General features: G+C 66.6%; 53 protein-coding genes (2 of these 53 only partly in view). 22 read left to right on the forward strand and 31 right to left on the reverse strand.

What is annotated here, in order from left to right:
• The 3 genes in view from DIE16_RS19370 to DIE16_RS19380 are tightly spaced (at most 16 nt apart) and all read left to right on the forward strand, a layout consistent with a single transcriptional unit that may run on beyond the window.
• Nucleotides 1-426 carry the end of an HlyD family secretion protein gene (locus DIE16_RS19370; protein WP_124520327.1) on the forward strand. Its footprint begins 663 nt before the window's first position, so only the last 426 of its 1,089 coding nucleotides appear in the window; its start codon lies beyond the left edge, outside the window; it ends in the stop codon at nt 424-426.
• A 13-nt stretch (nt 427-439) separates the two neighbouring features.
• Nucleotides 440-2,014, forward strand: a complete 1,575-nt coding sequence (locus tag DIE16_RS19375) for a DHA2 family efflux MFS transporter permease subunit (RefSeq protein WP_124488781.1) — start codon at nt 440-442, stop codon at nt 2,012-2,014.
• A gap of 16 nt (nt 2,015-2,030) precedes the next feature.
• Nucleotides 2,031-3,467 carry an efflux transporter outer membrane subunit gene (locus tag DIE16_RS19380; protein ID WP_124893236.1) on the forward strand — a complete coding sequence of 479 codons (1,437 nt, stop codon included), beginning with the start codon at nt 2,031-2,033 and terminating at the stop codon, nt 3,465-3,467.
• Nucleotides 3,468-3,609: 142 nt separating this feature from the next.
• Here the strand turns inward: DIE16_RS19380 and DIE16_RS19385 are convergent, their stop codons facing one another.
• From DIE16_RS19385 to glmS, 4 genes are all read right to left on the reverse strand, one after another.
• The gene (locus tag DIE16_RS19385) at nt 3,610-4,020 is read right to left on the reverse strand and encodes a TIGR02594 family protein (protein ID WP_124893263.1); all 411 of its coding nucleotides are present in this window, start codon (nt 4,018-4,020) and stop codon (nt 3,610-3,612) included.
• Nucleotides 4,021-4,349: 329 nt separating this feature from the next.
• Nucleotides 4,350-4,574 (reverse strand): hypothetical protein, encoded by a 225-nt coding sequence (locus DIE16_RS19390; RefSeq protein ID WP_044847573.1) that lies wholly within the window; start codon nt 4,572-4,574, stop codon nt 4,350-4,352.
• A gap of 270 nt (nt 4,575-4,844) precedes the next feature.
• On the reverse strand, nt 4,845-5,048 hold the full coding sequence (locus DIE16_RS19395) for a cold-shock protein (RefSeq protein ID WP_006485974.1): 204 nt from the start codon (nt 5,046-5,048) through the stop codon (nt 4,845-4,847).
• 543 nt (nt 5,049-5,591) lie between these two features.
• Nucleotides 5,592-7,409, reverse strand: a complete 1,818-nt coding sequence (gene glmS / locus DIE16_RS19400; RefSeq protein ID WP_124893237.1) for a glutamine--fructose-6-phosphate transaminase (isomerizing) — start codon at nt 7,407-7,409, stop codon at nt 5,592-5,594.
• 1,274 nt (nt 7,410-8,683) lie between these two features.
• On the opposite strand from glmS, the gene wecB reads away from it, so the two are divergent.
• Nucleotides 8,684-9,901, forward strand: coding sequence for a non-hydrolyzing UDP-N-acetylglucosamine 2-epimerase (wecB, locus tag DIE16_RS19405; protein ID WP_124488785.1), 1,218 nt, complete (start codon nt 8,684-8,686; stop codon nt 9,899-9,901).
• A gap of 144 nt (nt 9,902-10,045) precedes the next feature.
• Here the strand turns inward: wecB and DIE16_RS19410 are convergent, their stop codons facing one another.
• The 6 genes from DIE16_RS19410 to DIE16_RS19435 all read right to left on the reverse strand — a co-directional run bounded on the left by DIE16_RS19410 (nt 10,046) and on the right by DIE16_RS19435 (nt 16,209).
• Nucleotides 10,046-10,834 (reverse strand): hypothetical protein, encoded by a 789-nt coding sequence (locus DIE16_RS19410; RefSeq protein ID WP_124893265.1) that lies wholly within the window; start codon nt 10,832-10,834, stop codon nt 10,046-10,048.
• A 102-nt stretch (nt 10,835-10,936) separates the two neighbouring features.
• The gene (locus DIE16_RS19415; RefSeq protein WP_124893239.1) at nt 10,937-12,799 is read right to left on the reverse strand and encodes a methyl-accepting chemotaxis protein; all 1,863 of its coding nucleotides are present in this window, start codon (nt 12,797-12,799) and stop codon (nt 10,937-10,939) included.
• A gap of 149 nt (nt 12,800-12,948) precedes the next feature.
• Complete coding sequence (locus tag DIE16_RS19420; protein WP_124645987.1) at nt 12,949-13,626, reverse strand: OmpA family protein; 678 nt, start codon at nt 13,624-13,626, stop codon at nt 12,949-12,951.
• 18 nt (nt 13,627-13,644) lie between these two features.
• Nucleotides 13,645-14,409: a flagellar motor protein gene (locus tag DIE16_RS19425; protein WP_044847579.1), complete on the reverse strand. Its 765-nt coding sequence runs from the start codon at nt 14,407-14,409 to the stop codon at nt 13,645-13,647.
• A gap of 22 nt (nt 14,410-14,431) precedes the next feature.
• Entirely contained in the window at nt 14,432-15,667 is a 1,236-nt protein-coding gene (locus DIE16_RS19430; RefSeq protein WP_044847580.1) for a Crp/Fnr family transcriptional regulator, read from the reverse strand.
• Between the two features lie 89 nt (nt 15,668-15,756).
• Nucleotides 15,757-16,209: a hypothetical protein gene (locus DIE16_RS19435; protein ID WP_185735487.1), complete on the reverse strand. Its 453-nt coding sequence runs from the start codon at nt 16,207-16,209 to the stop codon at nt 15,757-15,759.
• Between the two features lie 156 nt (nt 16,210-16,365).
• Between DIE16_RS19435 and DIE16_RS19440 the strand changes: the two genes are divergently transcribed.
• On the forward strand, nt 16,366-17,268 hold the full coding sequence (locus DIE16_RS19440; RefSeq protein WP_260426900.1) for a hypothetical protein: 903 nt from the start codon (nt 16,366-16,368) through the stop codon (nt 17,266-17,268).
• 41 nt (nt 17,269-17,309) lie between these two features.
• Here DIE16_RS19440 and DIE16_RS19445 read toward each other — a convergent pair whose 3' ends face one another.
• A complete protein-coding gene (locus DIE16_RS19445) occupies nt 17,310-19,004 on the reverse strand; it encodes a bacteriophage N4 adsorption protein A (RefSeq protein ID WP_124520334.1) in 1,695 nt (564 codons plus the stop codon).
• On the reverse strand, nt 19,001-20,959 hold the full coding sequence (locus tag DIE16_RS19450; RefSeq protein ID WP_124893243.1) for a glycosyl transferase family protein: 1,959 nt from the start codon (nt 20,957-20,959) through the stop codon (nt 19,001-19,003). Before DIE16_RS19450 ends, DIE16_RS19445 begins: the two co-directional genes overlap by 4 nt.
• A 959-nt stretch (nt 20,960-21,918) precedes the next feature.
• Between DIE16_RS19450 and DIE16_RS19455 the strand changes: the two genes are divergently transcribed.
• The 3 genes from DIE16_RS19455 (at nt 21,919) to DIE16_RS19465 (ending at nt 24,954) form a co-directional block, all read left to right on the forward strand.
• Nucleotides 21,919-22,224 carry a hypothetical protein gene (locus tag DIE16_RS19455; protein WP_260427333.1) on the forward strand — a complete coding sequence of 102 codons (306 nt, stop codon included), beginning with the start codon at nt 21,919-21,921 and terminating at the stop codon, nt 22,222-22,224.
• A 12-nt stretch (nt 22,225-22,236) separates the two neighbouring features.
• Entirely contained in the window at nt 22,237-23,880 is a 1,644-nt protein-coding gene (locus DIE16_RS19460) for a DUF2334 domain-containing protein (RefSeq protein ID WP_124520336.1), read from the forward strand.
• Nucleotides 23,881-23,985: 105 nt separating this feature from the next.
• Complete coding sequence (locus DIE16_RS19465; protein ID WP_124520337.1) at nt 23,986-24,954, forward strand: hypothetical protein; 969 nt, start codon at nt 23,986-23,988, stop codon at nt 24,952-24,954.
• 204 nt (nt 24,955-25,158) lie between these two features.
• On the opposite strand, the gene DIE16_RS19470 is transcribed toward DIE16_RS19465, so the two are convergent.
• Nucleotides 25,159-25,821 (reverse strand): glutathione S-transferase family protein, encoded by a 663-nt coding sequence (locus tag DIE16_RS19470; protein ID WP_124488793.1) that lies wholly within the window; start codon nt 25,819-25,821, stop codon nt 25,159-25,161.
• 333 nt (nt 25,822-26,154) lie between these two features.
• Between DIE16_RS19470 and DIE16_RS19475 the strand changes: the two genes are divergently transcribed.
• Complete coding sequence (locus DIE16_RS19475; RefSeq protein WP_124893245.1) at nt 26,155-27,513, forward strand: polyhydroxyalkanoate depolymerase; 1,359 nt, start codon at nt 26,155-26,157, stop codon at nt 27,511-27,513.
• Nucleotides 27,514-27,636: 123 nt separating this feature from the next.
• Here the strand turns inward: DIE16_RS19475 and DIE16_RS19480 are convergent, their stop codons facing one another.
• The 7 genes from DIE16_RS19480 to DIE16_RS19505 form a co-directional block, all read right to left on the reverse strand.
• Nucleotides 27,637-28,104 (reverse strand): DUF3761 domain-containing protein, encoded by a 468-nt coding sequence (locus tag DIE16_RS19480; protein ID WP_124893247.1) that lies wholly within the window; start codon nt 28,102-28,104, stop codon nt 27,637-27,639.
• Between the two features lie 68 nt (nt 28,105-28,172).
• The gene (locus tag DIE16_RS36640; protein WP_185500349.1) at nt 28,173-28,310 is read right to left on the reverse strand and encodes an HHHH-motif protein; all 138 of its coding nucleotides are present in this window, start codon (nt 28,308-28,310) and stop codon (nt 28,173-28,175) included.
• Nucleotides 28,311-28,604: 294 nt separating this feature from the next.
• On the reverse strand, nt 28,605-29,039 hold the full coding sequence (locus tag DIE16_RS19485; protein ID WP_124488795.1) for a cupin domain-containing protein: 435 nt from the start codon (nt 29,037-29,039) through the stop codon (nt 28,605-28,607).
• Nucleotides 29,040-29,109: 70 nt separating this feature from the next.
• Complete coding sequence (locus tag DIE16_RS19490) at nt 29,110-29,877, reverse strand: ABC transporter ATP-binding protein (protein ID WP_124488796.1); 768 nt, start codon at nt 29,875-29,877, stop codon at nt 29,110-29,112.
• Nucleotides 29,878-29,901: 24 nt separating this feature from the next.
• A complete protein-coding gene (locus tag DIE16_RS19495) occupies nt 29,902-30,615 on the reverse strand; it encodes an ABC transporter permease (RefSeq protein WP_044848076.1) in 714 nt (237 codons plus the stop codon).
• Complete coding sequence (locus tag DIE16_RS19500) at nt 30,612-31,301, reverse strand: ABC transporter permease (RefSeq protein WP_044848077.1); 690 nt, start codon at nt 31,299-31,301, stop codon at nt 30,612-30,614. The genes DIE16_RS19495 and DIE16_RS19500 overlap by 4 nt, the downstream gene beginning before the upstream one ends.
• Before the next feature lie 155 nt (nt 31,302-31,456).
• Nucleotides 31,457-32,230, reverse strand: a complete 774-nt coding sequence (locus DIE16_RS19505) for an ABC transporter substrate-binding protein (RefSeq protein WP_124488797.1) — start codon at nt 32,228-32,230, stop codon at nt 31,457-31,459.
• A gap of 494 nt (nt 32,231-32,724) precedes the next feature.
• Here DIE16_RS19505 and hutC point away from each other — a divergent pair, with 494 nt between their 5' ends.
• Nucleotides 32,725-33,420: a histidine utilization repressor gene (gene hutC, locus DIE16_RS19510; RefSeq protein WP_044848079.1), complete on the forward strand. Its 696-nt coding sequence runs from the start codon at nt 32,725-32,727 to the stop codon at nt 33,418-33,420.
• A gap of 16 nt (nt 33,421-33,436) precedes the next feature.
• Here hutC and DIE16_RS19515 read toward each other — a convergent pair whose 3' ends face one another.
• Entirely contained in the window at nt 33,437-34,678 is a 1,242-nt protein-coding gene (locus DIE16_RS19515) for a glycosyltransferase (RefSeq protein ID WP_124893249.1), read from the reverse strand.
• Nucleotides 34,679-34,773: 95 nt separating this feature from the next.
• Between DIE16_RS19515 and DIE16_RS19520 the strand changes: the two genes are divergently transcribed.
• Nucleotides 34,774-35,394 (forward strand): TetR/AcrR family transcriptional regulator, encoded by a 621-nt coding sequence (locus DIE16_RS19520; RefSeq protein ID WP_124528878.1) that lies wholly within the window; start codon nt 34,774-34,776, stop codon nt 35,392-35,394.
• 377 nt (nt 35,395-35,771) lie between these two features.
• The gene (locus tag DIE16_RS19525; protein WP_044848115.1) at nt 35,772-36,125 is read left to right on the forward strand and encodes a hypothetical protein; all 354 of its coding nucleotides are present in this window, start codon (nt 35,772-35,774) and stop codon (nt 36,123-36,125) included.
• 51 nt (nt 36,126-36,176) lie between these two features.
• On the opposite strand, the gene DIE16_RS19530 is transcribed toward DIE16_RS19525, so the two are convergent.
• The 4 genes from DIE16_RS19530 to DIE16_RS19545 all read right to left on the reverse strand — a co-directional run bounded on the left by DIE16_RS19530 (nt 36,177) and on the right by DIE16_RS19545 (nt 40,453).
• A complete protein-coding gene (locus DIE16_RS19530) occupies nt 36,177-37,019 on the reverse strand; it encodes an alpha/beta fold hydrolase (RefSeq protein WP_124893251.1) in 843 nt (280 codons plus the stop codon).
• Nucleotides 37,020-37,142: 123 nt separating this feature from the next.
• Nucleotides 37,143-38,060: a LysR family transcriptional regulator gene (locus DIE16_RS19535; RefSeq protein WP_044848082.1), complete on the reverse strand. Its 918-nt coding sequence runs from the start codon at nt 38,058-38,060 to the stop codon at nt 37,143-37,145.
• Nucleotides 38,061-38,310: 250 nt separating this feature from the next.
• Complete coding sequence (locus DIE16_RS19540) at nt 38,311-38,556, reverse strand: DUF3717 domain-containing protein (RefSeq protein ID WP_044848083.1); 246 nt, start codon at nt 38,554-38,556, stop codon at nt 38,311-38,313.
• Between the two features lie 361 nt (nt 38,557-38,917).
• Nucleotides 38,918-40,453 (reverse strand): amino acid permease, encoded by a 1,536-nt coding sequence (locus DIE16_RS19545; RefSeq protein WP_124488802.1) that lies wholly within the window; start codon nt 40,451-40,453, stop codon nt 38,918-38,920.
• 519 nt (nt 40,454-40,972) lie between these two features.
• Here DIE16_RS19545 and DIE16_RS19550 point away from each other — a divergent pair.
• The 4 genes from DIE16_RS19550 (at nt 40,973) to DIE16_RS19565 (ending at nt 46,108) form a co-directional block, all read left to right on the forward strand.
• Nucleotides 40,973-42,505: a diguanylate cyclase gene (locus DIE16_RS19550; RefSeq protein WP_409364460.1), complete on the forward strand. Its 1,533-nt coding sequence runs from the start codon at nt 40,973-40,975 to the stop codon at nt 42,503-42,505.
• 154 nt (nt 42,506-42,659) lie between these two features.
• Nucleotides 42,660-43,730, forward strand: coding sequence for an FUSC family protein (locus tag DIE16_RS19555; protein ID WP_124488804.1), 1,071 nt, complete (start codon nt 42,660-42,662; stop codon nt 43,728-43,730).
• A gap of 350 nt (nt 43,731-44,080) precedes the next feature.
• Nucleotides 44,081-45,415 (forward strand): argininosuccinate synthase, encoded by a 1,335-nt coding sequence (argG, locus tag DIE16_RS19560; RefSeq protein ID WP_044848086.1) that lies wholly within the window; start codon nt 44,081-44,083, stop codon nt 45,413-45,415.
• Nucleotides 45,416-45,610: 195 nt separating this feature from the next.
• On the forward strand, nt 45,611-46,108 hold the full coding sequence (locus DIE16_RS19565; RefSeq protein ID WP_124893253.1) for a shikimate kinase: 498 nt from the start codon (nt 45,611-45,613) through the stop codon (nt 46,106-46,108).
• A gap of 127 nt (nt 46,109-46,235) precedes the next feature.
• On the opposite strand, the gene DIE16_RS19570 is transcribed toward DIE16_RS19565, so the two are convergent.
• Nucleotides 46,236-47,546, reverse strand: coding sequence for an MFS transporter (locus DIE16_RS19570; protein ID WP_124893255.1), 1,311 nt, complete (start codon nt 47,544-47,546; stop codon nt 46,236-46,238).
• A gap of 201 nt (nt 47,547-47,747) precedes the next feature.
• Complete coding sequence (locus DIE16_RS19575) at nt 47,748-48,830, reverse strand: tartrate dehydrogenase (protein WP_124488807.1); 1,083 nt, start codon at nt 48,828-48,830, stop codon at nt 47,748-47,750.
• A 108-nt stretch (nt 48,831-48,938) separates the two neighbouring features.
• Between DIE16_RS19575 and DIE16_RS19580 the strand changes: the two genes are divergently transcribed.
• From DIE16_RS19580 to DIE16_RS36905, 3 genes are all read left to right on the forward strand, one after another.
• Nucleotides 48,939-49,847: a LysR substrate-binding domain-containing protein gene (locus tag DIE16_RS19580; RefSeq protein ID WP_124893257.1), complete on the forward strand. Its 909-nt coding sequence runs from the start codon at nt 48,939-48,941 to the stop codon at nt 49,845-49,847.
• 248 nt (nt 49,848-50,095) lie between these two features.
• Nucleotides 50,096-50,608, forward strand: coding sequence for a helix-turn-helix domain-containing protein (locus DIE16_RS19585; protein WP_124528890.1), 513 nt, complete (start codon nt 50,096-50,098; stop codon nt 50,606-50,608).
• A complete protein-coding gene (locus DIE16_RS36905; protein ID WP_124893259.1) occupies nt 50,605-51,057 on the forward strand; it encodes a hypothetical protein in 453 nt (150 codons plus the stop codon). The genes DIE16_RS19585 and DIE16_RS36905 overlap by 4 nt, the downstream gene beginning before the upstream one ends.
• A gap of 30 nt (nt 51,058-51,087) precedes the next feature.
• Here the strand turns inward: DIE16_RS36905 and DIE16_RS19595 are convergent, their stop codons facing one another.
• From DIE16_RS19595 to DIE16_RS19605, 3 genes are all read right to left on the reverse strand, one after another.
• Nucleotides 51,088-52,089 (reverse strand): LysR family transcriptional regulator, encoded by a 1,002-nt coding sequence (locus tag DIE16_RS19595; RefSeq protein ID WP_124528894.1) that lies wholly within the window; start codon nt 52,087-52,089, stop codon nt 51,088-51,090.
• A 99-nt stretch (nt 52,090-52,188) separates the two neighbouring features.
• The gene (locus DIE16_RS19600) at nt 52,189-52,608 is read right to left on the reverse strand and encodes an ATP--cob(I)alamin adenosyltransferase (RefSeq protein ID WP_124528896.1); all 420 of its coding nucleotides are present in this window, start codon (nt 52,606-52,608) and stop codon (nt 52,189-52,191) included.
• A gap of 140 nt (nt 52,609-52,748) precedes the next feature.
• Nucleotides 52,749-53,549, reverse strand: a complete 801-nt coding sequence (locus tag DIE16_RS19605; protein ID WP_124528898.1) for a helix-turn-helix domain-containing protein — start codon at nt 53,547-53,549, stop codon at nt 52,749-52,751.
• A gap of 171 nt (nt 53,550-53,720) precedes the next feature.
• On the opposite strand from DIE16_RS19605, the gene DIE16_RS19610 reads away from it, so the two are divergent.
• The 3 genes from DIE16_RS19610 (at nt 53,721) to DIE16_RS19620 (ending at nt 56,542) form a co-directional block, all read left to right on the forward strand.
• Nucleotides 53,721-54,347, forward strand: coding sequence for a LysE family translocator (locus tag DIE16_RS19610; RefSeq protein WP_044848096.1), 627 nt, complete (start codon nt 53,721-53,723; stop codon nt 54,345-54,347).
• Nucleotides 54,348-54,359: 12 nt separating this feature from the next.
• Nucleotides 54,360-55,121: a bifunctional 2-polyprenyl-6-hydroxyphenol methylase/3-demethylubiquinol 3-O-methyltransferase UbiG gene (locus tag DIE16_RS19615; RefSeq protein WP_124893261.1), complete on the forward strand. Its 762-nt coding sequence runs from the start codon at nt 54,360-54,362 to the stop codon at nt 55,119-55,121.
• 197 nt (nt 55,122-55,318) lie between these two features.
• Entirely contained in the window at nt 55,319-56,542 is a 1,224-nt protein-coding gene (locus tag DIE16_RS19620; RefSeq protein WP_124528902.1) for an RtcB family protein, read from the forward strand.
• Nucleotides 56,543-56,652: 110 nt separating this feature from the next.
• Here the strand turns inward: DIE16_RS19620 and DIE16_RS19625 are convergent, their stop codons facing one another.
• Nucleotides 56,653-56,812 carry the final stretch of an O-methyltransferase gene (locus DIE16_RS19625; RefSeq protein WP_044848099.1) on the reverse strand. The gene runs 509 nt beyond the window's last position, so only the last 160 of its 669 coding nucleotides appear in the window; its start codon lies off the right edge, out of view; its stop codon occupies nt 56,653-56,655.

Here is a 56,812-nt window from a genome sequence, read left to right on the forward strand (position 1 = left end):
GCGGCGCTGAACGTCGAGTACACGACGATCCGCTCGCCGGTCGACGGTTACGTCGGCAACCGCACTGGCCGCGTCGGGATGCTCGCGAACGTCGGCGTGCCGCTGCTGACGGTCGTGCCCGCGGCCGGGCTGTGGATCGACGCGAACTTCAAGGAAGACCAGCTGCGCAAGATGCACTCAGGCGATCGCGTCGACGTCACGCTCGATGCGTCGAGCACGCGCCTCCACGGCCGCGTCGACAGCCTGGCGCCCGCGACCGGCGCGACCTTCAGCGTGCTGCCGCCCGAGAACGCGACCGGCAACTTCACGAAGATCGTCCAGCGCGTGCCGGTGCGCGTGCATCTCGATCCGCAGCCGGGCATCGAGCACGTGCTGCGCCCGGGTCTCTCCGCGGTCGTGACCGTGCATACCGACCACGCGAACTGAACGGGAGCCTGCGATGACCACCGCGATTTCCGGCGACCCCGCGTCGCAACCGACCAGGCAGCGCGTCTTCGCGTTCGCGCTGATGTGCGTCGGCTTCTTCATGGCGACGCTCGACATCCAGATCGTCGCGTCGTCGCTGCGCGACATCGGCGGCGGGCTCTCCGCGAGCCAGGACGAGCTGTCGTGGGTGCAGACGGCCTACCTGATCGCCGAGATCATCGTGATCCCGATGTCGGGCTGGCTGTCGAAGGTGATGTCGACGCGCTGGCTGTTCACCGCGTCGGCGGTCGGCTTCACGATCACGAGCATGCTGTGCGGGCTCGCGTGGGACATCAACTCGATGATCCTGTTCCGCGGGATGCAGGGTGCGCTCGGCGCCGCGATGATCCCGACCGTGTTCACGACCGCGTTCGTGCTGTTCCCCGGCAAGCAGCGGCTGATCGCGTCGACGACGATCGGCGCGCTCGCGTCGCTCGCGCCGGCGATCGGGCCGGTGATCGGCGGCTGGATCACCGATCAATGGTCGTGGCACTGGCTGTTCTACCTGAACCTCGTGCCGGGCATCGCGGTGGCCGCGCTCGTGCCGCGCTACGTGCACATCGACGCACCGGACCTGAGCCTCGTCAAGCGCGGCGACTATCTCGGCATCGTGCTGATGTCGGGCTTCCTCGGCTGCCTCGAATACGTGCTCGAGGAAGGCCCGCGCAAGAACTGGTTCGGCGATCACGTGATCGTGTTCTGCGCGTGGATCTCCGCCATCTGCGGCTTCCTGTTCATCGTGCACGCCCTGACCGCGGAAGACCCGATCGTCGACCTGCGCGCGCTCGCCGTGCGCAACTTCGGGATCGGCAGCCTGCTGTCGTTCGTGACCGGTATCGGGATCTTCGTCACCGTGTTCCTGACGCCGCTGTTTCTCGCGCAGGTGCGGGCGTTCAGTTCGCTGCAGATCGGCATCGCGCTGCTGTCGGTCGGCGCGTTCCAGCTGCTCGCGCTCTGCGCGTATGCATTCGCCGCGCGCTACTTCAGCATGCGCGCGCTGCTCGTGTTCGGGCTGATCTGCTTCGGCCTCGGCTGCTACCTGTACACGCCGATCACGCACGACTGGGGCTGGCGGGAACTGCTGCTGCCGCAGGCGCTGCGCGGCATCGGCCAGCAGTTCAGCGTGCCGCCGATCGTGACGATGGCGTTGGGCTCGCTGCCGCAGTCGCGGCTGAAATCGGCGAGCGGCCTGTTCAACCTGATGCGCAACCTCGGCGGTGCGATCGGCATCGCGGTGAGCGCGACGATGCTCAACGACCGGCTGAACTTCCACTACCTGCGCCTGAACGAGCATGTGAGCGCCGGCGAGCCGCAAGTCGCGTCGCTGCTCGACCGCCAGGCCGCGTACTGGACCTCGGTGGCCGGCAACACGCTGGATACCGCGCAGGCCGGCCTCGCGAACCTGCACCGCCTGATCTATCGGGAAGCGCTGACGCTCACCTACGCGGATGCGTACTACGTGCTGTCGCTGTGCTTCGTGGTCGCGCTGGTCGCCGTCGCGTTTTCCCGTCCCATCACCCTGAACGCGCCGCCGCCGGACGCGCACTGAAGCCAAGGTCGTCATCATGAAAAAGCTACTCGTCGCGCTGGCCGTCAGCGCCTTCGCCGCAGGGTGTGCGGTGCAGCCCGCGCAGCATCCCGCGCTGCACGATTCCGTCCAGTCGCTTGCGCCCGCCGCGTGGGACACCGACGTGCCGCGCGCCGACATCGACGCCGCCGCGTGGTGGGCGCAGTTCAACGACCCCGTGCTCGACCGGCTGATCGCGACCGTGCTCGACGGCAACCTCGATCTGCAGGCCGCCGCCGAACGCGTGAAGCAGGCGCAGGCGCTGACCGTGCAGAAGCGCGCGGTGCTGCTGCCGGAACTCGACGCGACCGCACATGCGGCCGACGCGCGCCAGAACACGCCGCCGCCGCTCGGCTACGTGCGGCAGGCCGGTGCGGGGCTCGCGCTGAGCTGGTCGCCCGACGTGTTCGGCGGCGAACGGCTCGACCTGCTGGCCGCGCAGGCCGAGCTGGTCGGGCAAAAGCATGCGGAAGACGCGATGCGGCTCGCGCTCGCGGCCGATGCGGCATCCGCCTATGTCGACCTGCGCTGGGCACAGCAGGAACTGAAGATCCTGGAGGACAACGCGGCGATCCGCCGGCATGCGCTCGAACTCACGCGCAAGCGGCAGGCGTTCGGGCTGTCGACGGAACTCGACGTCACGCGCGCGCAGAACCAGCTCGATGCGCTGGAGGCGCGGATTCCGCCGACGCAGGCGCAGATCGCGCATCAGCTCAACCTGATCGCCGTGTATTCGGGCCGCACGCCCGAATCGGTCGACCGGCTCGTGCTCGCGCAGGGCGGCGCCATTCCGGCGCCGCCGGCCGGGTCGCCCGCCACACTGCCGTCGCAGGCGCTGCTGCGCCGGCCGGACGTGCTGACCGCTTACGCACAGGTCGAGCGGCGCGCGGCACAGGTCGGTGTCGCGAAGGCCGAGCGGTATCCGAAGTTCTCGCTGAACCTGACGGACGGGATTCTGGCCGCGTCGTATCTCGGGTTGCCGACGCTGACCGACAACCTGTTCAGCGCGGCGCTGAGCGCGACGAGCCCGATCTTCAACGCGGGACGGATTACCGCCGATATCTCGCAGAGCGAAAGCCGGATGCGCGAGTCTGAACTCGGGTTGCGGCAGACGATGCTGCAGGCGTTGCGGGAGGTCGAGGATGCGCGCGCGAACCTCGTCGGCAGCGATGAAGCGACGCAGCGGCTCGGCAGCGCGCTCGCGGCTTCGGACAAGGCGCTCGGGCTGGCGAACCAGCTCTACAAGGGCGGCGCGACGGATTTTCTGGACGTGCTGTCGGCGCAGGAGGTGTATCTGCGGGATTCGGACGCGCTCAACCAGGTCAGGCGCGAGCATGCGCTGGCGGCGGTCGCGTTGTATCGCTCGCTCGGGGGCGGGTGGAGCAGGAATGATGCGGCCGGTGGGCCCGAGGTGGAAGCCGTGGCGAAGAACTAGGCGCGATCACGATACGGCGCCGGCCTCGACACGTGCCGGGGCCCCGCTCTTCAGCCGCACGATCCCGGGCATTCGCCCGACAACGCGATCAAGCAAGCCGCCAACCACGCGATTGCGAATTCGCGTATGCCGGAGGACGAGGTCATCCCGCGTCGGGCCAGCGGTAACCGATCACTTCGTTCAGCGGGTACGCAAGCTCGCGTACCTCTTCAAGCTGATTGCCGCCGAACAGATGCACGTACTCGTCGTCGTGGCGCAAGTAGAACCCGACATGCCCTTTCCAGCTCGCGGGATCGTCACGCGTCAGAATCGCGATGCAGCCGTAGACCGGGCTGTCCAGCGGGCGGCCCCATTCGAGCCACGAACGCGCGAGCGCGGACCCCGTGCCGCGGATGCCCGCATGCGTCATGCACCAGTTGACGAACGATGAGCACCAGGAAATCTTGTCGTCGTAGCCGACCAGATTCGTCCGGTTGTTGTACTCGACGATGCGCGGGTTCACGCTGCCGGGCGGATGGCGGCGGATGCCGAGTTCGGCCAGGGCGACGGCCATCCACGGCGGATCGGCGGCGTCCGGGTTGCGCTCAGGATTTGCTCGGGTCACGTCGTTCTCGGGCGAGTGTGATGTGCGTGCAATCTTCGCACGGATGCGGAGGTCGGCACCACCGTTCGGTCAGCCCAGGCCTCTCAAGTACGCCACCCACTTCGACGCCGGGATAGCGTCATGCGCCACCGGCGTCGAAAGGAAAATCCGGTAACCCGAATCGAGCGCGCGGCTCCAGTCGGGAGGTACAGAATTGATCGCACGCGAGGTTCGGGCGCGCATTGTTGCGCGCCCGGGCGACTCCTATGCGTCGGGTATCCGGTCCCACGGCGCTGCCTTTAACCGCGCGTATCGACCCAGTTGCGTGCCCAGCGTTCCGAGTGCCGCAATGCCTGCGCTTCACTCGCGAAGTAATCGAGCGAATAGAACCGGTAGCGGCCTTCGACAGACGCGCTATCGATGCGCTCGAGCAGCAGGTTGGCTGAAAAACTGCCATCGGGCAAACGATGCGCCGAGGGCCGGACGGCATAGCCGTTGTATTGGTGATTTTGTGTGTTTTGCATTTTTAATTTTAATAATGTTCGGCTGCGCGCGTGCCGTGCGATATGTGCACGGATGCGCCGATCCAACGCCATTGCGAGCTGAATCTGAAGCAGTCGGAAAGCGAAAGTACGGCGCTGCGGCCGGAGGGGGAACGAAGTGTATGGCGCCTGGTTGGCGGCTCAATGAGCAGACGCAGCCGGAAACGAGCGCGCCAACTTTACGAGACCAAGCTCCGTGCGGATGTCGCTGCGGCCCGGCGCCCATCGTGGGATGGCCGGGCCCTTCAGACTTTACAGCGGCTTGATGTTGGCCGCTTGCAGACCCTTCGGGCCTTGCTTCGTCTCGAAGCTCACTTTCTGGTTTTCGGCCAGCGTCTTGAAGCCGTCGGCACGAATTTCCGAGAAATGAGCGAACAGGTCGTCGCCGCCGTTGTCCGGCGTGATGAAGCCAAAGCCTTTGCTGTCGTTGAACCACTTGACGATACCGGTATCCATGAAGATTCCTTGAGAAAAATGAAGATTTGCCCTGCTGGAGAGCGCGTGAAGCATCAAGGAGGGAGAGGACAACGAATACCGCTGAGGAGAGCGAGCAATTGATGAACAGCAATCGGACTTCTTGGACTTCGACGCACACACTAACCGCCGGGGAGATGCGCGTCAACGGCTAACTTGTAACTGTTTTACCTCGCGACCCGCTGTTCGGGCGAAGCGATGCGGCCCTGACTGACGGCGCGCGTGGCCTGGCCGGGCGCGCGTTGCACATGATCTCCGCACGAACGGGCCGATCGGCAACGATTTTCCCGCCTTCCGGTTTCCGTTCGATCCGCCCGTATCGTGTCGACAGCCTCCTCCGATTCCCTGCGCCCATGACGTCGTCGTGCTCGCCGGAAATCCGCTCGACGATATCGGCCTCGTCGCTGGAGAAGGCGAACGTGTCGCGTACGTGCTGCAGCGGGGCAAGATCGTGAAGGCCCGGGCGGCGGCCTTGCGCTGACCGTCCGCGCGGGCCGGCCGGCAATCGTCGGCCGGCCCTGCCCGTCACTCGACCGTCACCGATTTCGCCAGGTTCCTCGGCTTGTCGATATCCGCGCCGCGCAGGCACGCGGCGTGATACGCGAGCAGTTGCAGCGGCACGACGTGCAGGATCGGCGACAGCAGCCCGTAGTAATCTGGCATCCTCATCACCGACACGCCTTCGCTGCCGTCGATCCGCGTATCGGCATCGGCGAACACGTACAGCTGACCGCCCCGCGCCCGCACTTCCTGCATGTTCGACTTGAGCTTCTCGAGCAGCGCGTCGTTCGGCGCGATCGTCGCGACCGGCATCGCGTGCGTCACCAGCGCGAGCGGGCCGTGCTTCAGCTCGCCGGCCGGATACGCTTCCGCGTGGATATACGAAATCTCCTTCAGCTTCAGCGCCCCTTCGAGCGCGATCGGGTAATGCAGCCCGCGCCCGAGAAACAGCGCATTCTCGTGCCGCGAGAATTCCGCGGCCCAGCGCTCGATCTGCGGCTCCAGCGCGAGCACGTCGTCGAGCGCGCCCGGCAGCCGCCGCAGCTGCGTCGCATAGCGCGCGAGCTGCGCATCGTCGACGTAGCCGCGCAACCGGCCGAGCGTCACCGCGAGAATGAACAGCGCGACGAGCTGGGTCGTAAACGCCTTGGTCGACGCGACGCCGATTTCCGGGCCGGCGCGCGTCAGGAACCGCAGGCTCGTCTGCCGCATCATCGCGCTGGTCGGCACGTTGCAGATCGCGAGCGTATCGATATGCCCGAGCGCCTGCGCATACTTGAGCGCGGCGAGCGTGTCGGCGGTCTCGCCCGATTGCGACACGCCGACCACGAGCGTATTCGGCAGCGCGAGCGCATCGCTGTAACGGTATTCGCTCGCGATCTCGACCTGCGCCGGCAGGCGCGCGATCGTCTCGAGCCAGCGGCGCGCTGTCAGGCCGGAATAGTGACTCGTGCCGCACGCGAGGATCAGCACGTTGTCGATCTGCTCGAACGCGCGCGCGGCATCGGGGCCGAACGCCGCCGGATCGAACAGCCCCGCATCGGGGATGGTCGCGGCCACGGCCTGCGGCTGCTCGAAGATCTCCTTCTGCATGAAATGCCGGTACGGCCCGAGCTCGACCACGCCTTGCGTCGACGAGACGGTCTGGATCGGACGATCGACCGGCGTGCCGCCGCGTTCGAGAATGCGCACGCCGCCCGGCGTCAATTCGACGATGTCGCCCTCCTCGAGAAAGATGAAGCGGTCGGTGATGCCGGCGAGCGCGAGCGCGTCCGACGCGAGGAAGCATTCGTCGTCCTTCAGGCCGACGACGAGCGGCGAGCCGACCCGCGCGCCGATCAGCCGCTGCGGCTCGTGCTTGCTGAACACCGCGATCGCGTATGCGCCGTGCAGCTGCGACGTCGCATCGCGCACGGCGGCGAGCAGGTCGCCGTGGTACTTGCTATGGATCAGGTGGGCGACGACCTCGGTGTCGGTCTGGCCATCGAACTGGTAATGCTCGTCGGACAGTTGCCTGCGCAACGTCTCGTGATTCTCGATGATGCCGTTGTGCACGAGCGCGATCTCGTCGCGCGAGAAGATCGGATGCGCGTTGCAGGTGGCGGGCGCGCCGTGCGTCGCCCAACGGGTGTGCGCGATGCCGGTGCTGCCGGACAGCCCGGCGCTGCGCACGTGCGCGTCGAGATCGGCGACGCGCGACACACTGCGTTCGCGGCGCGCCTGGCCGTCGACGACGGTCGCCACACCGCATGAATCGTAGCCGCGATACTCGAGGCGGCGCAGACCTTCAATCAGAATCGGAACGACGTTCCGTTGCGCGACCGCGCCGACGATGCCACACATGACACGTCTCCTTCCCCTGTTTCCATTGATCGACCGTGCGCTTCTGTATCAACGCGATCCGGTCACCGTTGTCTTCGCCATCGTGAACCCGCATGGGCGGGAGCGAGCGGGTCGGCATCGGCGTAATGGCCGGCACACACTCCGTCGCGTCGGCAACCGGCCGTGGTGCGAGGTCAAGCGCGGCCTGCACGCCGCCCGCCCGGCACGGGTCGTCGCGCCTGGCAGGTTTGTCGTATCGGTATCCCCGCCCTTCCGTCGTCGCTCGAACTCGGACGGGCACGCCTGTCCTCCTGAACAAAGCAAGCGGTGAGCCATGGATCGCCCTGCCCCGTGATGCAATGGCCTGCGGGTACCCGATCGACGGGCTCGCGGCACGGATCGCGTGTTTTTGATTCACCGGTGAATCAGGGTTCACCTCCCCCCTAGCGGGATCTTCCGCCTTCAGTGAACCGAAACGTCGCGCGCCACCCTTTCTGCTGGTCGACCGCTGCAGGCTGTCGTTGCAGGGCTCTTGTCCGGCAACGCTCCGTGCGCGGCGTGGCACACATCGACCAACCGACGTGCGGATATGGCCGGCCGGCTCCGGACGGTCGTTACAGATACGCAACATTTCGCATCGCCCGCTACGGACGATGCGAGCGCCGCGATTCGTCAGGGTCATCCTTCGTGCGGAACCACTGCGTGGCAGCCGACGACGTCCCCCACGTTGCCCGGACAAAACTCGCATGTCGAAACGCTCCGAGGCGCGTGACACGGCGCATGCGGTTCGATCGGCAGCCAGCGCGCGACGCAAGTCGCCATCCTCCGCATGACGTGACCGGCTCGATGGCGCAAACGGTCGGATTTTTACCCGCACCGCGGCAGGGCGCCGCAATCGCGCTCGTAGCAATTGTGAAACGTTCCCTGGCATTCCACCGGTGCGGCGCGAAGCGGGGCCGGCCACAGGGCCACTGGTTTGAATATTGCTCTATCGGAAGGAGGAACGGGTGCGGGCGCGCAGCGACGTGGAAACGTACGCGGCCTGACCGGCAGACATGGCGATCGACACAGCGAGAAATGCTCATGACGTGATTGACGAGGTGCAACGGGACGGCCGTAGTTCGACGATTGCGTGGCGCAGACCACGCGGACAAAAACGGCGCGCTCGCCCCGCAATACCGCTGCATGTCGCGCGACTGGCGCCGATACATGCGGGGACGGGACGGGTTGCCTGCAACCATGCCTGGCGCCAGACGCCGGATCTTCCGGCGCGAAGATGCTCAACGAGGACATCGATGAAAAAGATCTTGCTTGTGTTCGGAACTCGACCGGAAGCCATCAAGATGGCGCCGCTCGTCCGCGCGCTGAAGGCGCGCAAGGATGTCGATGCCCGCGTATGCGTGACCGCCCAGCATCGGGAAATGCTGGATCAGGTCCTCACGTTGTTCGACATCAAGCCCGACTACGATCTCAACCTGATGCGTCAGAGCCAGACGCTGACCGACGTGACGACCGGCATTCTTCAGGCGATCGGGACCGTCTTCGACGACTTGCGTCCGGACGTCGTGCTGGTGCACGGCGACACGACGACGACGCTGGCCGTCAGTATCGCGGCGTTCTACCGCTATCTGCCGGTCGGGCACGTGGAAGCGGGCTTGCGCAGCGGCGACATCTGGTCGCCGTGGCCGGAGGAATTGAATCGCCGCGTGACCGATGCGGTATCGTCATGGCACTTTGCGCCGACCGGCCAGGCGCGCGACAACCTGTTCAGCGAAGGCGTGCCGGTGGGTGCGGTCGTGATGACGGGCAACACCGTGATCGATGCGCTGCACGACGTCAAGCGCATGCTCGACCACGATAGCGCGCTCCACGACAAGGTCGCCGCACACTTTCCGTTTCTCGAAGCGTCGCGCCGCGTCGTGCTGATCACCGGCCATCGCCGCGAGAGTTTCGGCGAACCATTCCGGCATTTCTGCGAGGCGCTCTGCACGCTCGCGAAGCGCTATCCCGATGCGCAGTTCGTCTATCCGCTGCACTTGAATCCGAACGTGCGCGAGCCGGCGCGCGCGCTGCTCGGCAGCGTACCGAACATCTACCTGATCGAACCCCAGGAATACCTTTCGTTCGTATTCCTGATGTCACGCTCGCACTTCATCATCACCGATTCGGGCGGCATCCAGGAGGAAGGGCCGGCACTCGGCAAGCCGGTGCTCGTCACGCGCGAGACGACCGAGCGGCCCGAAGCGATCCACGCCGGCACCGCGCGGCTCGTCGGCACGGACCAGGAGCGGATCGTCTGGGAGGCGTCGCGGCTATTCGACAGCGACAGCGCGTATGAGGAAATGGCGCGCGCGAGCAATCCGTATGGCGACGGCCATGCGAGCGAGCGGATCGTTCATGCGCTGATGCACGCGCCCGGGGCGACCGCAAAGGCGACGAGCTTTTCGATGGGCGCCGCGGAGATGCCGTTCAACCCGCTCACCCTGGGGTTGCAGGCGTTGCGCTCGCGTTGAAGTCGCTCGCCGGACGGCATGCCGACGGTCGGCGACGCGTGATGTCGCCGACCGTCATTCGTCGGACGCGAACCTCCATCCAGCGCCGTCGAATCGCGCCGTGCGAGCGACGGCTGCGACCCGTGTCTGCCGCCCGCTATCCCGCTATCGGACCACGGCATCGGCCATTGATTGCGCCTGCGCGACCAGCCGCGGATAAATCCGCTGGGTCCCCACCTGCCTGGCGAAACACGCCTGCCGCACGTTCTCGGGCACGCGCGCCGCGCCGCACGCCGCGATCGGGCGCAGTGTCACGCCCCGCCACAGGATATAGACGCGTTGGCCCTGCCGGACCGACACGGCCAGCGTGTTCGGCCCGTCCGGCACGCCGTCCTGGCTTTCGCCCAGCAGCCACGCCTTCACCACGCCGTCGGCCGGCTGCCGCTTGACGGGCAACTCGGCGAAGCGAAACGCGGCGGCGTCGTCGCTGAATACGTGCGTGTAAAGCGTTTCGTTGCCGAACATCGCGGCGACGTCGTCGGTCGGCTTGATGCCGGCGTCCGCCGTGCTCGCCCAGGCCTTCAGCAGCGGAACGGTCGTCACGACGAGATGCGTCTTGCCGTCGTCCGACTTGAAGGACAACCCGTCCGGCCCCGGCGGCATCCCGTCGACCGGGCCAACGCTCTGCACCGTGCCCTCGGCCTGCGCGACGAACCCTCTCGCCCTGACCGTGCCAATTAGTTTGGCGAGCCGCGCGTTCACGTCGGCCGTGTACTGCCGGTCGAGGCCCGCCCGATCCTCCATCCGGGCCGCCGCCACGGCCGCCGCGGCCTGCTTCCGATAGGCAAGATACGCATCCGCCGGCGATGCGATCACCTTCGCCCCGACCGCGACGAGCACCGCCGCGACCACCACCGCCCCCACCCCGATCTTCAGTCTTGAAATGCGCTTCATTTTTATGACGTCACCGATTCCCGCGCCGACAGCGAAAACGGCTACCGTATCCCCACGGCAGCCGTCCCCCAGAAACGCGTTCATTCTAACGTCGCGCGGATGCTATTCATCTACCTTGAACGCCGATACCAGGCGCGTCAGATCCGCCGCCTGCTGCTTCAGGCTCTCCGCGGCCGCGGCGCTTTCCTCGACCAGCGCCGCGTTCTGCTGCGTCATCTGATCGAGCGACTGCACCGCATCGCCGATCTGGTCGATGCCCGCGCTCTGCTCCAGGCTCGCCTCGGCGATCTCGCTCATCATCGCGCTGACGCCCTGCACCTGCGACACGACATCGCGCATCACCTTCCCGGCCTCGCCGACGAGCCGCGACCCGGTGCTCACCGTCCCCGCACTGTGCTCGATCAGCGCCTTGATCTCCTTCGCCGCCTGCGCGCTGCGCTGCGCGAGGTTCCGCACTTCCGCCGCGACGACCGCGAACCCGCGCCCCTGCTCGCCGGCGCGGGCGGCCTCGACCGCCGCATTCAGCGCGAGGATGTTGGTCTGGAACGAGATGCCGTCGATCATCACGATGATCTCGGCGATCCGCCGCGACGCATCGCTGATCTGCTCCATCGTGGTCACGACTTCGCCCACGACCTGCCCGCCGCGCGTCGCCGTGTCAGCGGCGCCGGTGATCAGCTGCGCGGCCGTCGTCGCGGTTTCGGTGTTGTTGCGCACGACCGCCGTGATTTCCTCCATCGACGAAGCCGTCCGCTCGAGGTTGCCCGACTGCCCTTCGGTGCGTTCGCTGAGGTCGGCATTGCCCGACGCGATCTGCGCGGACCCGGTCGCAATCGACGCGGACGCCGCGCGGATCCGGTGGACGAGCGTCGACAACGACGATACGAAACGGTTGAACGCGTCCGACAGCTGGCCGATCTCGTCCTGGCTTTCGACCGTCATCCGGCGCGTCAGGTCGCCCTGGCCGCTCGCGATGTCCGACAGCAGCGTCGCCGCGCGGCGGATCGGCGCGGCGATCGCACGCCCGACCAGCCAGATCACGACCAGCGCGACGCCGAGGCCCGCGATCGCGGCGACGAGCGCCGCACTGCGAACCGCACGCGTCACCGGCCCGAGCAGTTCGGCCTGCGGCACTTCGACGACCACGTACGCATTCAGCTCCGGAACGAACGATGTCGCGATGAAGCGCGCGCCGCCGTCGCCGTCGTAGCTCAGCGTCGCATACGGCTTGCCGGCCAGCAGCGTCGACGATGCGTCGCCGGGCAGGCCCGGTTCGTCCTTCAGGAAGTGCTTGCCGTCGATCAGCGCCGCATCGCGATGCATCATGATCGCGCCGTCCGGCCGCACGAGGTACGCAAACCCGGTGTCGCCGATCCGGTATGCGGCGATCCCCTTCGCGAGCACGTCGACGGACAGGCTCATGCCGGTCGCGCCGATCGGCGTGCCGTCGAGCTCCACCCGGCTGTTGATGAACATCATGTAGCCGCCGGCCGTGACCTCGCGGTCCATGTTCACCTCGTAGGCCTTGCCCGACGCGAGGAAATCCGTCAGCCACCGATCCTTGTCGGTGACCTTCCGCTGCAGGCCGGCTTCGTTGTAGTAGTTGCCGCTCTTCACCGACACCCACTGCACGGACGCCGCCTTCTGCTCGTCCTTCACGTTCTTCGCGAGCTGAATCCAGCTGCGCGTGCCGGCATCGGGCTCGCCGTCGGCCTCCCATTGCAGCAGGAACGCATCGCGCGCAAGGAGGCGCGACGCGGCAATCGGCCCGGCCATCTGCCGCTGCACGTCGGCGCGGATGCCGCTCACGGCCGTCGGCAGCTCCTCGCGGACGACGCGATCGCGCACGGCGTTGCCGATCAGACGGACGCTCAACCCGCTCGAAATCGCGACGAACACGAGCAGGCAACTCGTCATGCTGAGAATCAGCTTGTTCTGAATGGACAGCTTGCGCCAGAAATGCATGGGGAACCCTCGATAACCGCTCGGTCTGAGCCAGCCTGGGTTATCGGCAGGCATGCGCGGAATCGCATCGCCGGGTTCACATGTTCGTCATCCGAGATCCGATATGTCGTCGACGGGCGGCCGTCGCGCGCCCGTCGAGGTTCGCGCGCTCAATACGCGACGAAGATCGTCACCCGCCGGTTGCGCGCCCGCGCGGCCGCATCGTCGCCCGCGACGAGCGGCTGCGTATCGGCCCGCCCGATCGCGGCGAGCCGGTGCGGCGCGACGCCGCGATCGGCCAGATAGCGCACGACGCTGCCCGCCCGCGCGGACGACAGCTCCCAGTTCGACTCGTATTTCGCGTTCGCGATCGGCACGCTGTCGGTATGCCCTTCGACGAGGATGTCGCCGCTCGCATGCGCGCTCAGCGCCTGCGCGATCTGGCTCAGCACCGGTGTCGCGTCCGGCAGCAAGCGCGCATCGCCGACGTTGAACAGGATCTTCGCGTCGATGCCGATCTCGATGCCGTGCGGCGCGCGCACGAGCGAGATGTGGCCGGCCGCCTTCAGCGCGTCGAGCGATGCGAGCCACGCGGGCATGCGCCCGGTCGCTGCGTCGGGCGCGCTTGCCGTCCCGCCGTCATGCCGCGCAAGCGTCTGATAACGCGCATCGAGCGCGTTGTATTTCGCGAGCTGCAGCACGTACAGCGCGAGAAACAGCACCATCAGCGTCGTGACGAGATCCGCGTAGGAAATCAGCCAGCGCCCGGACTGCGTGCCTTCGGCCTCATCGTCGTCGCGCCCGGCCGCGGCCGAACCCGCGCGCGCGCCGTCAGTTCGAGCGGTCATGTCGAAGCTCCCGGTGCGTCATGCGAGCGACTCCGCCGCGCGACCGCGCACGTCGCCGGTCAGCCGCGTCTCGATCGTGTGAGGCGACTCCTTGCGCGAGATCGCGAGCAAGCCGTCGAGATACAGCTTGCGGAACCGCAGTTCGCTGTCGATCTGCGCGCGCAGCTTGCCGTAGAGCGGCAGGAACACGAGGTTCGCGAATGCGAGGCCGTAGAGCGTCGCGATGAACGCGACCGCGATGCCCGGCCCGAGCTGCGCCGGTTCGAGAATATGGCTCGTCACCTGCACCAGCCCGAGCACCGAGCCGAGAATGCCGAACGTCGGCGCATAGCCGCCGGCCTGGTGCCAGACGCGCGCGGCCGCGAGGCGGCTGCGCTCGTAGGCGTCGAGCTCGCGCTGCAGCGCGTCCTCGAGCACCGCGGTCGACACGCCGTTCGCGAGCAGTTCGAGCCCGCGCCGCGCGAACGGATGGATGCCGCTCACGTCCATCGATTCGAAGGCGAGCAGCCCGTCGAGCTTCGCGCGATCGCCCCACTCCAGCAGGTCGGTCAGGTGCTTGCGGTCGACTTCCTGCGCGCGCACGAACGCGAGCCGCAGCTGCTTCACCGCATCGAAGAAGCGCGCCCACGTATTCTGGATCATCACCGCGCCGAGCGTGCCGCCGAGCACGATCACGAGCGCTTCGAACTGGAACAGCATTGAAAAATGTCCGCCTTCCAGCGCGAAGCCGAACACGATCGCCACGCCGCCGAGCAGCACGCCGGCCAGGGTCAACAGGTCCATGGATGTCTCCGTCGGGTGGGCGTTACGCGGCGGATGAAGCCGGCGGCACGGACGCCGCCGGCGCCTTGGCCGCGCGCACGGCATCGAGCACGCGCCGCTCGATCTCCTCGATCTCGATCGGGTCGAGCTTGAGCTCGCGGCGCATCACCCACGACACCTCGTTGCGCCGCGCTTCCGTCATCACCGAGAACAGCTTGTCGGCCACCGCGCGATCGTCGAGGCTCGCGATCAGCTTCGCGAGATCGTACGTATCGAATGCGCTGATCACGTCGAACAGCGTGCGCTGGTCGACCCCCACGAGATCCTCGAGCGCGCGCACGTCGCCGCCGGCGCGCGGGCTGCGCCGCGAGAAATACGCGACGCCTTTCTGCCCGACGTAACCGAGCACCTTCGACTTGCGGAACGCGAACACCTCGTCGGCGATCTCGCCGTGCGACAGCTTGTTGAGCAGCAGCTTCCGGTCGACGCCGATCAGCGCTTCGAGATCGGCGAGCTCGATCAGCTCCAGCTCGCTGTTGATCGACACGTCGAGATCGTGATCGGCAACCTGCTGCGCGCGATCGACCACGCGCGCCGCATCGAACGTGACGGTCTGGCGCGCATCCGACGACGCCGGGTAATCGGCCGCGCCGCCGGCATGGTCGCCCTGCGCGGCTTCGATCGTGACGAGATTGAGCTTCTCCATGCGGCGCAGCATCGCAAGCACGTGCGGGCGCGAATGGCCGGCAATCGCGCGGCACCGGCGGATCACCTCCGCGAGCGGCACCGACACCTCCGCATGTGCCTGCATCGGCCGCCGCGACCACGCGTCATCGGAGCCGCGCGCGTCGGCGCCCGCCATCAGCGACAGCACGTGCGCATACGACAGCACGCCCGGCATGAAGTCGGCATGCGTATAGGTCGCGAGCTGGTCGTCCTTGCGCTTCACGCGCCGGATCATCGTGCGCACGATGTGGCGAAGCAGCGCCGACACGTGCTCGATTTCCTCGTCGATCGTCGCGGCCGGCACGACCGTGAGCTGGCAGAACGACAGCGCCTTCGCGGTATGCGCGCGCGGCTCGGCGGCGAGCAGCGCCGATTCGCCGAAGAACTCGCCGCGCCCGAGCGTCGCGACGACGACGCGCTTGTCGTCGCAGCGCGTCGACAGCTCGACCTTGCCGTCGGCGATCAGAAAGATGACGGGCTCGCCGGCGAAGCCCTCCGAGTAGATGATCTCGCCGGGCGCGGCCGTACGCGTCCACGATTGCTGACGATTCATGTTGGTTCCCCTGCAGCGCTGGTTGTTGCGGACTGCGCGTCGCATGTCACATGCATGCGATCGGCAGTCATCCCCGTGCCCGTTTAACGTCATCGGCGCCGGCATCCTTTAGCGAAATCCTGCGCGTTACCGACGAAAATCAACGTGAAACGTTTGCGGATTGCCAGCATCGTCAGCAGATTCTTCGATGCGTGCGGCACCGCCCGTGATCGGATCACCGCCTGGCCATCGCGAACGATGCGGCCGATCGTGAGCACGGCAGTGTTGACGATGGCGAAGTCGATGTCGAAGCCGATGTCAAAGCCGATGTCGAAGTCGAAGTCGATGCCGAAGCCGAAGCCGAAGCCGATGTCGATGTCGATGTCGAAGCCGACCGCGAAGCCGAAGCCGAATCGCAGCGCGTATACCCGAATGCGCCACCACGCCCGGTCGTCAGGAGGTTCGCCGTTCCGCCGGTCGTCCCGATGCCCGCTTGCAAACGTTTCGGGATGCTGCGTTTTTGATCGCCAGCCAGCCGCGCAGCAATTTCCATTCCGCAGCATCCGCCCCCTTATTGCGCATATCGTCCGATAATTACCTTTTATTTTCGTCTAAAATCTCGCTTCTTCTTACCTTAGGACGGAACCGAAGTTTTGATTAAACTGACGAAAACCATCTCACGCACGGCCATTGCCGCATGCGTTGCTTATGCCGGGCTGATGCCCTTGTCCCAAACCGCCAACGCCCAGGTCGAACCGCTGAAGAATCCGGTCTACGGCGTCACGCTCGATGACCTGACGAAACTGGACGCGATCATCGCGTCGCTGCAGAACCTGCCGTACCGACCGACGGTGCGCGTCGTGTTCGATCCGGGCACGTCGGCCGCCGACTACTACGCACCGCTGCTGCGCCTGCACTCGGTCGCATACGTGATGGGCGAAGTCTACGATTCGTACTATTTCCCGACGGATATCACGACGTACAAGGCGCGCACGCAGGAACTGGTGTCGCAGCTGAAGAACACGGTCGACGTGTGGGAAATCGCCAACGAAATCAACGGCGAATGGCTGCGCAACGATCCGAGCGGCACGAACACCGTGGTCAATTCGGAAGAGCAGCAGATCGGCCAGATGGTCGCCGCGGCCAACACGATCGTCAAATCGAACGGCGGCAAGACTGCGATCACGCTGTACTACAACGACGACAGCAAGGGCAACAACTGCTGGGAGAAGCCGCAGGATTACTGGAAGACGTGGCCGACCGCGTTCCTGCCGGCGACGGTTCGCCAGCAGGCCGACTACGCGCTGTTCAGCTACTACCCGTACCAGGATTGCCCGGGGCTGAATCCGTCGTGGAACAACGACTTCGCGGCGCTGGAAAGCATCTTCCCGAACGCGAAGGTCGGCTTCGGCGAAATCGGCACGTCGGATATCGCGGCGCCTGCGTCGGTGCAGCAGAACCTGATCAAGACCTACTACCCGATGGTCAACAGCATGACCGATCCGCGTTTCATCGGCGGATTCTTCTGGTGGAACTACGTCGAGCAGATGCTTCCGTATTCGACCAGCTCGTACTTCCAGCTGCTGCGTCAAACGATCATCACGCTCAAGTCGCCCAGCTGATCAGCCTCACCATCGAGTCGCCTGATCGTCAGCGCAGTTGCTCAGAACCACAATGTCGCGCGTACCACGAGACCACGTGCGCGTGCCGCTGACGTCAACCCGAACCGGTATTGCACCGTCACGTCGAGATAGCTCGCCGGCGCGGTATACCTGCCTTCGCGAAACCAGTACCTGAACTGGACCCCTGGCCCCGCACCGATTGCCGTCTTGTCAGGCTGACGGTTGTCGTGATCGCCCGCCACCGCGGCGTGCGGGTAGACGGTCAGCCGGTCGCTGATCATCGGCAAGCGCCACGTGTGCCCGTAACGCAACTCCGAATAGATGATGTAACGCCCGGCATTGATGAAGTACGCACCTTCTACATAGGCCTGCCAGCTGCGCCAGCTCGGTTCGGTGACCCGCAGGTCGGTGCCCGCCTCCGACGAGTAACCCAGGCGCATCAGCCAGTCCGTCATCGACAGGCTGCCGATATGGAACAACCGCTCGGCGGTCACCACCACGTTCTGATCGGGTATCGGCTTGTAGCGCACGCCCACCGACCCCTGCACGGTCGGCATGCCGGTCACGTTGCCCGTGCCGTCGTAGGCCGTGCCGTATCCGCGCACGAAGAACTGGAGAATGCGGCCGTTCCGATAGCCGATCTTCGGCGGCTGCCAATACGCCTCGATACCCGGCTGGAGCACGCTGATCGTGCCTTGCGGGCCGAACGCGGCCGACTGGTATGGCGCGCTCAGCACGAAACCCCAGGTGCGCTCGAGTTGCTCGACCTCCCGCCGATAGCCGAACTTGCGCTGCGCGTCGAACGCATGTTCGTTTTCGTCGGCGTCGAGACTCTGCTCGAACATCTGGACGGACTGCTCGTTCAAGCCGATCCGCTTGGCCGCATAGCCGGCGTCCGCGTAGTTCATCGCGTTGCCGGCGCCACCGGCGAAACCTTCCTGAAATGCGTCGAGCGCCTCGCGATCCTTGTGTTCGCGCAGGAGATCATAGGCGTGCTGCAAGGTCCGTTGCGCGGTATCGTCCACCGGCACCTCGGGCTGCTGATCGGCTTGCCGCGCCTGTGCCGCGATCGACTCGGCCATGCTCCGCTCGGCATCGGTCGATGCGTCGCCGGCCGCCAGCTCGGCCACGCGGAGCGCGCTGTCGTGGTCGCCCGCCTGCAAGCTCATCTGCGCGATACGCAACTGAATCACGGCGGATTTTTCATCAGCCAGCGGCGCCAGCGCGACGCCGGCCTCGTGCGGACGCTTCGCCGCGAGCGCACTGTCCGACCACGCGAGGCGCAAGTTGCGCTGCTGCTCCTTGCTCCAGTTTCCAGTCGCGACGGCCGCCGCGAAATTGCTGCACGCGACGTCGTAGCGCATCTGCCGCTGCGCCAGATAGCCATGCTGCGCCAGTACCGCCGCGCTTTTCGGAAAACGAACGCTAAGCGATTCCAGCAGCGCGTCCGCTTCGTCGACTTTCCCTTCGCGCCGGTACACATCCACGAGCAACAGCCCGAGTTGCTCGCTTCCCGGCTGAATCTTGAGGGCGCGCAACGCGTACGCTTCCGCGCGGGGCAGGTCGCCTGCGTTGATCGCCTTGTAGGCGCCATCGGCGAGCCGATAGGCTTTGGGGTTGAGCTGCTGGGCGGCGGATGCCGGCGCCTGCCAGGCGAGCGACAGGGCAATGGCCAGCGCGCTCAAGCGTGCGCAGCGCTTGAGGCCGGCCGCGATCGGACGTGTCGAGCGCTTCATGCCTGTTCTCCCGACGGCTTTTTCACCGGCACTGCCTGCTGCGTCGCGCCGTCGCCGTCGCGCAGCCGCGCGATTTCGACGAAGCGCGAGTGCCGGCCGAGTTCGGCGGCGATCTCCGCATCGCAGGCAATGAAATACGCAACGTTCGTTCGGGCGCCGCGCCGCACGACGTCCTGTTCGTCGTGCGTAAGCGGCCGCCCGACCGCGACGTTCAGCGTCCCGTCGGCGGCGGTCGAAAACGGGACGACACGATACGCGTACTGCAGCTCGAATGCCAGCGAGTCCGCGAAGTGGCCCACCGCTACGTTGCCGAGGCTTACCCGCGGCAGATCGGCCTGCTCGGCGATCGCATCCGCCAGCGATTCGGTGGACAACGCACTGGCTTCGAGCAACAGTTCGCCCAGCCGCTTGCCGCATGTCAGTTGCCGCTCGAGGCCGTCCTCCAGTTGCGCCGGGGAAACCACGCCCCAGCCGACCAGGATCTCGCCGATCTTGTGGCGCACTTTCCCGAGTTCTTCGTTGGACAGGTATGTGTGACTGGTCTTGTCCCATGCGATCGGCTTGCCGCTCACCAGGTGGCCGACATAGATGCGCCACGCGCGACTCACCGCGCAGAAATTGATCAGGTTGTTGACGAACATCCTCGGGATCGAGAGCAGCCCCTGGAGCGGGCCGTTCAGCTTGCTGACGAAGTAGAAGCGCTGTCCGGCACGGGCGAACAGCATGAGGGTGTTGACCCACAGCAGCGGCGTGACCCAGGCACTGGCCGTCACGAGGTGAGCGCTGGCGGGAATGACGTGACCGGCATTCTGAAGAACGGAAAGCAACACGAAGTTGAGCAGCACGCCATAGGCAATCACCGAAAACAGCGACGTCACGATGCCCTTGCGATCGTGGAAGAACATGTAGCGGGTGAGGAAGTCGCCCTTCCAGCCGAGTTGCTCCCAGCCTTGAAACGCGATACCGAGAATCCAGCGCGCGCGCTGCCGGTAGGCGGTGCGGAATGTCTTGGGAAAATACTCGCGCGTGGCCAGCAGGTTTCGACCGGCGGCACCGTCCTTGGCGCGCTCGCCGCCGGCATCGCGCACGATGTCCGAAAGCGGCGTGCGGGCGAAGGTTTCCTTCATGCCGAGGTCTCTCAAGCGAAAGCTGAAGTCATAGTCCTCGGTCAGCGAACTCGTGTTGAACGGGCAACCGTTGCGCTCCTTCATCGCCGCTTCGATCGAACGCCGGCTGTAGCACGATGCAACACCCGCGCCCGGCACGACCCCGGTCAAGCGTGCCCGCACCGGCACGTCCTTCTGGTGCGTTTCGCTGAAATCGTCGAGATAGCAGCCGGCGACGAACTCGTTCCATTTCCGGGGCAATGACAGCACGGGAAGCTGGACCAGATCGCTCTCCGCCACCGCATGGTTGAGGTACTTGAGTTCGACCGGGTGAATGACATCTTCGCAGTCGTGCATGACGACGCCCGCGAACTGAATATGATGGACCGCTTCGTAACGCAGGATCGCCTCGAGAATCCAGTTGAGGCAGTCCGCCTTGCAGGTCGGCCCGTCGTTCATGACCGTGGCACGCGTCACCCTGCCCGGATACCGGCGGACCATCCGTTCGACTTCCGCCGTGGTTTCGGCGTCGTTGTGATAGGTGCCGACGAAGATGACATACCGCTCGTACTCGATGGTCGCCAGCGTGTTTTCGATCATCTTGGCGATCACGTCGTACTCTTTCCATGCCGGCACCATGAGTGCCAGATGGCGCTCTTCCAGCGCGCGCAGCATGCCGATGTCGACGGTCTGCGATTTCTCGCGACGCAGGATGCGCCCGATTTCGAATGACCAGTAACAGCCATCCAGCGTCAGGTCATCCAGCGTGCTGACCAGGATGACGAGGGCGGTCACAATGGCGACAAGGTTGAGCGCATATAAATACGCACTCCATATCATATTATCCATTACCTTTCCGCGATTTTCGCTCGTCTGTATTTCTTCTCCGCACACCAACGGAAGACGAAACCGCCCTGTCCCCGTCGACCCCGTCACGTCCACTCCTGCGGCTAACGCCGCATCCGTTCTCGTCGTTCTCAAAAGACTCGAGGCTGCCTGGAGCGCTATTGATACGACCACGCAACATCACCAAAAATGCAACGTGTTCAGTGGATGACTTTTGACAGCCGGTTTCCCCGCTTGCCTGCATTCGTCCCCTGCGTGCGCCGGCGCTTGCAGCCGCCCCCCGATCCAGCGCCTTGCAGTGCGCCCCATACACCGCCTCTTCGATACACAGCGCTTCAAGCAAGTCGTGCGCCATCGTCCACCACCCTTGCGCCTTCCGGGTACCGGGCGTGTGCCGCACACGATCGGCGAATCGAAACCGAGCCAAATGTTTCAGTGCTGAAACATGCGGACCGGCGTTCCGAATATGAGACGTTTGGCAGGTTCTCTACCCTCGCCCCGATCATCGCGATCGGAGCGCGTCACGCGATTCCGTCGATCCTGGACGGACGAATCGACGATGAAACCGAAAATCCGGTGCTCCGGTCGCCGTTGGATGGATGCGCCGCCGGCTCGGTTGCCGCGTTGCCGTGGGCGGAACGAAGCACGCAACCGGTTTCACCTGAATCGCTCAAACAGACGTTACGCGTTCGTCGGACCCAATTCCCGAAACCGGTCGCGTTGCATGCGTGAAACGTTTATCGAGACAATTTCGGACCGTCTCGACGCGCCGATTTTGGCATCCCGGCCCGGTGTCCATTTGCGGCGGATGGTACAGAACTAGCTTGAAAGCCAACTGTCCGGTTTCGTTTCATTAACCGGGGTATTAAACGCAAAAAAAATAACGACATAACACCCGATTCTAAATCGGGCAATGGGGCGTGCTCGTTTCGTTAACGAGAATCCAATTTGCATATCAAAGGATGAAAATCATGCCCTCGCATCGCAATCGATTTTTTCGAATCGGGTTGAGCACCGTTGGGCTACTCCTTGCATTGAGTCCCGCGCTCGTCATCACCAGCGCGGTTCAGCATGCGAGTGCGCAGCAGACGAACCAGTCGTCCGGCGGCAAGATCAAGCCCCCGCCATTGCCAAACGGCTCTGCCCAAGTCAACGTGAAACCCGGCATGTCCGATGAGGATTGGGACAAGGCATACAAGGAGACGGGGCGCCCGAAGTTCAGCAGAAATTCCGTCAAGAAGCACGGCGGCAACATCGAACGCGACTAGGGAGATACGGCCATGAAAAAGATCTTGATCGTCATAGCCCTGCTTGCCGGACTCGCGCAAATGACATTGCCGGGCACGGCGCACGCGCAGACCACGACCGCACATACGCTCGTGTTATACGACAACCCGGCCAACGACCCGTTTTCGAAGCTCGGCCTGATGTACAGCATCATGTTGAGGAACCTGCTCGGCCACTTCAATACGACCGTCGACCTGGTACCGATACAGAACTACACGTCCGGCATGATCGGGAGCCACGACGCCACGTTCTATATCGGCGACTATTACAACAACCCGATTCCGACGGCGTTCATGAGCGACGTGATGACCGCCACGAAAACCGTGGTCTGGTTCAAGTACAACCTGTGGCAGCTCGCGTGGAACACGGCCTATACGTTCAACCAGACTTTCGGGTTCAGCTTCCTGGGCCTTGCCGGGATGAACGCGACGCCTTCGTCGAGCAATCCGAATCCCGGCTTCTACGACACCGTCACGTACAAGAACCTGGCGATGGTCAAGTACTACGCGTTCGACGCGTCGACCGGCGCCATCAACGCGGACCCGGATGTCGGCCTGACCCAGGTCCTCGATGCCACCAAGGCGCAAGTGCTCGTCACCATCAAGAACAGCAAGAGCGGCGCAACGACGCCCTACGTCATGCGCTCCGGCAAGTTCTGGTACTTCGCGGACATGCCGTTCTCCTACATCGGCCCGACGGATCGCTACCTGGTGATATGCGACATCCTGCACGACATCCTGCAGACCAATGCACCGGTGAATCATCGTGCACTGGTCCGCCTCGAGGATCTGGACGCATTCACGACGACGAGCTCGATGAGGCAGCTGTCGGACTATCTGTACTCGAAGAGGATCAAGTTCACGATGGCGACCATTCCGTTGTATACCGACCCGAACGGGTATTACAACGGCGGCGTGCCGGAGACGATTCACCTCGCACAGGCAACGGGCCTCAAGAGCGGGTTGAACTACGCGCTCCTGCGTGGCGGCTCGATCGTGATGCACGGCTATACGCACCAGTATGACTCGACGCCGAATCTTCAGAATGCGGTGAGCGGCAGCGACTTCGAGTTCTGGTACGCAGTCCAGAATCGTCCGGTCGACGAGGACTCGGTGCAATGGGCGAAAGGCAGAATGGCCGACGGCCTGCTCGAATTCACGCTCAACGGCTACAAGATCGTCGGCTGGGCTGCGCCGCAGTACCAGATGTCGCCGATGGCATCAACAGCCACGGCGCAGACGTTCCCGACCACGTTCCAGCGGGCCGTCTACTACACGTCGACCAATCCGCAGATCGGGACGGGCGCGCCCAACCAGGACTTTTCTGCCGGGCAATTCTTCCCGTACATCATCAACTCCGATTACTACGGGCAACGAATCATTCCGGAGAACCTGGGCAGCCTTCAATACAACATCTGCAGTAAAGACCCGTTCTCGTGCATCACGTACACGTGGCAGCAAATCGTGACCAATGCGCAATACGGTCTGGCGGTGCGGGACGGCTTCGCGTCGTTCTTCTTCCATCCGTACTGGCTCGAGCCCGATCTCGGACTGCCCGCCTTCCAGGACTTCCAGAGTATCGTGACGGGCATCACGAATCTCGGCTACACATGGGCGGACGGCACGACGGCCAAGTGACGCGAGCCGGTGGAAGCCTCGTGCGACCCGCAGCAGCAAGGCGGGTCGCACGTTTGCATGTGATCGGCTACGATGTCGCGCAGGAATGCTTCCGGGGAGGCCGCGATGATCACGTACGCCATCCCGGCCTTGCGCGGGATTCGACTGCGTCTGGGCCGGTTCCGGCACGCAGGCCGGCCACGCCGGCGCGCGCGCGCGCCGCGTTCGTCCCGCGCGGCGATGCTCGCGGCCGTCGGGGCATCGCTCGCCGTGGCCGCGTGCAGCTGGACGGCGCATGACGTGCATGCCGACGGAATCGTCTGGCAGGTCGACAACGCGACGACGAATCCCGTCGGGAACTGGCAACAGCTCGGCGTGCACGATCTGTTGATCCAGTGGAGCGTTGTCGACGATACCGCGTACGTGCCCGACGCCGGCATCCGTCCCGCGGCACACCTTCCCGACTGGGGGCGCATCGGCCGCGAACCCTGGGCCAGAAACGTCATCCTGGGCCTCGCCGGTTACCAGGATGAAAAGCGAGCACGCACCCATCTGTCGACACTCGCGGACCAGTCCCTGGCGGTAGCGCGCACGCACGTTCCGCTGAATGTCACCGGCTACTACTTCCCGGTCGAAATCGACCCGACCTGGCAGGACGCGCCGAAGCTTGCCGATATCCTGAAGCGACTGCCGCGTCCGCTGTGGGTGAGCGTCTACGACCAGACCAACATCGGCGGGAAGGCGCTGGCGGACTGGCTCGTGTCGTGGCTGCCGTCGGACGTCGGGGTGTTCTTCCAGGACGGCTGCGGCGTCTATGCGCGCGAACCCTACGTCGCGCGCGCCTATGTCGACGAGCTGACCTCGCGCCTCGGAAAGCAACGTGTGCGGGTAATCGCGGAGGCCTTCCGGCCCGCCGAGCACGGGGGATTCCGGGCGGCCAGCGCCGACGAATTGAGCAGGCAGCTGACAACCTACCGTGGCTATCAAGTCTATCTGTTCGATGGCCCGCACTATGTGTCGGACAACCTCACACGCGAACTCCTCACGCGTCCGGCCAAGCCACCCGCGGCCGAGCCGGCCAAAACGAGTCCCTGATCCTGCTACGCCGTGCTGCAATGCGGGGAGCGAGCCTCAGGGTGCCCGGCAGCAGGTAAGCAACGCCCCGCCGAAACGGCGGGGCGCGATGCCCGACAGATGCTGCGCGGGCAATGGGCGAGCAGGACACGCGCGGCCGCATCGACGATTCGTTTCGATGCACGTGCCGGTCATCCGGTTGAACGCGCGAAGGTGCGTTGCAGGTCAGAACTCCATGTCGAGTTCGTCGATGTCTTCGTGCTCCGCCTTCGCGGCATCGATCCACTCCGCCACGAACGGATGCGCGAGCATGCGCATGCAGTACTCGGCAATATCGGGTTCGAGTTTCACGTCGTACGTCAGGAATCGCGTGACGACCGGCGCGTACATCGCATCTGCGATGCCGATCTGCTCGCCGAACAGCCAGGGGCCGCCATACGCGGCCAGACACGCGCGCCAGATCGTCACGATGCGCTCGATGTCGTGCTGCGCACGCGACCAGATCCGGAAGCCGGGAAAATGCGCACGCAGGTTCATCGGCAGCGCGGAGCGCAGCGCACTGAAACCGGAATGCATCTCGCCGCAGATCGACCGGCAATGCGCACGCGCACGCCGGTCGTCGGGCAGCAGCCGCGCCTGCGGCCGGATTTCGTTCAGGTATTCGGCGATCGCGAGCGTGTCCCATACCGTGCTGCCGTCGTGTGTCAGGCACGGCACGAGAATCGACGGCGACAGCAGCAGCAGTTCCGCGCGCGATGCCGCATCGATCGGCACGCTGATCGTCTCGAACGCGAGGCCGCTCAGCTTCGCGAGCAGCCAGCCGCGCATCGACCACGACGAGTAATTGCGGCTGCTGATGGTCAACGTCGTCTGTCCGGTAACGTCCATGTCGCTCCCCTGCTGATTGCCGTTCGTACCCCTGCACCGAAAGCGCGCGCCACGCCGTGCGAAGCGCACCACGCCTGTGCGAAGCATTCGCCGAAGTGGCGCAGCGCGCTGCCCGGCGCAGCGACACATCGAGTACGCCGAGCGTCGTTGGCAACGGCGGCGCATCGCATTCGGTCGTCGGGCCCCACGCGCCGCATGCATCGCCGCATGAGACGCCGCGCGCGTCGCCACGCGTATCGCCGCATTCGCAAACCCCGTGCAACGCGCGTGCCAGCCGCACGCTGGCATACGGCTTGCCTCGCTCGACGTAACGCGACGCAACGAACGACGGCCATGAACCTGCTTGCCTATCCTTTCTACCAATGGTCTGCCGAATGCCTGCGTCCGGCGCGCGCATGGGCGGCCGCCACGCGCGCGACGATGTCGCTGTGGCCGCCCGCCACGTCGACCCCGACGGGCCGCATGGTCGACGCGCTGTGCGAACTGCTCGAATGCTGCGCGTTCTCGCACCGGCGTCCGGCGTTCGGCATCGCGTCGACCGTCGTCGACGGCGAAGTGGTGCCGATCGTCGAGGAAGCCGCGGCGGCCACGCCGTTCGGCACGCTGCTGCATTTCCGCAAGGCGCGGCCGGTGGCGCGCCAGCCTCGCGTGCTGATCGTCGCGCCGATGTCCGGGCATTTCGCGACGCTGCTCCGCGGCACGGTCAGCACGATGCTGGCCGATCACGACGTGTACATCACCGATTGGCACAACCCGCGCGACATCCCGCTCGCGGCGGGCCGCTTCGGCTTCGACGAATACGTCGGGCACGTGATCGATTTCATTCGCCACATCGGCCCGGATGCGCACGTGCTCGCGATCTGCCAGCCGACCGTCGCCGCGCTTTCGGCGGTCGCGCTGATGGCCGCCGCCGGCGATCCCGCCCAACCCGCGAGCCTGACGTTGATGGCGGGGCCGATCGACTGCCGCGTGAATCCGACGAAGGTCAACGCGCTCGCCACGAGCCGGCCGATCGAATGGTTCGCGCGCAACCTGATCAGCGTGGTGCCGGCCGGCTTCGTCGGGGCGCAGCGCTGCGTGTATCCGGGCTTCGTGCAGGTCGGCGCGTTCATGTCGATGAATCCCGACCGCCATGCGGCGTCGTTTTCCGACCTGTACTACGAGCGCGCGAAAGGCGACCCCGCGAAGGCCGACACGCTGCGCCACTTCTACGACGAATACTTCGCGACGGCCGACCTCACCGCGGAGTTCTACCTGGAGACGGTCGAGAAGGTATTCCAGCAATACGCGCTCGCGCGCGGCGAGCTGACGGTCGGCGACCGGCTGGTGGAACCGGCCGCGATCCACCGCACCGCGCTGTTGACGATCGAGGGGGAGAAGGACGACATCTGCGCCGTGGGCCAGACGGTGGCCGCGCAGGAGCTGTGTTCGGGATTGCCGCCGTACCTGAAAACGCATCACGTGCAGACGGGCGCGGGCCATTATGGCGTGTTCAACGGCGGCCGCTGGGAAACGCAGATCTATCCGATCGTGCGCGCGACGATCCACGACAACGAGCCGTACGATCGCACCGCCATTACGGACGGCAGCGCGAGCGGTGCGCACTACGTGACGCTGCGGGCGTTGCTCGACGCGCGCGCGGCCGGTCGCGACGCGACGGCGGCCGCGGCGCCATCCGATCACGTGCACTGAGCCCGCGCGGGATGGCAACGCTCGGTGCGGCACACCGGCGTTGCGCTCGAATCGCCCCGCCCGCACGGCGGGGCGCGGTGCCGGGCAGTGCGCGAGCGGCAACGCTCGCGCATTCCGCCGGTGTTACGAACAGACCTTGCCGTGCGACGCGTGGTAGCCCTTCGCCTTCGCATCGGCTTCCGACATGTAGCTGCCGTGCTTCGTCTTGCCGTAGTACTTGTCGGTCGAGCAATGGTAGACCTTCGTGCTGTCGTTGGCCCACACCTTGCCCGCGCCGCCGCCGGGCGCCGCCGCGGCGGTCGTCGCGGGCGCGCTCTTCGCCGGGGCGGCGCCGGATGCGGCGGAAGCGACAGCCGCGCTCGCGGGGGCCGCGGCCGGTGCGCTCGCCGCGGCTGCCGACGCTGCGCCATACCACGTCTTCACGCCCTTGTGGCCGGCGCACGCGCCCTTCTTCGACGCGCCCGAGTAGAACGAGCCGTCCTTGCACAGCCCGGTCGTACCGGCCGGCGCGCTGGCCGGAACCTGTGCGAACGCACCGATCGACACACCCATGCCCGCGACGAACGCGGCGATCAACATCGTCTTTTTCATAATCCTCTCCTGATATGCCTGAACGGGAAAAGCGTCCCGACGCTTTGCCGGGAATAACGCGTCACGGGTCAACGGACCCAGCGGCACACGCGGTGATGGTGGTGATCGAAATGGCACACGCGGTGCGAATGGGCTTCGGCCAGCGCCGGCACGAGGGTGGCACAGGCGACGGCCGTCACGGTCAGGATCTTCGCGATGCGGGTCATGGACATTCTCCTGGGTAGGCCAGCCGGTGGTCCGGCTGTTACGTCCTTAACGCCGGTCGCCGACGCGCCGTGCACCGCACCTGCATCGAATTGACGATCTTTGACACGGTGTAACGAAACATCACGCGAAGCTGACAAATTGCCACCTGTCTTTTCGATTTCCTTACGCGGCAAATGCTTCGGATGTCGAATGACCCGGTCAGAACCCGAAGCCCGGACAGGATCCATAAAAAAACCGCCCGAAGGCGGTCTTTCTCGGGCACGCGGATGCCTCGCATCCGATGCGACGGAGGGCTACGCGCCCGCGTCGCCCCACGGCGTCGGCGCCGGCACCGCGCATGGCCCTTCGACGTCGATCGACTTGAAATCGGCCGGCCCGACGATCTCCAGGTACTCCATGTCGGGCGAGTAGTCGAACAGGTAGTGCACGATTCCCGGCGCCTGGTGCACGCAGTCGCCGGCGCTCACCAGCGTCTCGCGATCGCCGTACATGAAGCGCGCCCAGCCCTTCAGCATCATCACGATGTGGAACTCGGCCTCGTGACGGTGCCAGCCGGTGCCCGCCGCCGGTGCATGATTCGCCCTGACGAGTTGCGCGACGACCTTGCCGTTCGTCGCGGCCGCGATGCCGAGATCGCGATACAGGAAGAAGTCGCGCAGGCCTTCGCCTTGATATGCGGTGTCCTGCGGCTTCACGTGGGAAAACGCGGTAGGGGTCGGCGTGCTCATCGCGGCGCTCCTCGATCGAAAGAGTCGTCCGAAACAAGCATTTAGCGTTCCAGGCTGCGGCGGCCCCCGCTTACTTGAGCCGCCCCGACAGGAACTGCCCGAGCCGCTCGCTCTTCGGGTTGACGAGAATCTCCCGCGGATCGCCCTCTTCCTCGATCTTCCCCTGGTGCAGGAAGATCACGTGATTCGACACGTTGCGCGCGAAACCCATCTCGTGCGTGACGACGACCATCGTGCGGCCTTCCTCGGCGAGCTTCTGCATCACCTTCAGCACTTCGCCCACCAGTTCCGGGTCGAGCGCCGACGTCGGCTCGTCGAACAGCATCACTTCGGGCTCCATCGCGAGCGCACGCGCGATCGCGACACGCTGCTGCTGGCCGCCCGACAGGTGCGACGGATACATGCCTTCGACGCGCGGCGCGAGCCCGACCTTCTCCAGATACTTGCGTGCCCGCGCAACGGCCTCTTCCTTGCCGATCCCCAGCACGGCCATCGGTGCCTCGATCACGTTCTCGAGCACCGTCATGTGCGACCACAGGTTGAAGTGCTGGAACACCATCGACAGCTTCGTGCGCATCCGCTGCAGCTGCTTCTGGTCGGCCACGCGCAGCGAGCCGTTACGGTCGCGCGCGGTCTGGATCGGCTCGCTGCCGATCGTGATCTGCCCCGAGCACGGCTGCTCGAGGAAGTTGATGCAGCGCAGGAACGTGCTCTTGCCGGAGCCGCTCGAGCCGATGATGCTGATCACGTCGCCGGCCTTCGCCTTCATCGATACGCCCTTCAACACCTCGTTGTCGCCGAACTTCTTGTGCAGGTTGTCAACGGTGAGCTTGTACATGCTTGGTCCTTCCTTGCGAATGCATTAGTGGCTGCGCGGCGAGAGGTACGCGAGCCAGCGCGTCTCGAGCTTGCGGAACGCCCAGATGAGCGTGAACACGACGATGGCGTACAGCACGGCGGCGATGCCGTAGGCCTGGAACGACATGTACGTCGCGGAGTTGACGTCGCGCGTGACCTTCAGGATGTCGGGCACGGTCGCGGTGAACGCGAGGGTCGTCGCGTGCAGCATCAGGATCACTTCGTTGCTGTAGCTCGGCAGTGAGCGGCGCAGCGCGGACGGCAGGATGATGCGCGTATAGAGCTTGAAGCGCGACATTCCGTAGGCCATCCCGGCCTCGATCTCGCCGGCCGACGTGGCCTTGATCGCACCCGCGAAGATCTCGGTCGCATACGCGCATTCGTTCAGCACGAACGCGAGCAGCGTGCAGTTCATCGCGTTGCGGAAGAACGTGTCGAGCAGCACGTGGTTGTGCACGACCTGCAGGCTGTAGATGCCGGTGTAGCACATCAGCAGCTGTACGTAGAGCGGCGTGCCGCGGAACACGTACGTATAGAGCCACACGGGGCCCGAGATCCAGCGGTTCGACGACGCGCGCGCGATCGCGAGCGGCACGGCGAGCGCGAAGCCGAACGCGATCGACACGACCAGCAGCCACAGCGTGATCGCGAGGCCGCTGAAGCGGTAACCGTCGGTATAGAGATAGCTTTGCCAGTACTGGCTGACGAGTTCGATCACAGTGCAAGCCTCCGGACGCCGACGGAATAACGCTTCTCCAGGTGGTGCAGCACGACGTTCGACACCGTCGTGATCGCGAGGTAGATCGCGCCGGCCGCGAGCGTGAAGAAGAAGAAATCGAGCGTGCTCTTGCCGGCGTCCTGCGACGCCTTCACGACGTCGGCGAGGCCGATGATCGACACCAGCGCGGTGGCCTTCACGAGCACCTGCCAGTTGTTGCCGATACCCGGCAGCGCGAAGCGCATCATCTGCGGGAACAGGATGCGGTGGAACACGCGCCAGCCGCTCATCCCGTATGCGAAGCCCGCTTCGAGCTGGCCGCGCGGCACCGCGAGGAATGCGCCGCGGAACGTCTCGGTGAAGTAGGCGCCGTAGATGAAGCCGAGCGTCACGACGCCGGCCACGAACGGGTCGATGTCGATCTGGTCCCAGCCGAGCAGGTCGGTCGCGTCGTTCAGCAGGATCTGGATCCCGTAGAACAGCAGCAGCATCAGCACGAGATCGGGTACCGCGCGGATCAGCGTCGTATAGAACGTGCCGACCGACTTGAGCACGCGGTTGGTCGAGAGTTTCGCTGCCGCGCCCGCGAGGCCCAGTATCAGCGACGCGGCAAGCGACAGCACCGCGAGCTTCACGGTCTCGACCGTGCCGGCCCACAACAGCGGGCCAAATCCTTGGAAGATCATATAAGGGATCCAGAACGATGTGGCTGGATTGTCAATAGCCATTAACCGCGCATCAAACGAGTTCTGCGCACTACCTGATGCCGTCTGCTCATCAAGCCAGAGGCATCACGCGAAGCGGGCGGCGCGCGCCACGGCCGGTGCGCGCCGCGAAGGTGTCAGCCGCCGTACACGTCGAATGCGAAGTACTTCTTCTCGAGCTTCTTGTAGGTGCCGTCCTTGATCATGTCGGCGATCGCATGGTCGATCTTCGCCTTCAGGTCGGCGTCGTCCTTGCGCAGGCCGATGCCGGCGCCGTTGCCGAGCGTCTTCGGATCGTCGATGTCTTTGCCGGCGAATTCGAAGTTCGCGCCGCGCGGTGTCTTCAGGAAGCCGATATCGGCCTGCACCGCGTCCTGCAGCGCGGCGTCGAGGCGGCCGGACATCAGGTCCTGGTACACGCCGTCCTGGTTCTGGTAAGGCACGACCTGCACGCCCTTCGGCGCCCAGTAGGCCTTCGCGTAGGTTTCCTGGATCGTGCCCTGCTCGACGCCGACCGACTTGCCCTTCAGTGATTCGGCCGTCGGCTGCAGGTTCGCGCCCTTCTTCGCGACGAGGCGCGTCGGCGTGTTGAACAGCTTGTCGGAGAACGCGATCTGCTCGGCACGCGCCGGCGTCATCGACATCGACGACAGCACGCCGTCGAACTTCTTCGCCTTCAGCGCCGGGATCATCCCGTCGAAGTCGTTCTCGATCCACACGCACTTCGCCTTCAGGCGCGCGCAGATCTCGTTGCCGAGATCGACGTCGAAGCCGACGACCTTGCCGCTTGCATCCTTCGATTCGAACGGCGGATAGCTGGCGTCGACGCCGAACCGGATCGTCGACCAATCCTTGGCGTGGGCACCGACCGCGAGGCAGGCAAGGGCAATACTGAGCGCGAGTTTCTTCATGGCGTTCCTGTCATAGGCGAACTGGGCACGGGTCCCGTCGGGCGTCGCCGCCGCGAACCCTTCCAACCGGGAGGTCATCCGTCAGACGACTCACCAAGTTGTACATACAACTTTGCCTTTTTCAGGTCACCGCCAGCAATCCGTGTTTATCTCTAATTGTCGGCGGATTGTTTACCTGAGCGAATTTTCCTTATATTTCAATTTGCTACACCTTACATGAAGCTGAATCCCTTGTTTCGGTGCGGATTCGGCACACCGTCGCCGCCCATGCATTTGTCTATACTTTTCGTTTGCCGGGCCCGCCGGCGCGGCGGCCGCGGCCCGTACGGGCCCCGCGGGCCCTTGGCCCGCGCGCCGGATGCGGGCCGGAATAACCCGAATCCCGGGCCCACAGTCGGGCCCGCGCGGCGTCGAACCCGGTACACTCCGCCCGGACACCGCACGAAGGCCCGCGCGCGACGGCACGCGGCCGCCGTCTCTCGAACAGCAATGCAATGACCACACCGATCTATCAGGAAATCAAGGACTTCATCCTCGCGCGCATCCATGCGGGCGAGTGGGCGGAAGGCGACCAGGTGCCGTCGGAAAACGAGCTCGCGCGCGAATTCAACGTCGCGCGGATGACGGTCAACCGCGCGCTGCGCGAACTGACGGCCGAGCAGGTGCTCACGCGCACGCGCGGCTCGGGCACGTATGTCGCGTCGCCGAAATACGAATCGACGCTGGTGGCGATCCGCAGCATCTCGGACGAAGTCGCCGCGCGCGGCCATGGGTATCGCGCGCAGGTGCTGGAGGTCGGCGCGGCCATCGCCGACGCGAAGCTCGCCGACGAGCTGCGGCTCGACGCCGGCAGCCCGATCTTCCACTCACGCGTGCTGCACTTCGAGAACGACACGCCGGTGCAACTCGAGGAACGCTGGGTCAATCCCGCCTGCGCGCCCGAATACGCACTGCAGGACTTCACGACGACGACGCCGAACCAGTACCTCACGCGCGTCGCGCCGCTGCAGCGGGTCGAATACCGGATCGAGGCCGCGATGCCCGATGCGCAAACGCGCCGCCACCTGACGATGGACGAACGCGAGCCCTGCCTGCTGCTGCATCGGCGCACGTGGTCGCAGGGGATGGTCGCGTCGGTGGCCAATCTGTGGCACCCGGGCAGCCGCTACCGGTTCACCGGGCATTTCTGACGCGGCGCCGGCGCGTTCACCGCATGCCGGGCCGCCCCCAGCGCTCGATCGCGGCGACCGCCCGCCGCACGCCGTCCTCCCGTGCGATCCGCGCGCCGAGTCCGGCGGCGCGCGCCTGCGTGTCGGCATGCGCCGCGAACGCGATCGCGCGTGCGAGCGCGGCGGCGTCCATGCGCCGGCCCGCCACCGGCGCATCGGCCACACCGAGCCGATGCAGCCGGTTCGCCCAGAAGAACTGATCGCCCGCGAACGGCACGACGACCGACGGAATGCCCGCCCGCGCGGCCGAATGCGTGGTACCCGATCCGCCGTGGTGGATCGCCATCGATACATGCGGAAACAACCGGTCGTGCGGCGTCTCGCCGACCACGCACACGTGCGCCGGCAGCATCGACGCATCGATGCCGCTCCAGCCCGGGTGGAACAGCGCGCGCCGGCCGTCGAGCGCCTGCAGCAGCGCGCCGACCATCGCGGCGCGATCGAACCCGGCCATGCTGCCGAAGCCGATGTACACGGGCGGATCGCCCGCGCCGAGAAAGGTCGCCAGCGCGGGCGGCGGCGTCCACGCCGGCGCGTCGGCGTGCCACTGACCGCAGGCCTGCACGTGCGACGGCCAGTCGGCCGGATCGGACAGCAGCACGGGCGACACGCCGTACAGCATCGGATGATCGGTCCAGACGTGCCGGCGCGCCGGCAGGCCGCACACGCTGGCGCGCGCTGCATTGGTCGCGTTCCTGAACGCGTGCCACAGCAGCGCGTTCACGAGCCGATGGCTCGCGCGATTCAGCCAGCGCGGCACCTTGCCGGGCGGCAGGAACGGCGACGCGAATGCCGCGGTCGGCGTGATCGGAATCATCCCCGTGCCGATCGCCGGCACGCCGCGATACTCGGCGACCGACAGCCCGACGAACGACGCCAGCCCCGACACCAGGATCGCATCGCAACCGGCCGACGCGGCCGCGACTTCGCGCATCCATGCCGCCGTGTTCGCATTCGCGATCGCCGCGAGCGCCTTCGACGTGTCGTTGAAGCCGCCGCGCCCGCGCACCGCGTCGGACAACGCACCATCCGGCGCGATCGCCGCGCGGATATCGCCGGACAACGGCGCGCACGGCACCCCGAGAGCGGCGGCCGAACCGAGCGTCGCGGCGTCGGCCAGCAACCGTACCTCGTGGCCCGCATCCAGCAGCGCACGGCCGAGCGCCGCGAGCGGACGCGTGTCGCCTTCGGTGCCGTAAGTGACGATGACGAGCTTCATGCGTGAACTCCCCCTGCACGATGCAGGCAAGTGGATTCATAAAAATGCACGTCGTATACTAATGTAATTCGTGCACTTTCATTCGATACCGAACCATGCCGACGACGACCGACGATCCGGGCCGCCGCGCACGCAAGCGCATCCAGATGCTCGCGCATCTCGCCGACACCGGCGCCCGCCTGTTCGATGTGCATGGCTACGATGCCGTGACGATGGAGCAGATCGCCGCGCAGGCCGATGTCGCGAAACGAACGCTGTACAACCACTTTCCGACGAAGGAAGCCGTGCTCGCGCACTGGCTCGAAGGCGAACTCGCGCGCGACCTCGCGCACCTGCAGCGCGACGTCGCGCGACGGAAGACCTTCGCGTCGCGGATCGCCTGCGTGCTCGACGCGTCGGCCGCGTGGTGCGAGCAGCACCCGGTGTACCTGCTCGCCTACCTGCGGCATCGGTTCCTGAGCATCGGCGTGACGGAAGCGGAAAGCGGGAAGGACGACGGCAGCGACATCGCGCTCGTGTGGCAGCAGCTGATCGCGGCCGGACAGCAGGCGGGCGAACTGGACCCGGCGCTGGCGGCCGACCAGCTCGCCACGTGGTTCCATCATCTGTATCTCGCGGCGATGCTGCGCTGGCTGACCGTGCCGGAGTTGTCGCTGAAGCGGGAATTCCGGTCGGTCGCGAAGCTGTTCGTCGAAGGCGCGCAAGCGAAAGGCTGAGCGGCCGCCCAAGCGACGCTCGGGCAGGAAGGTGCGCGCGCATCGAACGTGCACGGCGCGCCGACGCAATTCACGCGCACGCCGGGCGCGCTGCGCGCTGGCCTGCGATCTGGAACACCATCCGGAATCGCTGCTGCCCGGCAACGCGGGCGACACGCAACCGGCCGACGCGTCGCGCTCCGCGAGCGAAAACCGCTGAACGCTTCGCGCGATGCGCCGGGATTTTTACAACGCATGCACGCACGGGATGCCAAATCTTCCGCGCAGCAGTATGCTGATGTCGTACGGCCCCGCGATGCCTCGGGCAATCCCTTAGTCCGCACGTCGTCGCGCCGCCGTCGCGACCGCAATCATGCGTTTGCAAGGAGGGCTTCGTGATGGCTACCATGCATCAGCACTTCCACCTCGAACTACGGCACGCCACGGCGCCGACGTATTTCATCAGCTACCTGTTTCCCGCCTTGCTGTTCGTCTACGAACTGCTGCGCGTCGGCCAATGGATCCGCGATCACGGGATGCAATTCGCCGCGTTCAAGCAGATGGGTTACGAGTACCTGCTGATGCTGCTGTTCGTCGGGCTGCAGATCGTCGTCGAGGCGATCTTCCTGCTCGGCGCCGCGATGCGCCGCGACAATCGCGACTTCGAACACCGGTTGCCGAACGTGGTCCTCGGCATCGGCTGCTCGATCGCGATTCTCGCGCTCGATCTCGCGATCCAGCTGTCGTTCTGAGCGCCGGCGGGCTCGGCCCGCCGGTCGCATCGCGCGCCTGCGCCCGGCCGTTCAGGCGAGCGCGCCGCGCAGGAACGTCGCCACGGCCGCGAGTACGTCGCCGCTCCGCTCGCGATGCGGCATGTGTCCGCATCCGTCGAGCAGCAGGAACGACGACGGCCCCGCGACGCGCGCGGCGATCCGCTTCGGATGCACGTCCGACCCGTATTCGTCCTGCTCGCCGTGAATCGCGAGCGTCGCGCAGCGCACGCGCGGCAGCGCGTCGTCGAGACTCCAGTCGCGAAACGCCGGCGACAGCCACGTGCCGACCCACGCATGCAGCACCCATTCGGCCTTGTCGCCGTGATAACGCACGAGCCGCTCGAGCTGGCCGGGCGCGTCGAACTGCTGCCCCGCCTCGCGAATGCCGTCGAGCGTGCGATCCTCGACGAACGCCTGCGCGGCGACCGTCACGAGCGCGCGGCAACGCGCGGGATACGCGGCCGCGCAGCTGACCGCCATGCCGCCGCCGACGCTGTGCCCGAACGCCACGAACGCATCGATGCCGAACCGTTCGAGCAGCGCGCGAAAGCCCTGATCGGCCTCGTCGCGCACGAACGTCGTGCCGAGCTGTCCCGGATGGCGGTCGGACCGGCCGAAGCCGAGCCGGTCGTATGCGATCACGTCGCGTTGCGTGGCGCGCGCGAGTTGCGCGGGGAAGTCGCGCCAAAGTTCGACACAGCCGAGCGAATCGTGCAGCAGCACGATCGGCGCGGCCGGCATAGGTGCGGCCTGCACAGGCGCGGCTGGCCCGGTCGCGGCCGTCGCCCGCGCGGGCACACCGCGCCAGCGCTTCGCGAAGAGACGCCCTTGCGGCGTCTCGACCCAGGTCTCCTCGGTCACGATTTCAGTCATGTGCATGTCATCGTCTGCATGAAGGCTGCATGAAGGCGGCCGCACGCGGGCGGACCGCAGAATGCCGACGATGGTGGCCCGCCGACGCGCGCGGCGTCAAGCAAGCCCCCACCGCCCGCGCGCTCATTCGGGCTGCGGCGGCAGATACTCCATCTGCGACTCGTCGTACAGCCGGTAGATCAGCGCCTGCATCGCGCGGATGTCCTCCGATTCGTCGAGCATCCGCATGCTCATGATGATCGGCGACACGAGTTTCGGATCGTCGAGCGGCTTGTAGCTGATGTCGTCGCGCTTCAGCCCGTACACGCTGTGCGGCACGACCGACACGCCTTCGCCCATCGCGACGAGCCCGAGCGCGATCTGCAGTTCGCGCGTCTCGTAGATCTTGCGCGGCTGCAGCGCGCGATCGTGGAATGCCGCGAGCACCTGGTCCGCATAGCTCGGCCGCGGCGCCTTCGGGAAGATGATCAGCGTGTCGTTCACGAGATCGTGCAGCGACAGCACGGGTTTCGCGCCGTCGAGCACGTGACCGACCGGTAGCGCGACGATCATCCGCTCCTCGCGCAGCACGACGCGCCGCACGCTCGGATCCTCGTGACGGATGCGCCCGAAGCCCACGTCGATGCGCCCTTCCTTCAGCGCCTTGATCTGGTCCATCGTCGACATCTCGTGCAGGCTCAGCTCGACGGCCGGATACTCGCTGCGAAAGCGCCGGATGATCTTCGGCAGCATCCCGTACAGCGTCGAGCCGACGAAGCCGACCGACATGCTGCGCTCGATCTTGCCGACCCGCTTCGTCATCGATTCGAGCTCGGTGGTCTGCGCGAGCAGCTGCACCGCGTGCGAATAGAAGAACCGCCCCGCGTCGGTCAGCTTCAGCGGCCGCGCGTTGCGCTCGAACAGCGGCACGCCGAGCGCGTCCTCGAGCTGCTGGATCTGCCGGCTGAGCGGCGGCTGCGCGATGTGCAGGCGCTCGGCCGCGCGCGTGAAATTCCGCTCCTCGGCAACCGCGACGAAGTAGCGGAGGTGTCTCAACTCCATGTTTGAACCCTCCCGGACAGGCCACGGACGTTCATTCGGCCCCGCGCGCACACGTGCCGCGCCGGTCGTCCCGTGAGCGCCTGCTCCCGATGCCATGACGATACCTCAGCCCGCGCCGATACCGGCGCGAGCCGCGCCGCGCCCGCCCTCGCGGGCGGCGCACCGCGCAAAGCCGCAAAGCAAAACGGGAAGCCGCCAGGCTTCCCGTTGCTTCATCGACGCCGCGTCGCGGCAGCGTCCCGACCGCGCGTCATGCCTCGGTCGCGTACAGCGCATCGCGCTGCGCGTCGCTCAGCGAGTCGAGCGGCACGTCCGGCAGCCGATAGCAGATCATCGTGCCGTACAGCTCGGCCAGGCAGTTGCTGCCGGCGTCGAGCGCGTAGCCGTCCTCGCCGTCCGGCGCCGGCGGATACACTTCGCGCCACGCATTGATCGCGGCTTCGATTCGCACGATGGAAACGGGTCCGGCCTTCCGCTCGGCGGGTGATGCGCTCATGGATTCCTCTGGATTGCGCGCTCCGCGGGCCGGGCCGGCCGCGGCGGAACGATGGAAACGCCGGGCGCCGCCGGCCGCCGCAACAGGCGCGCGCCGGATGCCCGATCCGCGCCGCGCTCGTCGCGCCGGCCGGGCCGTGGCCCGGTAGGGTCGGGAAATATAACCGGCTTTGACCCCGTGCAGCGCAAAGCCGACAAAAAAAGCGGGTTCGGCGCCGGCTGGAACGGTATCGGGAACGACGCACGCGTCGGCTGCCGACGTCGGCGGCACACCGCGTCGCCCGGACGTCCCAACGAAAAACGGGAAGCCCGCGGGCTTCCCGTTTTCATCGCGCACCACGCGGCCGGTGGCCGCACCGGCATCAGCCGACGGTTTCGCGGTTCTCCACGCGCTGCAGCTGCGCGCTGCGGTTCGCGGCCGCCCACGGCGCGATCTCCATGTCCTCGTAGCGCACGAAGCGGCTCTTGTTCAGGAGCCGGTAGCCGAGCCACACGACGAGGAACAGCGGAATGCCGACGTAGGTCGCGGCCACGCCCGCCCAGTCGATCCGGTTCGCGAGAAACGCCTGGTAGTCCTGGCCGAGCGCGATCACGAGACACAGCACGAACGCGAACAGCGGGCCGAACGGAAACCACTTCGACTGGTACGGCAGCTGGTCGACCGCGTAACCCTGCTTCACGTAGCCCTTGCGGAACCGGTAGTGGCTGATCGCGATGCCGAGCCACGCGATGAAACCCGTCATCCCCGACGTGTTCAGCAGCCACAGGTACACCGTCTTGTCGCCGTACAGCGACGTGAAGAAGCACAGCGCGCCGACGGCGGTCGTCGCGTACAGCGCGTTGCGCGGCACGCCGCCCGGCGACAGCTTCGCGAACAGCCTCGGCGCACGGCCTTCCGTCGCGAGGTTGTAGAGCATCCGGGTCGACGCGTACATGCCCGAGTTGCCGGCCGACAGCACGGCCGTCAGGATCACCGCGTTCATCACGCCGGCCGCGAACGCGAGGCCCGCGTGGCGGAACACGAGCGTAAACGGGCTCACGCCGATGTCGGTCACGTCGCTCTTCAGCAGGTTCGGGTCGGTGTAGGGAATCAGCACGCCGATCACGAAGATCGCCAGCACGTAGAACAGCAGGATGCGCCAGAACACCTGACGCACCGCGCGCGGGATCGTCGTGCGCGGGTTCTCCGATTCGCCGGCCGCGACGCCGATCAGCTCGGTGCCCTGGAACGAGAAGCCCGCGATCATCGCGACGCCCATCAGCGCCGGCAGGCCGCCCGCGAACGGCGCATCGCCGATCGTCAGGTTGCCCCAGCCGTTGCCCGGCGCGCCCTTCAGAATGCCGAAGATCATCAGCAGGCCGACGCCGATGAACGCGACCACGGTGACGACCTTGATCAGCGCGAACCAGTATTCGGCTTCACCGAAGCCGCGCACGGTCAGCGCGTTGAGCAGGAACATCACGCCGAGGAACGCGGCGCTCCACCAGACGCCCGGCACGTCCGGGAACCAGTAGTGCATCACGAGCTGCGCGGCGACCAGTTCGACCGCGATCGTCACGGCCCAGTTGTACCAGTAGTTCCAGCCGAGCGCGAAGCCGAAGCCTTCGTCGACGTATTTCGCGCCGTAGGTCGCAAACGAGCCCGACACCGGCATGAACGCGGCCATTTCGCCGAGGCTCGTCATCAGGAAGTAGACCATCAGGCCGATCAGCATGTACGCGACCATCGCGCCGCCGGGGCCGGCCTGCGAGATCGACGCGCCGGACGCGACGAACAGGCCCGTGCCGATCGAGCCGCCGATGGCGATCATCGTCAGATGGCGCGCCTTCAGCGCGCGATGAAGCTTGGGTGGGTTCGCGGACGAACCGGGTTGGTCGGAATTCGGGATTGCGGACATAAACGAGACGAACGTTGAGCGGGCCGGCATCCGGGGCCGGCGCATGCGGGATCGGGGCGCGCCGCGCCGCCTGCTGCAATGCACTTCGATGCGGCCCCGATACGCGTTGCGCGCCGGGCGCCGGCGGCGAAGCGCGGATTCTACCTGATTCGCCGTCGGAACCGCTCGAGTCCGGACACCCCGGCGCCGCATGCCGGCGCGGGGTGAGCCGCGACGGTGCACCTCCCCGCCCGATACGCAATCGCGCCGGCGCAATAGCCCGATCCTGTATTAAAACGACAAAATCGATCGATATGCCCTAATAATCAGACAAAATACCGTCCACCCATAATCGCGATTCAAATCGAAACGAACGCCCGGCTCAAGGTAATGATGCGTAATCGTTCCGAATCGGATTGGCGCATGCATGTTTTGCATCGAGCGGCGAATTTCGGGAATTCGCGAGATAATGCCGACTAATGCGAATTAATCAGAGCGCGGAATCGTCGACGAAGCACATATCCGCCGCCTGCCCCGAGGATGATGCCACCCACGCCGCTCGCTACGCTGCGCCGTCATACCGCGACGGCCGTGGCACGCATACTGTCGCCCCGCGGCGTGCTCGTCGCCGGCGTCGCGCTGCTGCTGTTCAGCTGGGGACTCTCGACGTCGCTTTTAATCGAGGCACGCCACGACGCGTATGACCATGCGGTCGAAAATGCGCGCAACCTGATGCTGCTGATCGAGCGCGATATTTCCCGCAATATCGAACTGTATGATCTTTCGCTGCAAAACGTCGTCGACGGGCTCGCCGATCCGGAACTGACGGCATTGCCGCCGCGCCAGCGTCACCGGCTGCTGTTCGACCGCGCCGCGACCGGCGCGTATCTCGGCGCCATTTTCGTAATGGATCCGCACGGCAATATCGTGATCGATTCGGCCGCATCGCCGCCGCGACAAGGCAATTTCGCCGACCGCGAGTATTTCACCGTGCATCGCGACCGGCTCGTGCAGGGCCTCTACATCAGCCGGCCCTATGCGTCCCGGCTGCGCGGCGGCGCGCTGACGATCGCGCTCAGCCGCCGGATCACGCTGGCCGACGGCCGTTTCGGCGGAATCGTCGTCGGCACGCTCAACATCGGCTACTTCCGCGCGCTGCTCGACGGGCTCGCGGTCGGCAAGCACGGCAGCGCGGCGATCGTCGAGGACAACGGCGCGCTCGTCTCGCGCCTGCCGTACGATCCGCGCGTGGTCGGCCTCGACCTTCACCACTCCCCGCTCTTCATCAAGGCGCAGCGCAGCAGCGAAGGCGTGTTGACGGGCGTCGGCGCGATCGACGACGTGCGGCGCATCTACGTCTACAAGCATCTCGCGCATCTGCCGCTGATCGTCGACGTCGCGCCCGCCGAGATCGACATCTACGCGCCGTGGCGCCATCGCGCGATCTGGACCGCAGTGCTGATGGGCCTGTTTACCGTGTTCATCCTGGGAGGCTCGCTCGCGCTGTCACGCGAACTCGAGCGCCGGCAGGTCACCAAGTTGAATCTGTACCGGCTCGCGCATACCGATTCGCTGACCGGGCTCGACAACCGCGGCACGTTCGATGCCGTGCTCGCGAAGGAGGCGCAGCGCGCGTCGCGCAGCGGCCGGCCGCTGTCGGTGCTGTTCGTCGACGTCGATCATTTCAAGGCGTTCAACGACTACTACGGCCACCTCGCCGGCGACGACGTGCTGCGCCGCGTCGCGCAATCCGCGTCGCGCTGCCTGCGCCGCGACAGCGACCACGTCGCGCGCTACGGCGGCGAGGAATTCGTCGTCACGCTGCCCGACACCGACGCGCAGGGCGCGGCGACCGTCGCCGAAGCGATCCGCCGTGCGATCGCCGGGCTCGACATCGCGCACGTCCGCAGCCCGTACGGGCACGTGACGGCGAGCATCGGCGCGGCGACCACCGCCGGCGGGCGCGTCAACGCCGCGACGCTGCTGCGGCAGGCCGACGCGGCGCTGTACCACGCGAAGTCCGGCGGCCGCAATCGCGTGTCGAACGCCGAGGCGAATACGGCCGACGCGTGACGCGGCGGCCGGCGGCACCCGCGCCGCGCCGCGCCGTCGTGGACAGCCCGCGCGCGTTCGGCTAGCGTTACGTCAGCCGCGCGTGCGGCGCGGCGCCGGCCCGCCCGCGCCGCACGCGCATTCCGGCCATCCCGCCGGCCACCCCCGCTCCGTCATGACCGCACAGTTCCCTGCCCGATTCCCGCCGCTCCTGCGCCACGCGCTCCGTCCCCTGCTGGACCCGTACCGCCGCTACCGGCACGCGAAGCTGATCCATGCGGCGCGCGTCGCGCTCGCGATTCTCGTGTCGATCGCCTTGTCCACCGGCCTGCGCGTGCCGCACGGCGAATGGTCGACGATCACCGTGCTGATCGTCGTCGGCGGACTGCAGCACCACGGCAACATCCGCAAGAAGGCGGCCGAGCGCGCGCTCGGCACGTCGATCGGCGCGCTCGCGGGGCTGGGGCTGATCCTGCTCTACTCCGTCCTGCACGCGCCGCTCGCGATCTACCTGCTGATGGCGATCGCGTGCGGGCTCTGCGCGTATCACGCGATCGGCAAGGCCGGCTACATCGCGCTGCTGTCGGCGATCACGATGGTGATCGTCGCCGGGCACGGCGACAACGAGATCGTCGACGGCCTGTGGCGCGCGGTGAACGTGCTGACCGGCATCGCGATCGCGCTGGCGTTCTCGTTCGCGCTGCCGCTCTATGCGACCTACTCGTGGCGCTACAAGCTCGCCGACGCGCTGCGCGCGTGCGCGGCCGTGCATGCGCGGCTCGCGGGCGACCGCCACGTGAGCGACGACGCACACCTGAAGGAAATGGCCGCGCTGAGCGCGCTGCTGGTGCAGCTGCGCTCGCTGATGCCGTCGGTGTCGAAGGAATGCGACATCCCGGTCACGCAGCTCGAGGCGATCCAGCGCGGCCTGCGCCTGTGCATCGGCTATCTGGAGATCCTGTCGAGCACGGTGCCGGCCCGCGACGACCTCGCCGCGCGCGAATACATGCGCACCGAGATGAAGGCGATGAACCGGCGCATCCGCGACACGCTCGTCGGCGCGAGCCGCGCGCTCAAGTTCGGCACGCCGAGCCGGCTCGCACCGCGCCGCCGGCCGGCCGAGCCGCCGCACGACGCCCCGCCGGCGCAGTTGTCGGGCTACGTGTCGATCACGGCCAAGCTGGCCGGCGAAGTGGATCAGTTGCGCGAGAAACTGCTCGATACCGCGCAGGCGTGGAATATCTGAACCTGGAGCCTTGCCGATTCGAAGGCCGGCGGACGCCGGGCGCCCCAGGGCATCTTTCATTAGCCTTTCATAAAGGTGGCCCGGCATCCTGAGCGCGGATGCCGCACCGGCCGACCGATCTGGCCCCGGCAATCGGGCGTGCGCGCCGGCGCGCCTTCGCCAGTTTCGACCGCCGTCCGAGGCCGTTTCGCGCCGGATTCTCCGGCCGGTTAACCGCCCGTCAGGCCCGTCGCGACAGGCCCGAAGACGTATTGGCGCGAAAATCAGGTCTTGCCCCAACTTCCCGGACAGCCGATACTCGCATATTCCGCGAAATACGATCCCACCGGCTTCAATCCACGGTAATTCCTATGAGCACGATTCTCGAAAGCCTCCCGACCGGCCAGAAGGTCGGTATCGCCTTCTCCGGCGGCCTGGACACCAGCGCCGCGCTGCACTGGATGAAACTGAAGGGCGCCGTCCCGTACGCATACACGGCGAACCTCGGCCAGCCCGACGAAGACGATTACGACGCGATCCCGAAACGCGCGATCGAATACGGCGCAGCCGGCGCCCGCCTGATCGACTGCCGCGCGCAGCTCGTCGCCGAAGGCATCGCCGCGCTGCAAAGCGGCGCGTTCCACATCACGACCGCGGGCGTCACGTACTTCAACACGACGCCGATCGGCCGCGCCGTGACGGGCACGATGCTCGTCGCCGCGATGAAGGAAGACGGCGTCAACATCTGGGGCGACGGCAGCACGTACAAGGGCAACGACATCGAGCGTTTCTACCGCTACGGCCTGCTCGTGAACCCGGACCTGAAGATCTACAAGCCGTGGCTCGACCAGACGTTCATCGACGAACTCGGCGGCCGCGCCGAAATGTCCGAATTCATGAACCAGGCCGGCTTCGCCTACAAGATGTCGGCCGAGAAGGCGTATTCGACCGACTCGAACCTGCTCGGCGCGACGCACGAAGCGAAGGACCTCGAAAGCCTCGAAAGCGGCATCAAGATCGTGAACCCGATCATGGGCGTCGCGTTCTGGCGCGACGACGTGAAGATCGCCGCCGAGGAAGTGACGGTGCGCTTCGAAGCCGGCCAGCCGGTCGCGCTGAACGGCGTCGAGTTCAAGGATCAGGTCGAGCTGCTGCTGGAAGCGAACCGCATCGGCGGCCGCCACGGCCTCGGCATGAGCGACCAGATCGAGAACCGCATCATCGAGGCGAAGAGCCGCGGCATCTATGAAGCCCCGGGCCTCGCGCTGCTGTACATCGCATACGAGCGTCTCGTCACCGGCATCCATAACGAAGACACGATCGAGCAGTACCGCGAGAACGGCCGCCGTCTCGGCCGCCTGCTGTACCAGGGCCGCTGGTTCGACCCGCAGGCGATCATGCTGCGCGAAACGGCGCAGCGCTGGGTCGCGCGCGCGATCACCGGCGAAGTGAAGATCGAACTGCGCCGCGGCAACGACTACTCGATCCTGAGCACGAAGTCGCCGAACCTCACGTATCAGCCGGAACGCCTGTCGATGGAGAAGGTGGCGTCGACGTTCTCGCCGCGCGACCGGATCGGCCAGCTGACGATGCGCAACCTCGACATCACCGATACACGCGACAAGCTGCGCGTGTATTCGCAAGTCGGCCTGCTGACGCCGGGTGAAGCGTCGGCGCTGCCGCAGATCAAGGGCGACGACAAGTAAGTCGCTTCGTTCGACGCCGGGGCGCGTAGCCGATACGCGCTTCGGCCGGGCAGGCCGCATGTGCATCGGTGCGTGCGCGGCCTGCTGCTTCTTTCCCTTCCTGCTCTACTCGCGCCACCGCGTCACGCGCAAACGGCGCTGCAAGGCTACGGCAATCGTGGCAAGCTGCCAGTCGTCCGATTTCCGGCCCGGCTCATGACTTCCCTCACCGTCATCCACCTGAACGGCCCGATCAACAGCGGCAAGACGACGATCGATCGCGCACTCGCGCAGCGGCTGCCCGATGCGCGCTTCATCGACGGCGACGATCACGACGCGCCCGACGACGCCCCGTTCGACGTGCAGTGGGCGATCGCGCTGGCGCGCCTCGTCAAAGAGATCGCGCAGGCACGCGAACGTCATCTGGTGATCGCCTATCCGATCGGCGACGCGGAATTCGACCGGCTGCGCGCAGCCTGCGACGCACGCGACGCGCGCCTGTTCGTCGTGACGCTCGCGCCGCCGGTAGCGATCGCGGCGTCGGATCGCGGCACGCGCGCGCTGACGGACTGGGAGCGGAAACGTATCGCCGAGATGTATTGCGAAGGGTATGCGGCGCGCGCGTTCAGCGATTGCTTCGTCGACACGTCGAAAGCGTCTGCCGATGCGTGTGCGCGGGAGATCGCACGAAGCGTGCAGTCGCCGAACGTGTAGCGGGGAAACCGGCGCGCGCGACGGGCGGAAGTCGCGTCACACCGCGTAGTGGGCAAAGGCCTCGCGCACGCGAGCGCCGGCACCCTCCACACAGTCGCCACGTCCGGCAACACGCGCTGCCTGCAATTCAATGATGATGCCGCACCCCCGCCACGACCTGCTCGCGCGCCCCCTTGCGGCTCAGCATGAGCGTGACGACCGCCGACACCGCGAGCGTGCCCGCCACCACGTACAGCCCGGCCGCATAGCCGCCCGTCACGTTCTTCAGCCAGCCGATCGCGAACGGCCCGACGAAGCCGCCGAGGTTGCCGATCGAGTTGATCATCGCGATCCCCGCGGCCGCGCCGGCGCCGGACAGGAATGCGCTCGGCATCGCCCACAGCGGCGCCTTCGCGGCGCTGATCCCGATGTTGACGACGACCAGCGCGAGCACGGTCAAGAGCGCGGTGCTCGCCTGCCCCGCGAACACGAAGCCGATGCACGCGAGCACGCACGGAATCACGACATGCCACGTGCGTTCGCCGGTGCGATCCGAATGCCGCGCCCAGCCGATCATCGCGACGACCGCGGCGATGCTCGGGATGCCGGTCAGCAGGCCCGTCTGCCACGCGGTGAAGCCGAACTGCCTGACCATCAGAGGCGCCCACAGGCCGAGCGTATAGAGCCCCGCCGACGTGCCGAAGTAGATCAGCGCGAGCGCCAGCACGCGCGGGTCGCGCAGCGCCTGCCACGCGCCGGCCGTGTGCCCGGCATGCGCGTGCCGCGCGTCGGCCTCGGACTTCAGCTTCGCGACCAGCCAGTCGCGCTCGTCCGGCTGCAGCCACGCGGCCTTCGACGGCGCATCGGTCAGGCACGTCAGCACGACGAAGCCGAGCAGGACCGCGGGCAGCGCCTCGACGATGTACAGCATCTGCCAGTCGGCGAGCCCGAACAGCGGCGGCATCTGCATGATCGCGCCCGACAGCGGCGAGCCGATCGCGGTCGAGATCGGCGCGGCCGCCATGAACCACGCGGCCGCCACCGCGCGCTGCTTCGCGGGAAACCACAGGCTCAGGTACAGGATGATGCCGGGGAAGAAGCCGGCTTCCGCGATGCCGAGCAGGAAGCGCAACACGTAGAAGCTCGTCGGCCCGGCTGCGAACGCGGACACCGCCGACACGATGCCCCACGTGATCATCACGCGCGCGATCCAGATGCGTGCGCCGACGCGATGGAGAATCAGGTTGCTCGGCACTTCGAACAGAAAGTAGCCGATGAAGAACAGGCCGCCGCCGAGTCCGAACGCGGTCGGCGACAGGCCGATCGCCTTGTTCATCGTCATCGCCGCGAAGCCGACGTTGACGCGATCGAGAAAGCTGACGAAGTAAAGCAGCATCACGAACGGAATGATGCGCCACATCAGTTTCCGCGCGACGCGGGTTTCCAGATCCGCTTGCATGTGTCTCCTCCTTCGAGGTCGAGTCGCGCGCTGTCCGCGCGGGCTCGGTGGGTACCGCCGGCATCACGACGAAGCGTGCGCGCCGGCGCCCGGCTCGCGTCGAATGCGCGAGTCGCGGGCAAAAAATCCGGGAGGCGGCGAACGGAAGGCGACCGGCTGCGCGTGCGGCCGTCGCCGTCCTCGTCGCCGTTCTCGTTACTGTCAGGCGGCGACCGCCGCGTGCGCGACGCGCTCGCAGATGGCGGCCGTCACCTGCGCGGTCGTCGCGCTGCCGCCGAGGTCGCGCGTATGCAGCGACGGATCGGCCGTCACGGCCTCGATCGCCTGCATCACGCGCGCGGCCGCTGCCGTCTCGCCGAGATGCTCGAGCAGCATCACGACCGACCAGAACGTGCCGACCGGATTCGCGAGGCCTTGGCCCATGATGTCGAACGCGGAGCCGTGGATCGGCTCGAACATCGACGGATAGCGGCGCTCGGGATCGATGTTGCCGGTCGGCGCGATGCCGAGGCTGCCCGCGAGCGCGGCCGCGAGATCGCTGAGGATGTCCGCGTGCAGGTTGGTCGCGACGATCGTGTCGAGCGACGCCGGGCGGTTCACCATGCGCGCGGTCGCGGCGTCGACGAGTTCCCTGTCCCACGTGACGTCGGGGAATTCCTGCGCGACCTGCTTCGCGATCTCGTCCCACATCACCATCGCGTGACGCTGCGCGTTGCTCTTCGTGATGACGGTCAGCAGCTTGCGCGGACGCGACTGCGCGAGCCGGAATGCGAAGCGCATGATGCGTTCGACGCCGGCACGCGTGAGGATCGACACGTCGGTCGCCGCCTCGATCGGATGCCCCTGGTGCACGCGGCCGCCGACACCCGCGTATTCGCCCTCCGAGTTCTCGCGCACGATCACCCAGTTCAGGTCGGCCGGCCCGCAGCGCTTCAGCGGCGCGTCGATGCCGGGCAGGATGCGCGTCGGCCGCACGTTCGCGTACTGGTCGAAGCCCTGGCAGATCTTCAGGCGCAGGCCCCACAGCGTCACGTGGTCGGGCACGTCGGGGTCGCCCGCCGAGCCGAACAGGATCGCGTCCTTGCCGCGCAGCGCGTCGAGGCCGTCGGCCGGCATCATCGCGCCGTGCAGGCGGTAGTAATCGGCGCCCCAGTCGAAATCCTCGAACTCGAACGCAAAGCGGTCGCTGCCGCGGGCCAGCGCTTCCAGCACCTGCTTGGCCGCAGGCACCACTTCCTTGCCGATGCCGTCGCCGGGAATGGTCGCGATACGGTAGGTCTTCATGCTGACATCCTCGATTGATCGTGAGCGTGAACGCACTTTACCGAACTGGAAGTGTGGAAACCGGGGCTATACTCAAAGCATCTTTAACTTCAATTCATGAATCCCGTCATGGCGGATACCGTCCAGCCGGCCGATCTCGGCTTCTTCTCGACACTGGCCGCGGCGGGCAGCCTGAGCGCGGCCGCGCGCGAGCTCGGGCTGACCGCGGCGGCCGTCAGCAAGCGGCTCACGCAGATGGAGCGGCGCGCGGGCGTGACGCTCGTCAACCGCACGACGCGGCGCATGATGCTGACGCCCGAGGGCGACGTGTATCTCGACTACGCGCGCCGGATCCTCGATCAGATGGACGAACTGGGCGAACTGCTCGGCAGCGCGCGGCAGCGGCCGAAGGGGCTGCTGCGCGTGAACGCGACGCTCGGCTTCGGGCGCAGCCACGTCGGCCCGGCGATCTCGCGCTTCGTCGCGCGTTTTCCGGAGGTGTCGGTGCAGTTGCAACTGTCGGTGATGCCGCCGCCGCTCACCGACGACGCGTTCGACGTGTGCATCCGCTTCGGCGAGCCGCCCGATACGCGCGTCGTCGCGCGACGGCTCGCGCCGAACCGCCGGCTGCTGTGCGCGGCGCCCGCGTATCTCGCGCGGCACGGCACGCCGGGCACGCCGCACGAGCTGACGCGGCACAACTGCATCGGCATCCGGCAAGGCGACGAAGGCTACGGGATCTGGCGGCTGGCGAGCGGACGCGGCGCGGCGCGCAACACGGAAGCCGTGCGGATCAACGGCAACCTGACGACGAACGACGGCGAGATCGCGGTGAAGTGGGCGCTCGACGGGCACGGCATCCTGATGCGCGCCGAGTGGGATATCCGCGACTTTCTGGCCGACGGGCGCCTCGTCGTCGTGCTGCCCGACTACGAAACGCCGAGCGCGGATATCTACGCGGTGTATGCGCAGCGGCATCAGATGTCCGCGCGAATACGCGCGTTCGTGGATTTTCTGGCGGGGGACCTGGGTGGGTGACGGGAGGCGGGCGGAAGGCGCTGACGCACGCTGCAGGGCGAGGAGGCACCGGACGTCCCGCGCAAACCGCATGCGGCGTTGAACCGGCCGGTCGGCACAATGCCAATATTTCGGCTATTTTTCATAAAAAACGCCAAAATATTTACACTTTGATCCATGGGACACTACTGGGATGCCGCTTGCCTCAAGCCAAAGTGCTATTATTTTGGCGTTATTCCACAAAAAGCGCTGAAATATTAGCTCCGACCATGGCCAAGAAGACTGCCCCGCTCTTGCCGGCATCCAATCGGCTGCTCGTCGACTTCGGCGAGCGGCTGAAGTTGGCGCGCCTGCGCCGAAAGCTGACGGCCAAGCAGGTCGCGGAACGCGCGGGCATGTCGCCCATGACGCTTCGCTCACTCGAGGCGGGCAGTTCGGGGGTAACGATGGGGGCCTATCTTTCCGTCATGCAGACGCTCGGGCTCCAGGGTGATCTGGAAAAGCTGGCCGCCGCGGACCCGCTCGGCCGCCAGCTTCAAGACGCCCGACTCGCCACGCCGCGGCGCTCGAAGCAAGTGGCTTCGACACCGGTCGCGGCAGCGCCGCGCACGTCCGGCAAGCGCGCTAGCGCGAGCGTTTCTCCCACCGCCCAAGCCGACGGAACAGCGACGACGGCATTCGGTCGCGCAGTGCCTGACGAGAATCGCGGCACGACCGCCGCGGATCTGACCGCATTGCTGAAACCCGTGGGCAAGCGACACGGAGGGGCGACCAGGAAATGACGACCATCTCCGTCTATGCAGACTGGGACGGCCTGCCCGCTCCCCGAAAACTCGGTCTTCTGCACAGTCGACAGACACGTGCCAGCGAACGGTTCGAATTCCAGTACGACGCGGTTGCGCTGGATGCACCCGAGTTCGCCGGCGTGCAACTCGACCCCGAGATCGGCCTCTTCGAAGGACCGCAATATCCGGTGCCGCCGCGGCACGCGTTCGGCGCGTTCGCCGATTCGAGCCCCGATCGATGGGGCCGCATGCTGATGGATCGCCGGCTGGAGCGTGACGTTCGCGAGGTATGTGAATACTTCCGGCTGAGCCTGAAGGATGCCGACGAGATCATCGATGATTTCCGCGGCGTCGTCGGCCAATGGCGCACGCTCGCGACACGACTCGCGCTTTCTGCCCGGGAACAGGAGCGCATGGCCGACGCGTTTCGCCTCGCAAGCACCTGAGCCCCCGTTCATTCGTTCGACGCCCCGCCGTCACGCCGCTGCCGCCAGCCTCCCGTCGGGCTCGCACGCGGCGATCGCCGTCGCCGCCATCTGCCGCAGCGCTGCCCCAGGCACGCTCACACCGGCCCTCTCCTGCGCAGCATCCTCGAAGCGCTCCGCGATCCAGTCGACGAACGCGCGCACGCCCGGCGACACGTGCCGGCGCTTCGCATAGACGGCCGACACCGAAACCGCGCCCGGCCGCCACCGCGGCAGCACTTCCTGCAACTGTCCGGCGTCGATCAGCGGCTGCGCGACGACGCGCGGCGGCTGGATCAACCCGAGGCCATGCACGCCGCACGCCAGATACGCCTGCTCGTCGTCGACGCTGACGATGCCGTCGAGCCGGATCGTGCGCACCGCGCCGTCGATCGCGAATTCGAGTTCGGCGGTGCGCTGGGCCGACGCGAACGCGCCGCTGACCGCGCGATGCCCGGCAAGCGCATCGAGCGAACGCGGCACGCCGCAGCGCTCGAGATACGCGGGGCTCGCGCAGGTCACGCGCTCGAGTGCGCCGAGCGGGCGCGCAACCAGCGACGAATCGGGCAGCGAGCCAAGCCGGATGCTGCAATCGACCGCATCGCCGATCAGGTCGGCCGCGCGTCCGGACACGCCCAGCATCAGCACGAGTTCCGGATGACGCGCATGGAACGCGCCAAGCGCCGACAGCACGATCGCGTCCGCCACCGCTCCCGGCAACTCGACGCGCAGCGGCCCGCTCGGATGCCGCGCCGCATTGCGCAGGCTCGCTTCGAGCTCGTCGACGTCCGCGGTGATGCGCTGGCACCGCCGGTAATACGCGTCGCCTTCCGGCGTCGCCCGCAGCGCGCGCGTCGTGCGCACCAGCAACGGCATGCCGAGCGCCGCCTCGAGTTCCTGCACGGTGCGCGTCGCGGTCGCGCGCGAAATGCCGAGCGAGTGCGCCGCGCGCGTAAAGCTGTTCATCTCGACGATGCGCGTGAAGATGCGCATCGCGCGAATCGGATTGTCCACCGGAAACTCCCGCGGAATACGGCATCACGCATCGCGCGCGAACGCGACGCGGCGCATGCCTGTCAGTGAGCGAGCCGCGCCGCCGGCGCGGCGACCGGTTCAGTCGCGCGTGGCCGCGGCCGCGCGGGCCGGCGCGGCGAGCAGCTGCCGTGCCAGCGCGAGCGCCTCGTCACGATTGGCCGCCGCGTTCAACGGATAACCCCAGACCTTCTCGAACGCGGCCGAGAACGCATCGAGCGCAGCGCGCCGCTGCGCGTCGGGCTCGACCGCGATCATCGCGGGAATCCATTCGCGCGATTGCGCGCGATTCGCCTTGCTCCATTTCGCGAGCTGCTTGCGCATCTCGTGATCCTGCGCATCGCGATCGTCGCCGGACGGGGCATCGTCGGTCAGGAACACGAAACGTTCGCGGCGCGCGAGCAATGCGTCGAGCTCGGCCAGCAGGTGCGCGGGATCGCTCGACGGCGAACGCGCGTAACGCAACCACACCAACGGGAATTCAGTCGTGACGATCTGCATGTCGGCCTCCAGATGAGAATGATTCTCATGTTAGGGGGCGACGCCCGTCCCGTCATTTCTCGTGCCGGCCAACCGCTTGTTCGATCCGGCCAAGCACGCGCGCGTGCCGACCTGGCACGGCACGGCTCAGCACGGCACGGTCAGCGCTGCCGGTCGGTCAGGTATTGGGTCGGCGACTTGCCGGTCGCCTTGCGGAACATCGTCACGAAGCTGCTCGCGCTCTCGTAGCCGAGGTCGATCGCGATCTGGTGCACGCGGCGGCCCGCCGTCAGCATCCGCAGCGACAGCGCGACGTGCAGGCGCCGGCGCCAGTCGCCGAGGCTCATGCCGAGTTCCTTCGCGGCGAGCCGCGTGAGGCTGCGCTCGCTGACGCCGGCGCGGCGCGCGAGTTCGGGCAGCGGCGACTTGTCGGCCGGGTCGTCGAGCAGGTGATCGATCAGCCGGCGCAGCCGGCGGTCGGCCGGCATCGGCAGATACAGGTCCTCGACCGGCGCCGCGACGAGTTCGTCGAGCAACGTCGCCATCAGCCGCCCCTGCGGACCGTCGACGTCGTACAGGCTCGGGAAGCTCGCGGCCTTCAGCAGCAGTTCGCGCAACAGCGGCGACATGCCCAGCGTGCAGCAGCGCGCCGGCAGGCCGGGCGCCGCATCGGGCTCCACCAGCACCGCGTAGAACGTCGCGCCGGCCGAACCGCGCGCCGAATGCGTGACGCCGCCCGGAATCCACACCGTGCATTGCGGCGGTGCGCTCCACACGCCGCCGTCGATCTCGCAATAGATGACGCCGCTCAGCGTGTACAGCAGTTGCGCCTGCGGATGGCTGTGCCGTTCGAGCCGCCATTCGGGCTCGACGACCGAGCCGCCGAACACGACGAGCGGGCGCGGCACGTGATAGACGTCGGCGTCGGCAGCGGGATCGGTAACGGGTGGCAGGTCGCGCATGGAGCGATGGTGTCGAAAGCGGCCGGACGGCGTGCCCGCGCGGCCTTTCGTGCTTATACCAGAAAGGCGCCGGCGCGGCCGCGCGGTTCCCGGCCGGCATCGGCAGACGCGCGCCGATCCGAATACAATGCGGCGATCCCCCGCCGCCTCGCCAACCTTGCCGGAGCCGCCATGTTCGACCTGACCACGCTGGCCACCTTCACCGCCGTCGTCCTGGGCCTGTTCCTGATCCCGGGCCCCGCCGTGCTGCTCGTGCTGAGCCGCACCGTGCAGGGCGGCCGCAAGACCGGCATCCTGACCGGCCTCGGCGTCGCGAGCGGCGACTTCGTGCATACGCTGTTTGCCGCCGTCGGGCTGTCGGCGCTGCTGATGACGTCGGCGCTCGCGTTCAACGTCGTGAAGCTGGTCGGCGCGGCCTACCTCATCTACCTCGGCGTGCGTGCGCTGCTCGACGGGCCGTCCGATCCGTCGCTGCCGAAGGTGCCGCCCGTCACGCCGCTGACGGCGTACCTGCAGGCGATTCCCGCCGAAGTGCTGAATCCGAAGACCGCGCTGTTCTTCCTCGCGTTCATGCCGCAGTTCGTGCATCCGGAACGCGGCTCGACGTTCGTGCAGTTCGCGGTGCTCGGGCTGATCTTCGTCGTGCTCAGCTCGCTCTATACGACGCTGATCGCATGCTCGATCCGCCCGCTCGGCCGCGTCGTGAAGCGGCTCGCGTGGCTCACGCGCTGGCAGGGAAAGATCATCGGTTCGATCTTCATCGCGCTCGGGCTGCGCGTCGCGGTGCAACAGCGCTGACGCGGGTTTCGCGTGACGTCCGACGCGGCGGCCGCCGGCGAAATCCTCTATGCCGATCCGCGCCTCGTCGCGGTCTACGACCGGTTCAACGCCGGCGATCGTGACTTCGCGTTCTACGCATCGCGCCTCGGCACCGCGCGGCAACGGATTCTCGATCTCGGCTGCGGCACCGGCACGTTCGCGCGCCGGCTTGCGGCGGCCGGGCACGACGTCGTCGCGATCGACCCCGCACCCGCGATGATCGACCATGCGCGACGCCAGCCCGGCGCCGGCGCGGTGCGCTGGCTCGCGTGCGATCTCGGCGGCCTGCCGCCCGGCGCGCCGTTCGATGCCGTCGTGATGACCGGGCACGCGTTCCAGTGCCTGCTGACCGACGCGGAGATCGACGCGACGCTGTGCGGCGTGCGGCGCGTGCTGGCCGACGGCGGGCGCTTCCTGTTCGAGACCCGCAATCCGCGTGTCGAGCCGTGGCTCGGCTGGACTCCGGCGGCGTCGGCCACCCGCATCGATTCGCCCGAATTCGGCAGCGTCGAACTCCATCATGCGGTGACCGCGGTCGACGGTCCGATCGTGTCGTTCGACACGGTCTACCGCTTTCATCGCGACGATACGCAAGTGAAGAACGCGAGCCGGCTGCGCTTCATCTCGCAACCCGACCTGCAGGCGCGTGTCGCGGCCGCCGGCTTCTCGTCGGCGCACTGGTACGGCGACTGGCAAGGCGCGCCGTTCGACGACGCGGCCAGCGCGGAGATCATCGCGATCTGCCGCGCGTGAATGGTGGAACATCGTTCACGCGCGGCTACCGTGCAGCGAGCACTCCGCGAATCGAGTCGACCCGGTCGCGTCGTACCCCGATTCGGCCAACGCACGTCGGCCGGCAGCCAGTGAAGAAAAAGACAAGAATAGATGGAAGCATCATGCGTTCAAGAGCTTGCGCCGGACGACTGAAGGGGCGCTCGAAGGTGAAGCAAATGAGTCACGATGATTTTCAGGTGATGGAACTGGCGAACGGCAAGCCGGTGAAGATGTGGACGCAAGGCGTCGCGGTCGAGGACGACGCGCGCACGCAATTGCGCAACACCGCGCAGATGCCGTTCATCTTCAAGCACGTCGCGGTGATGCCCGACGTCCACCTCGGCAAGGGCTCGACGATCGGCAGCGTGATCCCGACGAAGGGCGCGATCATCCCGGCCGCGGTCGGCGTCGACATCGGCTGCGGGATGATGGCCGCGCGCACGACGCTCACGGCGGCGGACCTGCCGGACGCGCTCGGCGGGCTGCGCAGCGCGATCGAACGCGCGGTGCCGCACGGCCGCGCGCCGGGCCGCCGCGATCCGGGCGCATGGGGCGATCGCACGCCGGCCGCCGTGACGGAGTCGTGGAAGTCGCTGCTGCCGGGCTTCCAGCGGATCGTCGGCAAGTATCCGAAGCTGGAAAAGACGAACCACTACGCGCATCTGGGCACGCTCGGCACGGGCAACCACTTCATCGAGGTGTGCATCGACGAAGCGGATCGCGTGTGGTTCATGCTGCACAGCGGCTCGCGCGGCGTCGGCAATGCGATCGGCAGCCTGTTCATCGAACTCGCGCAGGCCGACATGCGGCAGCACATCGCGAACCTGCCGGATCGCAACCTCGCGTATTTCACCGAGGGCAGCCGGCACTTCGACGACTACGTCGAAGCGGTGGGCTGGGCGCAGGACTACGCGCGCCGCAACCGGCAGGCGATGATGGACGCGGTGATCGGCGCGGCGCGCGGCGTGATCGCGAAACCGTTCGCGGTCGACGAGCACGCGGTGAACTGCCACCACAACTACGTGCAGCGCGAACGCCACTTCGGCGAGGACGTGCTCGTCACGCGCAAGGGAGCCGTATCCGCGCAGAAGGGACAGCTCGGCATCATTCCGGGTTCGATGGGCGCGAAAAGCTTCATCGTGCGCGGGCTCGGCAATCCGGAGAGCTTCTGCTCGTGCAGCCACGGCGCCGGCCGCGCGATGAGCCGGACCGAAGCGAAGCGCCGCTTCACGGTCGACGACCAGGTCAAGGCGACGCGCGGCGTCGAATGCCGGAAGGACGCGGGTGTCGTCGACGAGATCCCGATGGCCTACAAGGACATCGATGCGGTGATGGCGGCGCAGCGCAGCCTCGTCGAAGTGGTGCACACGCTGCGTCAGGTGGTGTGCGTGAAAGGATAGCGCGGCGCGCGGCCGAAGGCCGGGCGGCCGCGCTCGATGAAAGATCCGTGGCCGCGACCGTATCGCACGTCCGGTGCGGCCGACGACCGCGGTGATGCGCCACCGTCACGTCACGCGCCGACGATCGAGATCGAAAACCCGTCCCAGCCCTTCAGCCCGACCGTCTGCAAGGCGGTCGTCGTGAGGTTCGGCTCGGCGACGATCCGCGCGAACCCGTCGCGCACGCCGACGACGTCCGGCTCACGGTTGTCCGGATCGGCCACGCGCCCG

This window comes from Burkholderia sp. Bp9090, assembly GCF_003857985.1.
In the GTDB taxonomy this organism is placed as follows: Bacteria; Pseudomonadota; Gammaproteobacteria; order Burkholderiales; family Burkholderiaceae; genus Burkholderia.

Coding starts and splice junctions, on each gene's coding strand:
- DIE16_RS19440 (WP_260426900.1), top strand. CDS start 16,366: ATGCCCTTGTCCCAAACCGCCAACGCCCAGGTCGAACCGCTGAAGAAT.
- DIE16_RS19545 (WP_124488802.1), bottom strand. CDS start 40,453: ATGTCCGCAATCCCGAATTCCGACCAACCCGGTTCGTCCGCGAACCCA.
- DIE16_RS19525 (WP_044848115.1), top strand. CDS start 35,772: ATGGCTACCATGCATCAGCACTTCCACCTCGAACTACGGCACGCCACG.
- DIE16_RS19450 (WP_124893243.1), bottom strand. CDS start 20,959: ATGGATAATATGATATGGAGTGCGTATTTATATGCGCTCAACCTTGTC.
- DIE16_RS19390 (WP_044847573.1), bottom strand. CDS start 4,574: ATGCAAAACACACAAAATCACCAATACAACGGCTATGCCGTCCGGCCC.
- DIE16_RS19620 (WP_124528902.1), top strand. CDS start 55,319: ATGAGTCACGATGATTTTCAGGTGATGGAACTGGCGAACGGCAAGCCG.
- DIE16_RS19465 (WP_124520337.1), top strand. CDS start 23,986: ATGATCACGTACGCCATCCCGGCCTTGCGCGGGATTCGACTGCGTCTG.
- DIE16_RS19430 (WP_044847580.1), bottom strand. CDS start 15,667: ATGAATCGTCAGCAATCGTGGACGCGTACGGCCGCGCCCGGCGAGATC.
- DIE16_RS19585 (WP_124528890.1), top strand. CDS start 50,096: ATGGCCAAGAAGACTGCCCCGCTCTTGCCGGCATCCAATCGGCTGCTC.
- DIE16_RS19500 (WP_044848077.1), bottom strand. CDS start 31,301: ATGATCTTCCAAGGATTTGGCCCGCTGTTGTGGGCCGGCACGGTCGAG.
- DIE16_RS19380 (WP_124893236.1), top strand. CDS start 2,031: ATGAAAAAGCTACTCGTCGCGCTGGCCGTCAGCGCCTTCGCCGCAGGG.
- DIE16_RS19480 (WP_124893247.1), bottom strand. CDS start 28,104: ATGAAAAAGACGATGTTGATCGCCGCGTTCGTCGCGGGCATGGGTGTG.
- DIE16_RS19600 (WP_124528896.1), bottom strand. CDS start 52,608: ATGCAGATCGTCACGACTGAATTCCCGTTGGTGTGGTTGCGTTACGCG.
- DIE16_RS19540 (WP_044848083.1), bottom strand. CDS start 38,556: ATGAGCGCATCACCCGCCGAGCGGAAGGCCGGACCCGTTTCCATCGTG.
- DIE16_RS19550 (WP_409364460.1), top strand. CDS start 40,973: ATGATGCCACCCACGCCGCTCGCTACGCTGCGCCGTCATACCGCGACG.
- DIE16_RS36640 (WP_185500349.1), bottom strand. CDS start 28,310: ATGACCCGCATCGCGAAGATCCTGACCGTGACGGCCGTCGCCTGTGCC.
- hutC (WP_044848079.1), top strand. CDS start 32,725: ATGACCACACCGATCTATCAGGAAATCAAGGACTTCATCCTCGCGCGC.
- DIE16_RS19605 (WP_124528898.1), bottom strand. CDS start 53,549: ATGCGCGACCTGCCACCCGTTACCGATCCCGCTGCCGACGCCGACGTC.
- DIE16_RS19565 (WP_124893253.1), top strand. CDS start 45,611: ATGACTTCCCTCACCGTCATCCACCTGAACGGCCCGATCAACAGCGGC.
- argG (WP_044848086.1), top strand. CDS start 44,081: ATGAGCACGATTCTCGAAAGCCTCCCGACCGGCCAGAAGGTCGGTATC.
- DIE16_RS36905 (WP_124893259.1), top strand. CDS start 50,605: ATGACGACCATCTCCGTCTATGCAGACTGGGACGGCCTGCCCGCTCCC.
- wecB (WP_124488785.1), top strand. CDS start 8,684: ATGAAAAAGATCTTGCTTGTGTTCGGAACTCGACCGGAAGCCATCAAG.
- DIE16_RS19455 (WP_260427333.1), top strand. CDS start 21,919: ATGAAAATCATGCCCTCGCATCGCAATCGATTTTTTCGAATCGGGTTG.
- DIE16_RS19425 (WP_044847579.1), bottom strand. CDS start 14,409: ATGGACCTGTTGACCCTGGCCGGCGTGCTGCTCGGCGGCGTGGCGATC.
- DIE16_RS19475 (WP_124893245.1), top strand. CDS start 26,155: ATGAACCTGCTTGCCTATCCTTTCTACCAATGGTCTGCCGAATGCCTG.
- DIE16_RS19410 (WP_124893265.1), bottom strand. CDS start 10,834: ATGAAGCGCATTTCAAGACTGAAGATCGGGGTGGGGGCGGTGGTGGTC.
- glmS (WP_124893237.1), bottom strand. CDS start 7,409: ATGTGTGGCATCGTCGGCGCGGTCGCGCAACGGAACGTCGTTCCGATT.
- DIE16_RS19515 (WP_124893249.1), bottom strand. CDS start 34,678: ATGAAGCTCGTCATCGTCACTTACGGCACCGAAGGCGACACGCGTCCG.
- DIE16_RS19420 (WP_124645987.1), bottom strand. CDS start 13,626: ATGACCGCTCGAACTGACGGCGCGCGCGCGGGTTCGGCCGCGGCCGGG.
- DIE16_RS19485 (WP_124488795.1), bottom strand. CDS start 29,039: ATGAGCACGCCGACCCCTACCGCGTTTTCCCACGTGAAGCCGCAGGAC.
- DIE16_RS19470 (WP_124488793.1), bottom strand. CDS start 25,821: ATGGACGTTACCGGACAGACGACGTTGACCATCAGCAGCCGCAATTAC.
- DIE16_RS19580 (WP_124893257.1), top strand. CDS start 48,939: ATGGCGGATACCGTCCAGCCGGCCGATCTCGGCTTCTTCTCGACACTG.
- DIE16_RS19570 (WP_124893255.1), bottom strand. CDS start 47,546: ATGCAAGCGGATCTGGAAACCCGCGTCGCGCGGAAACTGATGTGGCGC.
- DIE16_RS19395 (WP_006485974.1), bottom strand. CDS start 5,048: ATGGATACCGGTATCGTCAAGTGGTTCAACGACAGCAAAGGCTTTGGC.
- DIE16_RS19490 (WP_124488796.1), bottom strand. CDS start 29,877: ATGTACAAGCTCACCGTTGACAACCTGCACAAGAAGTTCGGCGACAAC.
- DIE16_RS19535 (WP_044848082.1), bottom strand. CDS start 38,060: ATGGAGTTGAGACACCTCCGCTACTTCGTCGCGGTTGCCGAGGAGCGG.
- DIE16_RS19385 (WP_124893263.1), bottom strand. CDS start 4,020: ATGGCCGTCGCCCTGGCCGAACTCGGCATCCGCCGCCATCCGCCCGGC.
- DIE16_RS19555 (WP_124488804.1), top strand. CDS start 42,660: ATGACCGCACAGTTCCCTGCCCGATTCCCGCCGCTCCTGCGCCACGCG.
- DIE16_RS19460 (WP_124520336.1), top strand. CDS start 22,237: ATGAAAAAGATCTTGATCGTCATAGCCCTGCTTGCCGGACTCGCGCAA.
- DIE16_RS19505 (WP_124488797.1), bottom strand. CDS start 32,230: ATGAAGAAACTCGCGCTCAGTATTGCCCTTGCCTGCCTCGCGGTCGGT.
- DIE16_RS19445 (WP_124520334.1), bottom strand. CDS start 19,004: ATGAAGCGCTCGACACGTCCGATCGCGGCCGGCCTCAAGCGCTGCGCA.
- DIE16_RS19610 (WP_044848096.1), top strand. CDS start 53,721: ATGTTCGACCTGACCACGCTGGCCACCTTCACCGCCGTCGTCCTGGGC.
- DIE16_RS19520 (WP_124528878.1), top strand. CDS start 34,774: ATGCCGACGACGACCGACGATCCGGGCCGCCGCGCACGCAAGCGCATC.
- DIE16_RS19575 (WP_124488807.1), bottom strand. CDS start 48,830: ATGAAGACCTACCGTATCGCGACCATTCCCGGCGACGGCATCGGCAAG.
- DIE16_RS19435 (WP_185735487.1), bottom strand. CDS start 16,209: ATGCTGCGGAATGGAAATTGCTGCGCGGCTGGCTGGCGATCAAAAACG.
- DIE16_RS19530 (WP_124893251.1), bottom strand. CDS start 37,019: ATGACTGAAATCGTGACCGAGGAGACCTGGGTCGAGACGCCGCAAGGG.
- DIE16_RS19375 (WP_124488781.1), top strand. CDS start 440: ATGACCACCGCGATTTCCGGCGACCCCGCGTCGCAACCGACCAGGCAG.
- DIE16_RS19415 (WP_124893239.1), bottom strand. CDS start 12,799: ATGCATTTCTGGCGCAAGCTGTCCATTCAGAACAAGCTGATTCTCAGC.